At 65.8% G+C, this 52943-nt stretch carries 46 protein-coding genes, 1 pseudogene and 3 riboswitches; of the genes and pseudogenes, 32 read left to right on the forward strand and 15 right to left on the reverse strand.

Annotated elements, in window-relative coordinates; all coding sequences use genetic code 11:
- Positions 1-973: 973 nt before the first annotated feature.
- From EET03_RS13360 to EET03_RS13375, 4 genes are all read left to right on the forward strand, one after another.
- Positions 974-2263 carry a PPE family protein gene (locus EET03_RS13360; protein WP_075542975.1) on the forward strand — a complete coding sequence of 430 codons (1290 nt, stop codon included), beginning with the start codon at positions 974-976 and terminating at the stop codon, positions 2261-2263.
- An 88-nt stretch (positions 2264-2351) separates the two neighbouring features.
- Positions 2352-3767, forward strand: coding sequence for a PPE family protein (locus tag EET03_RS13365; protein ID WP_099193531.1), 1416 nt, complete (start codon positions 2352-2354; stop codon positions 3765-3767).
- Between the two features lie 236 nt (positions 3768-4003).
- Positions 4004-4327 carry a DUF732 domain-containing protein gene (locus EET03_RS13370; protein ID WP_063469708.1) on the forward strand — a complete coding sequence of 108 codons (324 nt, stop codon included), beginning with the start codon at positions 4004-4006 and terminating at the stop codon, positions 4325-4327.
- A gap of 239 nt (positions 4328-4566) precedes the next feature.
- Positions 4567-5295, forward strand: a complete 729-nt coding sequence (locus EET03_RS13375; protein ID WP_075542977.1) for an MgtC/SapB family protein — start codon at positions 4567-4569, stop codon at positions 5293-5295.
- A gap of 23 nt (positions 5296-5318) precedes the next feature.
- On the opposite strand, the gene EET03_RS13380 is transcribed toward EET03_RS13375, so the two are convergent.
- Positions 5319-6518 carry an NAD(P)/FAD-dependent oxidoreductase gene (locus tag EET03_RS13380; protein ID WP_075543006.1) on the reverse strand — a complete coding sequence of 400 codons (1200 nt, stop codon included), beginning with the start codon at positions 6516-6518 and terminating at the stop codon, positions 5319-5321.
- A gap of 192 nt (positions 6519-6710) precedes the next feature.
- Here EET03_RS13380 and EET03_RS13385 point away from each other — a divergent pair, with 192 nt between their 5' ends.
- The 3 genes from EET03_RS13385 (at position 6711) to EET03_RS13395 (ending at position 9086) form a co-directional block, all read left to right on the forward strand.
- The gene (locus tag EET03_RS13385) at positions 6711-7277 is read left to right on the forward strand and encodes a hemerythrin domain-containing protein (protein ID WP_075542978.1); all 567 of its coding nucleotides are present in this window, start codon (positions 6711-6713) and stop codon (positions 7275-7277) included.
- Positions 7278-7355: 78 nt separating this feature from the next.
- A complete protein-coding gene (locus EET03_RS13390; protein ID WP_075542979.1) occupies positions 7356-8303 on the forward strand; it encodes a sterol desaturase family protein in 948 nt (315 codons plus the stop codon).
- A gap of 114 nt (positions 8304-8417) precedes the next feature.
- The gene (locus EET03_RS13395) at positions 8418-9086 is read left to right on the forward strand and encodes an Rv1815 family serine proteinase (RefSeq protein WP_075543007.1); all 669 of its coding nucleotides are present in this window, start codon (positions 8418-8420) and stop codon (positions 9084-9086) included.
- Here the strand turns inward: EET03_RS13395 and EET03_RS13400 are convergent.
- Positions 9083-9532, reverse strand: a complete 450-nt coding sequence (locus EET03_RS13400) for a nitroreductase/quinone reductase family protein (RefSeq protein ID WP_075542980.1) — start codon at positions 9530-9532, stop codon at positions 9083-9085. The two genes, EET03_RS13395 and EET03_RS13400, sit on opposite strands and share 4 nt — an antisense overlap.
- A gap of 126 nt (positions 9533-9658) precedes the next feature.
- On the opposite strand from EET03_RS13400, the gene EET03_RS13405 reads away from it, so the two are divergent.
- From EET03_RS13405 to EET03_RS13415, 3 genes are all read left to right on the forward strand, one after another.
- Entirely contained in the window at positions 9659-10345 is a 687-nt protein-coding gene (locus EET03_RS13405) for a TetR/AcrR family transcriptional regulator (RefSeq protein ID WP_075542981.1), read from the forward strand.
- 124 nt (positions 10346-10469) lie between these two features.
- Positions 10470-10970 carry a VOC family protein gene (locus EET03_RS13410; RefSeq protein ID WP_075542982.1) on the forward strand — a complete coding sequence of 167 codons (501 nt, stop codon included), beginning with the start codon at positions 10470-10472 and terminating at the stop codon, positions 10968-10970.
- Entirely contained in the window at positions 10967-12454 is a 1488-nt protein-coding gene (locus tag EET03_RS13415) for an FAD-binding protein (RefSeq protein ID WP_075542983.1), read from the forward strand. Before EET03_RS13410 ends, EET03_RS13415 begins: the two co-directional genes overlap by 4 nt.
- 57 nt (positions 12455-12511) lie before the next feature.
- Here EET03_RS13415 and bacA read toward each other — a convergent pair whose 3' ends face one another.
- Positions 12512-14431, reverse strand: a complete 1920-nt coding sequence (gene bacA, locus EET03_RS13420; protein WP_099193533.1) for a vitamin B12 ABC transporter pemease/ATP-binding protein BacA — start codon at positions 14429-14431, stop codon at positions 12512-12514.
- Positions 14432-14534: 103 nt separating this feature from the next.
- Here bacA and EET03_RS13425 point away from each other — a divergent pair, with 103 nt between their 5' ends.
- The 12 genes from EET03_RS13425 (at position 14535) to gcvP (ending at position 28381) form a co-directional block, all read left to right on the forward strand.
- Positions 14535-16175 carry an acetolactate synthase gene (locus EET03_RS13425; RefSeq protein ID WP_075542985.1) on the forward strand — a complete coding sequence of 547 codons (1641 nt, stop codon included), beginning with the start codon at positions 14535-14537 and terminating at the stop codon, positions 16173-16175.
- Positions 16176-16263: 88 nt separating this feature from the next.
- Positions 16264-18600 (forward strand): accessory Sec system translocase SecA2, encoded by a 2337-nt coding sequence (secA2, locus tag EET03_RS13430; RefSeq protein ID WP_075542986.1) that lies wholly within the window; start codon positions 16264-16266, stop codon positions 18598-18600.
- Between the two features lie 195 nt (positions 18601-18795).
- Positions 18796-19431 carry a CDP-alcohol phosphatidyltransferase family protein gene (locus EET03_RS13435; protein ID WP_075542987.1) on the forward strand — a complete coding sequence of 212 codons (636 nt, stop codon included), beginning with the start codon at positions 18796-18798 and terminating at the stop codon, positions 19429-19431.
- Positions 19418-20341 carry a DUF881 domain-containing protein gene (locus EET03_RS13440; protein WP_075542988.1) on the forward strand — a complete coding sequence of 308 codons (924 nt, stop codon included), beginning with the start codon at positions 19418-19420 and terminating at the stop codon, positions 20339-20341. The genes EET03_RS13435 and EET03_RS13440 overlap by 14 nt, the downstream gene beginning before the upstream one ends.
- 61 nt (positions 20342-20402) lie before the next feature.
- On the forward strand, positions 20403-20735 hold the full coding sequence (locus tag EET03_RS13445) for a small basic family protein (protein ID WP_023364046.1): 333 nt from the start codon (positions 20403-20405) through the stop codon (positions 20733-20735).
- 16 nt (positions 20736-20751) lie between these two features.
- Positions 20752-21633 carry a DUF881 domain-containing protein gene (locus EET03_RS13450; protein ID WP_075542989.1) on the forward strand — a complete coding sequence of 294 codons (882 nt, stop codon included), beginning with the start codon at positions 20752-20754 and terminating at the stop codon, positions 21631-21633.
- Positions 21634-21656: 23 nt separating this feature from the next.
- The gene (gcvH, locus tag EET03_RS13455) at positions 21657-22055 is read left to right on the forward strand and encodes a glycine cleavage system protein GcvH (protein ID WP_063469886.1); all 399 of its coding nucleotides are present in this window, start codon (positions 21657-21659) and stop codon (positions 22053-22055) included.
- A gap of 352 nt (positions 22056-22407) precedes the next feature.
- Complete coding sequence (garA, locus tag EET03_RS13460) at positions 22408-22887, forward strand: glycogen accumulation regulator GarA (RefSeq protein ID WP_425271526.1); 480 nt, start codon at positions 22408-22410, stop codon at positions 22885-22887.
- Positions 22884-23627: a transcriptional regulator FtsR gene (ftsR, locus tag EET03_RS13465; RefSeq protein WP_099193534.1), complete on the forward strand. Its 744-nt coding sequence runs from the start codon at positions 22884-22886 to the stop codon at positions 23625-23627. Before garA ends, ftsR begins: the two co-directional genes overlap by 4 nt.
- Before the next feature lie 106 nt (positions 23628-23733).
- Positions 23734-24228 carry a bifunctional nuclease family protein gene (locus tag EET03_RS13470; RefSeq protein WP_036403074.1) on the forward strand — a complete coding sequence of 165 codons (495 nt, stop codon included), beginning with the start codon at positions 23734-23736 and terminating at the stop codon, positions 24226-24228.
- 374 nt (positions 24229-24602) lie between these two features.
- Positions 24603-25229 (forward strand): MerR family transcriptional regulator, encoded by a 627-nt coding sequence (locus EET03_RS13480; protein WP_063469883.1) that lies wholly within the window; start codon positions 24603-24605, stop codon positions 25227-25229.
- A 62-nt stretch (positions 25230-25291) separates the two neighbouring features.
- A riboswitch (glycine riboswitch) is annotated at positions 25292-25389 on the forward strand.
- A riboswitch (glycine riboswitch) is annotated at positions 25390-25512 on the forward strand.
- A gap of 31 nt (positions 25513-25543) precedes the next feature.
- Positions 25544-28381, forward strand: coding sequence for an aminomethyl-transferring glycine dehydrogenase (gene gcvP, locus EET03_RS13485; RefSeq protein WP_075542992.1), 2838 nt, complete (start codon positions 25544-25546; stop codon positions 28379-28381).
- A gap of 25 nt (positions 28382-28406) precedes the next feature.
- On the opposite strand, the pseudogene EET03_RS13490 reads toward gcvP, so the two are convergent.
- Positions 28407-29279, reverse strand: a pseudogene (locus EET03_RS13490) (haloalkane dehalogenase).
- 38 nt (positions 29280-29317) lie between these two features.
- Between EET03_RS13490 and EET03_RS13495 the strand changes: the two are divergent.
- A complete protein-coding gene (locus EET03_RS13495; protein WP_082274674.1) occupies positions 29318-30190 on the forward strand; it encodes an alpha/beta fold hydrolase in 873 nt (290 codons plus the stop codon).
- Here the strand turns inward: EET03_RS13495 and EET03_RS13500 are convergent.
- From EET03_RS13500 to EET03_RS13535, 8 genes are all read right to left on the reverse strand, one after another.
- On the reverse strand, positions 30182-32305 hold the full coding sequence (locus EET03_RS13500) for a substrate-binding domain-containing protein (protein WP_075542993.1): 2124 nt from the start codon (positions 32303-32305) through the stop codon (positions 30182-30184). The two genes, EET03_RS13495 and EET03_RS13500, sit on opposite strands and share 9 nt — an antisense overlap.
- An 83-nt stretch (positions 32306-32388) precedes the next feature.
- Positions 32389-34581 carry a malate synthase G gene (locus EET03_RS13505; protein ID WP_075542994.1) on the reverse strand — a complete coding sequence of 731 codons (2193 nt, stop codon included), beginning with the start codon at positions 34579-34581 and terminating at the stop codon, positions 32389-32391.
- Positions 34582-34874: 293 nt separating this feature from the next.
- The gene (locus tag EET03_RS13510; protein WP_075542995.1) at positions 34875-35924 is read right to left on the reverse strand and encodes a hemolysin family protein; all 1050 of its coding nucleotides are present in this window, start codon (positions 35922-35924) and stop codon (positions 34875-34877) included.
- On the reverse strand, positions 35921-37303 hold the full coding sequence (locus tag EET03_RS13515; RefSeq protein WP_075543009.1) for a hemolysin family protein: 1383 nt from the start codon (positions 37301-37303) through the stop codon (positions 35921-35923). Before EET03_RS13515 ends, EET03_RS13510 begins: the two co-directional genes overlap by 4 nt.
- 199 nt (positions 37304-37502) lie before the next feature.
- Positions 37503-38939: a GuaB1 family IMP dehydrogenase-related protein gene (locus EET03_RS13520; protein ID WP_075542996.1), complete on the reverse strand. Its 1437-nt coding sequence runs from the start codon at positions 38937-38939 to the stop codon at positions 37503-37505.
- Between the two features lie 33 nt (positions 38940-38972).
- Positions 38973-40424 (reverse strand): NADP-dependent phosphogluconate dehydrogenase, encoded by a 1452-nt coding sequence (gene gndA / locus EET03_RS13525; protein WP_075542997.1) that lies wholly within the window; start codon positions 40422-40424, stop codon positions 38973-38975.
- A gap of 119 nt (positions 40425-40543) precedes the next feature.
- Positions 40544-41494, reverse strand: coding sequence for a M56 family metallopeptidase (locus EET03_RS13530; RefSeq protein ID WP_075542998.1), 951 nt, complete (start codon positions 41492-41494; stop codon positions 40544-40546).
- 14 nt (positions 41495-41508) lie between these two features.
- The gene (locus EET03_RS13535) at positions 41509-41925 is read right to left on the reverse strand and encodes a BlaI/MecI/CopY family transcriptional regulator (protein WP_023364084.1); all 417 of its coding nucleotides are present in this window, start codon (positions 41923-41925) and stop codon (positions 41509-41511) included.
- Between the two features lie 349 nt (positions 41926-42274).
- Between EET03_RS13535 and EET03_RS13540 the strand changes: the two genes are divergently transcribed.
- The 7 genes from EET03_RS13540 (at position 42275) to EET03_RS13575 (ending at position 47721) form a co-directional block, all read left to right on the forward strand.
- Entirely contained in the window at positions 42275-42715 is a 441-nt protein-coding gene (locus EET03_RS13540; protein WP_075542999.1) for a PaaI family thioesterase, read from the forward strand.
- Between the two features lie 425 nt (positions 42716-43140).
- A riboswitch (guanidine-III (ykkC-III) riboswitch) is annotated at positions 43141-43204 on the reverse strand.
- Positions 43205-43317: 113 nt separating this feature from the next.
- Positions 43318-43620, forward strand: a complete 303-nt coding sequence (locus EET03_RS13550; RefSeq protein ID WP_063469873.1) for an urease subunit gamma — start codon at positions 43318-43320, stop codon at positions 43618-43620.
- A complete protein-coding gene (locus tag EET03_RS13555) occupies positions 43617-43931 on the forward strand; it encodes an urease subunit beta (protein WP_063469872.1) in 315 nt (104 codons plus the stop codon). Before EET03_RS13550 ends, EET03_RS13555 begins: the two co-directional genes overlap by 4 nt.
- Positions 43928-45649, forward strand: coding sequence for an urease subunit alpha (locus EET03_RS13560; protein ID WP_075543000.1), 1722 nt, complete (start codon positions 43928-43930; stop codon positions 45647-45649). Before EET03_RS13555 ends, EET03_RS13560 begins: the two co-directional genes overlap by 4 nt.
- A gap of 30 nt (positions 45650-45679) precedes the next feature.
- On the forward strand, positions 45680-46315 hold the full coding sequence (locus EET03_RS13565; RefSeq protein ID WP_075543001.1) for an urease accessory protein UreF: 636 nt from the start codon (positions 45680-45682) through the stop codon (positions 46313-46315).
- 10 nt (positions 46316-46325) lie between these two features.
- Positions 46326-46997, forward strand: coding sequence for an urease accessory protein UreG (ureG, locus tag EET03_RS13570; RefSeq protein ID WP_075543002.1), 672 nt, complete (start codon positions 46326-46328; stop codon positions 46995-46997).
- Positions 46987-47721: an urease accessory protein UreD gene (locus EET03_RS13575; RefSeq protein WP_082274675.1), complete on the forward strand. Its 735-nt coding sequence runs from the start codon at positions 46987-46989 to the stop codon at positions 47719-47721. Before ureG ends, EET03_RS13575 begins: the two co-directional genes overlap by 11 nt.
- Here EET03_RS13575 and EET03_RS13580 read toward each other — a convergent pair.
- The 3 genes from EET03_RS13580 to EET03_RS13590 form a co-directional block, all read right to left on the reverse strand.
- Complete coding sequence (locus EET03_RS13580) at positions 47627-49012, reverse strand: NAD(P)/FAD-dependent oxidoreductase (protein WP_023364108.1); 1386 nt, start codon at positions 49010-49012, stop codon at positions 47627-47629. The genes EET03_RS13575 and EET03_RS13580 overlap by 95 nt on opposite strands.
- A gap of 112 nt (positions 49013-49124) precedes the next feature.
- Positions 49125-50048, reverse strand: coding sequence for an LLM class F420-dependent oxidoreductase (locus tag EET03_RS13585; RefSeq protein ID WP_075543003.1), 924 nt, complete (start codon positions 50046-50048; stop codon positions 49125-49127).
- A gap of 40 nt (positions 50049-50088) precedes the next feature.
- Positions 50089-50766, reverse strand: a complete 678-nt coding sequence (locus EET03_RS13590) for an SDR family oxidoreductase (RefSeq protein WP_063469866.1) — start codon at positions 50764-50766, stop codon at positions 50089-50091.
- A 234-nt stretch (positions 50767-51000) separates the two neighbouring features.
- Between EET03_RS13590 and modA the strand changes: the two genes are divergently transcribed.
- Together modA and EET03_RS13600 are read left to right on the forward strand one after the other, a co-directional pair.
- Positions 51001-51780, forward strand: coding sequence for a molybdate ABC transporter substrate-binding protein (gene modA / locus EET03_RS13595; RefSeq protein ID WP_075543004.1), 780 nt, complete (start codon positions 51001-51003; stop codon positions 51778-51780).
- 63 nt (positions 51781-51843) lie between these two features.
- Positions 51844-52623, forward strand: coding sequence for an ABC transporter permease (locus EET03_RS13600; protein WP_075543005.1), 780 nt, complete (start codon positions 51844-51846; stop codon positions 52621-52623).
- Positions 52624-52943 lie beyond the last annotated feature (320 nt).

A 52943-nucleotide genomic window follows, 5' to 3' on the forward strand; every position in this document is an offset into this window, starting at 1 on the left:
GCTTCCGGTGCACGTCAAACCCGCCTACCATCGTCATCAGTGGGACCTCCTCAAGCTCCCGAAAAAACTCTGACGCAAACTCAACGAGCGTCTGAGCTGAGGGGGTCCCCATCACATGTCATCTTTCAGCAAAGAGAAGCACATCATGGCGATCAGGTGTCAGGTCGGTGGACGTCCATGTCATCGACCTGACACCTGGCGCACCATCGGGCCCAGAAGGTGGCCTGCGCGGCCGAGCCGCGGGCTGTCGTGCGCGATGGACTCCTGCCAGTCGCTGCCGGGTGCCGGGACATTCAGTTGCTGACGGACTAGCAATCGATTTCTTGCCAGCAGGATCAAATCTAGGAGGTCACGGGACGGCGTTTACCCCAAAAACGCCTCGCAATAATCCAATTATTTGCGGTCTTTGATTTCCGCGCCGATACGATTGGGCAGAAATCGTAATATAGTGATCCGGGTGGCACGTCAATTCTCTTCGGCAATGGCGGCAAATCGTATTAACCGACACACGTACAATATCGCCGGATTTCCTGTGTTCACGGTTTTGCCTGTGTCGCGCGCGGGGTGATCTAACCGCCTAATTCGTTGTTCTCCGGGCGAATAACTGGGGGCGCTTACTAGGTGAGCTGGACGGCTGAAGTGATAGCTAAGCTGAGAGTTTTCCAGCGATCAACGATGCGGTGCCGGTTACTTTTAACGTCGTGATTACACGCTGGGAACGTAATGCAAATAATTATTGTGCAGTGTGACGGTGATGGCCGGATAGGGGGCAGCCACAACCGCGCGGGTGGCGCACCTTGACCAGCAGAAGATTCACCTCTGGGAGAGCCCAGATCGGTGTCAATCGCGTGGAATCAAACGTGGAGCGGTCGACGGGGATGAATAATGAGTTCGGTAAGAGCTGACCTAACTCGCGTACGGAACTACACGGCCGTTATTACTATGGCGGGCAGCGAAGAACCGGAGGCAGCAAATGATAGATTTTGGGGCGCTTCCGCCGGAGATCAACTCGGGGCGGATGTACGTCGGGGCGGGTCCTGGTCCGATGTTGGCCGCGGCCGCGGCCTGGGAGGAGTTGGCTGCCGAGTTGCAGTCCATGGTCGCCTCGTATCGGTCGATTATCGAGAGTCTAACCGCAGGACCGTGGACGGGCCCGTCGTCGATCGCGATGGCAGCCGCGGTCGGGCCGTACCTGGCGTGGATCAGCTCGACGGGGGCTCAAGCAGAGCAAGCGGCCGCCCAGGCCGCGGTGGCCACCGCGGCCTATGAGACGGCGTTTGCGGCGACGGTGCCGCCGCCGGTGATCGCGGCCAACCGAGCGCTGCTGATGAGCTTGATCGCCACCAACATTTTCGGGCAGAACACTCCGGCGATCGCGGCCACCGAGGCCGAATACCTGGAAATGTGGGCCCAAGACGCCGCGGCGATGTATGCCTATGCCAGCTCCTCCGCCACGGCCACCCAGCTGACGCCGTTTACCGAGCCGCCGCAGACCACAAACCCGTCGGCAGCGGCGGCCCAATCCGCCGCTGTGGCACCGGCAACCGGCACCGCTGCGGCCTCGGACATCACGACACAGCTGTCCCAGTTGATCGCCTCGGTGCCAAATGCGCTGCAAAGCCTGGCCTCGACCACGTCGTTGCCGACGGCGGCGCCGTCGTTGCCGGGATCCTTGTTTCCAGCGTTGCCGCCATGGCTGGTAACCGATATCGATAACTGGAACATCATCATGGCGACCCAGAACGGGCCCTATGCGCTGCAGGGCCTCGCTGCCATACCGGGCGGCCCGTTCCTGTCCTTCGGACAGGTCTACGCCTACGCCCAGAATGGCCAAGGTTTGCAGGCCTTTTTCGCCCCCGCCAAGCCCATCACCGGGGCCCTGGCGCCGATCGCTGATTCGCTGGGCGCAAACCTGACCTCCAGCAGCACAGGTAGTGGTGGTGGACCGGTCACGGGGGCGATGGGGCGGGCGGCCCTGGTGGGCAGCATGTCGGTGCCACAGGGTTGGACGCAAGCCGCCCCCGCGATGCGACTGGTCTCCTCGCTGCTGCCGACCAACTTGGCCGCCGCCCCGGCCGCGGCGTTTTCCGGCGAGGCCGGCGTATTCGGCCAGATGGCCCTGTCGAGCCTGGCCGGGCGCGCCCTGGCTGCTACCACGTTCGGCTCTGCAGGCAGTGGTACGGCAAGTTCAGTGGGCGGCGTTGTCGCCGGGGCAGACCCCGCCGCCGCCACCATCATCGTGATCCCGGCGCTCGACGAATGACGGCGGTGACGGTGATGACCGGCATTACGACGGGCCATAGCCCAAGCTCGGGCCACTCAAAGCACCCGGCCAGGTAAGGGGTAGAGACGTGTTCTACACAGCACTTCCACCGGAGATCAATTCGGGCCGCATGTACACCGGCCCCGGATCGGGCCCGATGCGGGCCGCCGCGGCGGCCTGGGACGCGCTGGCCGCCGAATTACAATCCACCGCTGCCGCGTGCTCGTCGGTCATCGACAGCCTGACCAGCGGGCCGTGGGTAGGTCCGTCGGCACTGGCCATGGCGGCCGCGGCCGCACCGTATGTGACCTGGCTGCAAGGCACCGCCGCCCAGGCCGCGCACGCGGCCGCCCAGGCCGCCGTGGCGGCCAGCGCCTACGAAACGGCGTTCGCCGCACATGTGCCGCCGGTGGAGATCGCGGCCAACCGCAGTCAACTGGCGTCGCTGGTGGCGACCAACATCTTCGGCCAAAACACCCCGGCGATCGCTGCCACCGAGGCGCAATACGGCCAGATGTGGGTCCAAGACGCCGTCGCGATGGACACCTACGCCGGCTCCTCGGCGGCTGCCGGCCAGCTGACGCCGTTCACCGCGCCGCCCCAAGTCGCCAACGCGGCCGGACTGGCCGGCCAAGCCGCCGCGGCGGGCCAAGCCGCCGGAACCTCGGCCGGCACCGCCGCGCAGTCGGTGCTGGCCTCGGCCAATCCGATTTCGTGGTTGCTGCAACTTGGTGCCGACCTCAGCACCGCCTACACAAAGGCGATGAACGACCTGGTGAACGGCATCTTCGGACCAACCGCAGCGGCGGATTATGTCCGCCTGTTTCTCGCCATCAGGGGTCCGCTGGGTTTTACCCTGGGATTCAACTGCATCGGTTTGCTGGTGAACTTTCCCGTATCGCAGTTCCTCAAGTTCGGCCCGCATTCCGTTGCCGGTGGACTCGGCGAGTTCTCGAAAGAGGGGCTGGGCGCCGGGCTTGGGCTGGCGCCACACTGGGGCCGTGGCTGGCTGACCGGCGCGACATCGGGCGATGTGACGGCTCATTGGGGTCGCGGCACGCTCGTCGGGTCCTTGAGCGTTCCCCCCAGCTGGGCGACCGCCACGCCCGCCATCAGGACCGTGGCCGCCGCATTATCGGCCGCCGGGCCGGAGGCCGTGCCGGCTGCTGCCCTCGGCGAGGGAGGGCTACTCAGCTCGACGGCGCTAGCGGGCATGCTCGGAAGCGCCCTCGGTGCCGGTGCTCCCAGCGCCGTCAGCGGCACCGGCGTCCGCGGCCGTATCGCTCCGTTCAAAGACCTCAAGGACGCCACCTCGCCGGACAAACTCAAGCGTCTGGTCGCACAGATATCGGAGAAGCCCGAAAGCGTTCAGCATCACAGCGTCGACCCCGAAGGCCTTGACAGCCTGCTCGAGCAACTGGCGAAGAAACCGGGCATCCACGCCGTGCACCTGTCCAAAGGCGACAAACCCAAAGTGGTGCCCTCGGATTCACAGTTGGGCTGACACATGGCTGGAGCTATGCGTTTGATCAACCGTGATGCCAACCGCTCAACGGCATTGGCGATTCTGAAGCGAGCCGCAGTTGCGGTGTTGGCCGCAGTTGCGGCCCGGAGGCTCGACAGCCGTGGCGGCAGGGCCGCGAAGGGGCAGAATTAAAAACGTAACCGGACAGGGCAGTTCGGAAGTCGAATTCAGAACCGGGTAACCGCAAGATTGCCGGGGACGGAGGAATGGAAATCATGAAGAAGCTGCTAGCGCTACTAACCCTGGCGGCCATGGTCGGCCTCACGGCGCCTGCCCATGCCGATCCGCAGGAGCCCAGTGGCGCCGACGACGCGGGCTTCCTGGCAGCACTGCAACAAGTCGGCATCACCTATGCCAGTCCGGCGGCAGCCATCGGATCCGCTCAGGCGGTATGCGGGTACCTGGATAACGGCGAAGCGGGACTGGCAGTGGTCCACGAAGTGGAGGTCCACAATCCCGGGTTCAATATGGAAGCCGCATCGCAGTTCGCGGTGATTTCGGCGAAATACTACTGCCCGCACCATCTGAGCCACGTCTGATACGGGGTTGGGCGAGGAGCCGGCGCGGCCGGCCGCCACGGGCCATGCCACCCTGGCCAACTCGACGTGACCTGGCCCTTACGCGGCCTTGCCCGGGCTCAAATCGCTTGAGGTCCAGCATGTTTCGCGTATTGGTCAGCGCCGCAATGCAACCGGTTCGCCGACTCGCCACCCGTCGTTAACCGCCATATGCTTAGCTGCCGTCGCCCTCGCACCGGGACAGAAGGGAACGCAGCGCCGTGCAGAACCTCAGCATCGCCGAATTCACGCTCCGGCTCGCCGTCGGCGTCGGCTGCGGGGCCCTGATCGGCCTCGAGCGGCAGTGGCGGGCGCGCATGGCCGGGCTGCGTACCAATGCTCTGGTGGCCACCGGAGCGACCCTTTTCGTGTTGTATGCGGCCGCCACCGAGGACAGCAGTCCGACCCGGGTCGCGTCGTATGTGGTGTCGGGCATCGGGTTTCTGGGTGGTGGGGTGATTCTGCGGGAGGGGTTCAACGTACGCGGCCTCAACACCGCTGCCACCCTGTGGTGCTCGGCTGCAGTCGGTGTGCTCGCCGCCTCCGGACACCTGGTGTTCGCGTTGATCGCCACCGCTACCGTCGTCACCATCCATCTCTTCGGCCGCCCGCTGGGGCGGCTGATCGACCACGACAACGCCGTCGAAGAAGACGAAGGCCTACGGCCCTACCAGCTGCAGGTGCTCTGCCGCCCCAAGTCCGCGAAATATGTGCGCGCTCAGATCGTGCAACACACGGCTCGAAACGACATCACGCTGCGCGGCATCCACACCGGCACAGCCACCGACGACAACATCGCGTTGACCGCTCACCTGCTGATGGACGGCCACACACCGGCCAAGCTGGAGCGGTTGGTGGCCGAACTGTCCTTGCAACCGGGCATATACGCAGTGCACTGGTATGCCGGTGAACAAACCAATCCGATATTGCCGATGTCGCCGTCGGACTGACTTGACGTCCACGCGGGGATCGCTCAAGGCCGGGCCTGCAGTTCTGGCGCGGCGGCGGCCAGCAGGTCGGCGCGGTTTCGGTTCAGCGGCGGGTAGATGCGCCGGGTGTTGATCGCCTGTTTGGTCGCCTTGGCCTCGCCGCCACGCGACACCACTTCACGATCCCACCCTTCGGTGTACACCGCGCCCGCTGGTCCCAAGTCGAGAACCGTTACATACCAAGGGATTCGAAATGCCAACAGCGGCTCGCCGAACAGGTCGCTGATCACGTTGTAGCCGGCGTGGCGGCCCATCGGCCGTCCGTGCTGACACGACATCACCGACACGTGCTCGTCATCGACCTCGGCAACGGCTACGTCACCGGCAGCAAAGACGGCCGGTACGCCCACCACCCGTAGGTAGTCGTCGACCTCGACGCGACCCAGTCGATCGCGGGTCGCCGGTAGTTGCCCGGTAAGCGAATTGGCCCGCATGCCGGCGCACCACACGACGGTGGCCGCTGCCAGGTGCTCACCCGACGAGAGCGATACGCCGGACGCACTGATCTTCGCCACGCTGACTGCGGTCCTGGTCTCGACGCCATTGTCTGCCAGGGCTTGCTCGATCACCGGCCGCGCTGAGCCGCCCATATCGGAGCCGACGAACGGGTTATGGTCAACCAGCACCACCCGGGGGGCCACCGAACTTCCGACGAATAACGCCCTCAGCCGGCTCGGCATCTCACAGGCTGTCTCGATACCGGTCAGTCCCGCGCCGACTACCACCACGGTCGCCGCCGCGGCCGTTGCAGGGCCATCGGCGAGCTTTTCGAGGTGGTGCTGCAGCCGGATTGCGCCGTCGTAGGTATCGACATCGAATCCGAACTCGCGCAGACCCGGTACGTCGGGCTTGACCAGTCGACTGCCCGCCGCGAGCACCAATCGGTCGTAGCGGTATGTGTGGCCACTCGACGTGGTGACCTTGCGTGCGCCGGCGTCGATTCCGGTCACGTTCGCGGTGACATGCGCAACCCCGGCCGGATCGAGCACGTCGGCCAGTGGGATGCGGCAGCCACTCAGGTCGGCTTCGTAGTTGCGCACCCTGATGTCGTGGAACGGTTTGTCGCTCAACACCGTGATGTCCACCGTCCCCGGCGCGACGACGAGCTGATCGAGTCGTCGGGCAGCGCCTAATGCCGCCCACAGCCCGGCGAACCCGGAGCCGATCACCAATACGCGGGTCAACCGGTCAGCGCCTGAGGCATCCGGGCTGACGTCGCGTTGGCTTAGCGGCCGGTCGAGAGCAGCCACCCGGGTAACCTCCGTCGATCAGGATCGAGCGCTTGACCGTTTCGGCCGTTCTCGCTTCGGGTATTCGGCCAGTTGATGCGCGCACAGCCCACAGCGCGAATCCCATCACACCGGAGGTCCTGCCGCATGGCCGAAATGCTTGTCGAGACGCCACAAGAAGTGGTCAAGTTTCTCAAAGCTCAGCACGATCTGATCAACGACATGTTCGACGACGTGCTGCACGCGTCGGACCACAAAGCGCGCGAGACCGCCTTTCACGACTTGCGCCAGCTCTTGGCCGTGCACGAGACCGCTGAGGAGATGATCATTCATCCGCGTGTCCGTCGCGAGGTGGCTGCCGGCGACGAGATCGCGGATGCGCGACTACGAGAAGAGCACGATGCCAAGAAGCTGCTGTCGAGCATTGAAAAGCTGGACATCGCCTCGCAGGAGTTCATCGACGAGCTCACCAAGCTGCGGCAGGCGGTGGTCGAACATGCCGAACGTGAGGAGAACGAAGAGTTCACCACATTGCAGCGGGAACTCGACGCCGACGAGCGACAGCGCATGACAAAGGCGGTGCAAGTAGCCGAGGCCCTCGCACCGACGAGGCCACACCCCGGCGTGGAGTCGGCGAAACTGAATTTTGCCGTTGGACCATTCGCGTCGCTGCTCGACCGCGCCCGTGATGCGATCTCGAAGGCGATCGGCTAGCTCGAGCCGAATCCATTCCCGCCCGCGAGCCCAGCGGACCCTTGGGCCGTCGACCGGATTATCAGTAGTCTGTCTAACGTGAGTGCTTTGACGGGCTTCTGGTCCGTGCTGCCCGCGGAGTTGCGGGACCCGGCGTTGTTCGCCATTCCTTTCTATCTCGTTCTTTTGGCGCTCGAATGGACAGCCGCCCGCAAACTGGAACGAATCGAGGCGGTCGCCACCGAAAGGCCCAGGCCGGCCACCGGCGCCTACCTCACCCGTGATTCCTTGGCAAGCATCTCGATGGGTCTGGTTTCGATCGCCACCACCGCAGCGTGGAAGGGTCTGGCGTTGCTGGGCTACGCGGCAATCTATGCCTATGTTGCCCCGTGGCACCTTTCGGCGGGCCAGTGGTACACCTGGGTGATTACCATCGTCGGTGTTGACTTGCTCTATTACACTTATCACCGGATCGCCCACCGAGTCCGGTTGATCTGGGCTACCCACCAAGCTCACCACTCCAGCGAATACTTCAACTTTGCCACCGCGCTTCGCCAGAAGTGGAACAACAGCGGCGAGATCCTCATGTGGGTGCCGTTGCCGCTCTTAGGTGTACCGCCCTGGATGGTGTTCTTCGCCTTCTCGGTGAGCTTGATCTACCAGTTCTGGGTACACACCGAACGGATCAACAAGCTGCCGCGGTGGTTCGAGTTCATTTTCAACACGCCGTCGCATCACCGGGTGCACCATGGGATGGACCAGATCTACCTGGACAAGAACTACGGCGGCATCCTGATCATCTGGGATCGGCTGTTCGGTAGTTTCCAGGCCGAGGTTTTCCGCCCCCATTACGGCCTGACCAAGCAGGTAAACACGTTCAACATCTGGAAACTGCAGACCTACGAATACCTGGCGATTGCGCGCGACTGCCGATCAGCGACGCGGCTGCGTGATCGGCTCGGCTACGTCTTCGGCCCTCCGGGCTGGCAGCCGCGGATGGCCGCCACCGCAGCCGACGGCGCCGTGGCTGTCGCCTCGTCGCGGTAGCGGCGGCTCGCCCGGCAAGGTAACGCTGGCGACGGCGATAACGAAAAATAGTCCGTCGGGTACGCCGTAATTTCAGATTCCGGTCGGCTTGCCGGCCCTGAAAGGATGGAGTCCATGGTGCGCCGCCTGGCACTGCGCGCATTCGCGGTATCGGCTACTGTCGCGGCGCTGGCGTGCGACCTGGCTCCGACCGCCTATGCGGAGCCGCCGCTGGTGTTCCCGGGCATGGAAATCCACCAGGACATCCACATCTGCACTCTGGCGTATGTGGACGCCAAACTGCGCATGGCTTTCAGCGCAGGTCACTGCCGGGGCGAGGGAGCAGTCAGCGACCGCGACAACAACGTCATCGGGCACCTGAGGGCATTCCGTGACAACACCCCAAGCGGTTCCACTGTGGCCACCGACCAGTCGATCGACGACTACGAGGCGATTGCACTGGTCGACGGCGTCAGGGTGAGCGACGTCCTGCCGGGCGGACGGCAGTTGACGTCGCGGCCCGGCGTGGTCGCCCAACCGGGCCAAGCGGTTTGCCATTTCGGTATCAGCACCGGGGAAACCTGCGGAACCGTCGACAGTGTCAACAACGGGTGGTTCACCATGACCGGCGGCGTCGCCAGCCAGAAGGGCGATTCTGGTGGACCGGTGTATTTGATTGGCAACGGGCCCGGACAGCTGATCGGAATCTTCAACAGCGTGTGGGGGCAATATCCCGCCGCCGTCTCCTGGCAAGCGGCCTCTGATCAGCTCCGTCAGGATCTCGGCGTCCCCGCCGCCAGCTAGCAATCGGCCTTGCCCAGGGCGAACGCCGGGATCGTCGGTGCCGCGGCGCGCAACTCGTCATCGCCGGATTGTGGGGTCAAGCCTCCGACATACCCTTTGACCTGCCAATACCACTTGGCCAGATAGCGGCTCAGGACTTTCGGTTTGGCATCGTCGGCCAGCTCGCTGACCATCGCGTTCTTGCTACGCCGACGCGGACCAATGGCGACGGCACCTGCCGCTCTGACATTGCGCGCCCATTGCGTGTCACCGCGGGGTGACACCACGTAGTCCACGCCGTCGACAGTCAGCAGGTTGACCACCGCGGGTCGTAGTTTGCCCGTCTTGCGGCCCCGGACGCGCAGCACCCGGGTGCCGGCGATGCTGATCCCGAGTTCCGCCAGCCAACGGACAGCGGTGTTCGCGGAACGGGCGGTCCGGGTGGGCGATTGGTAGCGGGCGGTCATGGCGCTCCTTTCGAGCCTCTCGAGCCTTGTGAAGCTTCCGAGAGCACTGCTCTCTAAACTGGTTACGCTGCCATAACCCTGAAACAAAAGCAAGAGCGGCGATCTCGGTTATGTCAGAATTGCGGCGTGGGCAAACGCCAGGAGGCCAGGGAGCAGATCGAGGCCAAGATCGTCGAGCTCGGCCGCCGCCACCTGGTGGATCACGGGGCAGCCGGGCTATCGCTACGTGCGATTGCCCGCGACCTGGGCATGGTTTCCTCAGCGGTATATCGGTACGTATCCAGCCGCGACGAGCTCCTGACGTTGCTGCTTGTCGACGCATACTCCGATCTGGCCGACACCGTGGACCACGCTCGCGCCGAGGCCGGCCTCGACTCATGGAGCGACGACGTCATCGCCATCGCCCATGCCGTCCGCCGCTGGGCCGTCGAGCACCCGGCGCAATGGGCGCTGCTGTACGGCAGCCCCGTCCCCGGGTATCACGCGCCACCAGAACGTACCGTCGGCGTCGGTACCCGCGTGGTCCGAGCGTTCTTCGACGCAATTGCGGCGGCGATTGCCACCGGCGACATCATTTTGACGAATAACGTTGCCTCCCAGCCGATGTCATCGGATTTCGAGCGGCTTCGCCGAGAGTTCGACTTTCCCGGCGATGACCGTGTGGTCGTCAAGTGCTTCTTGCTGTGGGCTGGTGTGGTGGGTGCGATCAGCCTGGAGGTGTTCGGACAGTACGGCGCCGACACGCTGACCGAGCCGCGTCAGGTCTTCGACAGTCAGATACGGCTACTGGTCGACGTCTTGGCTCAGCATTGAGATGCGGTCATCGCCAAGAATTAGAACGTGTTCATCCGTCTCATTCGGGCCAGCTGCCGGCGATGACGGCAAAGTTCCTGCGGGCCCTTTCTGGTGCCACCAGGCTGAGCTATCCTGCGAGGCGATGAACTTTCCCGTTCCGTCGCCGACGCAGATCGCATGGGTGACCAAGGACCTGGATGCCACGGAAACCGCGCTCACCGGCCTATTGGGTGTCCGGAGGTGGGTACGGATACCCGATGTGCACTTTGCTCCCGATACTTGCAGCTACTACGGTGAACCCGCCGACTTCGTCGCGAGCATCTCACTGAGCTACCTGGGCGACATGCAGTTAGAGCTCATCTCCCCGGTCCGCGGGGAGAATATCTATAGTGATTATCTGCGTGACTCTGGTCCCGGGCTGCACCACATCTGCATGGAAGCCGAGAGCCCGCAGCGGCTGGAGGCTGCACTGGTCGAGGCGGCCGAAAACGGCGCCGCTGTGGTCCAGCGGGGCGTGATGCCCGGCGGGATTCAGTTTGCCTATGTGGCGGCACCGCAGGCCGGGGTGCCGTTTGTGGAGATCGCGTATTTCTCGCCGGAGATCAGGGCGTTCTACGACTACATCAAACGGGAGCAACGGTGAGCACCGACCTACCAGCGACGGTCAGTGCGGACTCGGTGGCGTCATGGTCGGACGACGTCGATGTGGTGGTGATCGGCTTCGGCATCGCCGGCGGCTGTGCGGCGGTGACGGCGGCTGCGGCGGGCGCTCGGGTGCTGGTGCTCGAGCGGGCCGCCGCGGCGGGCGGCACCACGTCGCTTGCCGGCGGGCATTTCTACCTGGGCGGCGGGACCGCGGTCCAGCAGGCGACCGGTCATCCTGATTCGCCGGACGAGATGTATAAGTACCTGGTTGCGGTGTCGCGGCAGCCCGATCACGCCAAGATCCGGGCTTACTGCGAGGACAGTGTGGAGCATTTCAACTGGCTGGAAGACCTGGGCTTTCAGTTCGAGCGCAGCTACTTTCCGGGCAAGGCGGTGATCCAGCCCAACACCGAGGGGCTGATGTTCACCGGCAACGAGAAGGTCTGGCCCTTCTTCGAGAAGGCGGTGCCGGCACCGCGTGGCCATAAGGTGCCCGTGCCCGGCGACACTGGCGGCGCCAGCATGGTGATCGATCTACTACTCAAGCGAGCGGCGAGTTTGGGCGTGCAAATCCGCTACGAGACCGGGGCCACCGAGCTCATCGTGGACGGCTTGGGGGCAGTGACCGGAGTGATGTGGAAGCGATTCTCCGAAACGGGGGCGATCAAAGCCAAATCGGTGATCATCGCCGCCGGGGGATTCGTGATGAACCCGGACATGGTGGCCAAGTACACCCCGAAACTGGCCGAGAAACCGTTCGTGCTGGGCAACACCTATGACGACGGCCTGGGCATCCGGATGGGCGTTTCGGCCGGCGGCGCCACCGAGCACATGGATCAGATTTTCATCACGGCTCCGCCGTACCCGCCGTCCATCCTGCTCACCGGAGTGATCGTCAACAAGCTCGGGCGGCGGTTCGTCGCCGAGGATTCTTACCACTCGCGGACTGCGGGTTTCATCATGGACCAGCCGGACAGCGCGGCGTATCTGATCGTCGACGAGGCGCACCTGGAACGTCCCACGATGCCGCTGGTCCCATTGATCGACGGCTGGGAAACGGTCGCAGAGATGGAAGCTGCGCTGGGCATTCCGCGAGGCAACCTGACGGCGACCCTGGACCGCTACAACACCTATGCCGCGCGCGGCGAAGATCCCGACTTTCACAAGCAGCCGGAATTCCTTGCGCCACAAGACAAAGGGCCGTGGGGAGCGTTCGACATGTCACTGGGTAAGGCGATGTATGCCGGCTTCACCCTCGGTGGGCTGGCCACGTCGGTGGACGGTGAGGTGCTACGCGAAGACGGCACCGTCGTGCCGGCCTTGTATGCGGCCGGAGCGTGTGCATCCAACATCGCCCAGGATGGCAAGGGCTATGCCAGTGGTACACAGCTGGGCGAGGGCTCGTTCTTCGGCCGCCGCGCCGGAGCGCACGCGGCCCGGCGGGCCGGGGGCGCGACACCGAGATTGCGGCTATGGTCGTGACTCCGGTCGAATCCACAGCCCCCACGGCAATCTCGGCGCGGGATTCAGCGATTGAGCCTAGACCCGCACCGGCTCCTTCGTCACCGGGCTCAGCCGCCATGGCCCGCCGCCCAGTAATTCAAGCTGTTGGTCGTGCAGCCGCTCAAGCGCGGGGCGGTGGCTGACGCTGACGATGATGCAATCCGGCAGCTCGCGCCGAAGCAGCTCGTAGAGCGCGAATTCCAGACCCGCGTCGAGCGCCGACGTGCTCTCGTCGAGGAATACGGCTTTGGGTTTGGTGAGCAGGATGCGGGCGAAGGCAACGCGCTGCTGCTCGCCGGGGGACAGCACCTTGGCCCAGTCGCGTTCCTCTTCGAGCCGGTCGCATAGCGGCGCGAGGGCCACCTTGGTGAGCGTGTCGCGCACGATGTCGTCGGGGATGACGAATGGGGGATTCGGGTAGCACACCACGTCCCGCAGAGTGCCCAGCGGCACATACGGCAACTGGGACAAGAACATCGTTTCGTTGTCGCCGTCCGGACGGCGCAGGGTCCCCGAGGCGTATGGCCACAGTTCGGCCAGGCTGCGCAGCAACGAGGTCTTGCCGGACCCTGAACGGCCGGTGATCACCAGCGAATCCCCGCGGTCCAGCCGCACATCGAGCGGATCGATCAGCCGGTCTCCGGCGGGCGTGCGCACTTCGATCTCGTTGAGCTCAACGGACTCGTCGTCACTTGGCCTGGTCAGCACCGCGGGCAGCGCGCGGCCCTTCTCGTTGGCGTCAACCAGGCCGTACAACCGGATGATCGCCGCGCGGAACGAGGCGAACGCGTCGTAGTTGTTGCGGAAGAACGACAACGAGTCGTGAATATTGCCGAACGCGGTGGCCGTCTGACTCACGTCGCCGAATTCAATTTGCCCGGCAAACAATCGAGGTGCCTGGATCACCCACGGCAACGGAACAATCGTCTGACTCACCGACAGGTTCCATCCGTTGAAAGCGATGCTGCGGCGAACGTATCGGCGGTAGTTGTCGATCACCGGCCGGAACCGCTGCTGCAGTTGCGCGCCCTCGACCCGCTCACCGCGGTAGAAGCCCACGGCTTCGGCGGCGTCTCGCAGTCGCACCAGCGCGTACCGGAAAGCGGCATTGAGCTTTTCGTTACGGAAACTGAGCCAGATCAGTGGACGCCCGATGACGAAGGAAATGACCGTGGCAACGAGCACATAACCAAGAACGGTCCAAAACATTGCCCGGGGGAAAGAGACACCCCAGAGATTCAGGGTTCCGGAGAGGTTCCACAGGATCGCGGTGAAGGAAATTACCGAGATAATCGATTGCACAGCCCCGAAAAGCAGCGTGCTACCCGTCCCGTTGGACGGCGCGTTGGGCGTGCCACCCACTCCGGCGGTGAAGATATCGATGTCCTGCTGGATACGCTGGTCCGGGTTGTCGATCGTCTCGTCGATAAACAGATCCCGGTAGTAGGCCCTGCCGTCGAGCCAATCCCTGGTGAGGTGGTCCGTCAGCCACACCCTCCAGGCGATGATGAAGCGCTGCGTCAGATAGATGTCGGCCATCACCCGGACCACGTGTATCACGGCCATGACGCTGAAAACCCCGATCGACATCCAAAACCCTTGCACGCCTGAGCGTTTCACCGCCTCATCGCCGGCGGCGGCACCTTGGAATGCTTTCTGCAAGGCGGTGTACATGTCGTTGCCCTGGTAGCTGAACAGCACATTCAGGCGCACGGCCAGGACCACCGATAGCAACAGCACACCCAGCATCAGCCACACCCCAATGCTCCTGGGTCCGACGAAGTACTCACGGGTGATCCGCCAGTACTGTCGCCCCCAGGGAGTCAGAAACCTGAGCAGAACCAGCACGACCAGGACACAGACGGCGCTGATCGCCCAGGCTTTGCCGATCCAGTACAGCGAATCCACAAATGCCCCCGACCAGTCGATCGAGGGAGTAAACGGCTTCGGGCCCAAGGTCGATGCTCCTCACGGTCGAGGTGTTCAGGCGGCTGCTGAACAGAAATCCTTCGGCGAAGGTACCGGAAGGATGCAGATAGGCTTTCGAAATATGACGGATATGAGCGCCGGCGCCGCCCCAGCCCAGACGATGCATGCGGGACGGCTGATAGCGCGACGGCTCAAAGCCAGCGGTATCGACACGGTTTTCACACTGTCGGGCGGACACCTGTTTTCGGTCTACGACGGCTGCCGCGAGGAAGGCATCCGGCTGATCGACACCCGTCATGAGCAGAGTGCCGCCTTCGCTGCCGAGGGCTGGTCCAAGGTGACGAGGGTGCCCGGGGTGGCCGCACTCACCGCGGGTCCGGGCGTCACCAACGGGATGAGCGCGATGGCTGCCGCCCAACAGAACCAGTCGCCGCTCGTGGTGCTCGGCGGTCGGGCGCCGGCATTGCGGTGGGGGATGGGCTCTTTGCAGGAGATCGACCACGTACCTTTTGTCGCGCCGCTGGCACGCTTTGCCGCCACCGCGCAGTCAGCAGACGATACGGGCCGGCTGGTCGACGACGCACTGCAGGCCGCGGTTGGAGCCCCGTCGGGGGTGGCTTTCGTGGATTTTCCGATGGACCACGTGTTCTCCATGTCCGACGATGACGGTCGTCCCGGCGCACTGACGGGCTTACCCACGGCCGCACGCCCCGACGGTGACGCCCTGGACCGGGCCGCCAGCCTGCTCTCGGCGGCCCGACGTCCGGTCATCATGGCGGGCACCAACGTCTGGTGGGGACACGCGGAGGCTGCGCTACTGCGTCTTGCCGAGGTACGCCGGATTCCGGTGCTGATGAACGGGATGGCCCGTGGCGCTGTGCCTGCTGACCACCCGCTGGCTTTTTCCCGGGCACGGTCGAAAGCGTTGGGGCAGGCCGACGTTGCCCTGATCGTCGGTGTGCCCATGGATTTCCGTCTGGGATTCGGCGGAGTTTTCGGGTCGCAGACCCAGCTCGTCGTCGCCGACCGCGCCGAACCGGAGCGCGGTCATCCGCGCGCCGTGGCGGCCGGCCTCTACGGGGATCTGAGCGCGATCCTGTTGGCGCTGACCGGACCCGGCGCCGACCACCGGGACTGGATCGATGAGCTTCGGACCACCGAGACGGCGGCGCGCGACGCGGAAAAAGTCGAGCTTGCCGAGGAACGGATCCCGCTGCATCCGATGCGGGTCTACGCCGAGTTGGCTCCACTATTGGACCGCGACGCCATCGTGGTGATCGACGCCGGTGACTTCGGGTCCTACGCCGGGCGGGTGATCGACAGCTATCAGCCGGGTTGCTGGCTGGACAGCGGTCCCTTCGGCTGTCTGGGTTCTGGGCCTGGTTACGCCTTGGCCGCAAAATTGGCCCGACCGCAGCGTCAAGTGGTGTTGCTGCAAGGTGACGGCGCGTTCGGGTTCAGCGGCATGGAGTGGGACACCCTGGTTCGGCACAATGTGCCGGTGGTGTCGATAGTCGGCAATAACGGCATCTGGGGTTTGGAGAAGCACCCGATGGAGGCGTTGTACGGCTACTCGGTGGTGGCCGAGCTACGCCCGGGAACCCGCTACGACGAGGTGGCGCGTGCCCTGGGTGCGCACGGTGAACTGGTGTCGACGCCTGCCGAGCTGCGCCCGGCGCTGCAGCGGGCCTTCGCCAGTGGTCTGCCGTCGGTCGTCAACGTGCTGACCGACCCTACTGTCGCGTACCCGCGGCGGTCGAACTTGGCCTGATGCGCAAAGATACGGTCTGCCGAGGCGGCGCGCGTCGCCGGTAACCAGGTCCGCCCGCGCCAGCGGCGGGGTCACGTACCGTTGACGTGTGCCCAAGACCACACGCGCTGAACCAGGCCGCCTGAGCAGCCGATTTTGGCGACTTCTCGGCGCCAGTACGGAAAAGAATCGAAACCGGTCCCTGACCCAGGTGACCGCTTCGGCAGAGTACGACAAAGAAGCCGCCGACCTCACCGACGAAAAGCTGCGCCGCGCGGCCGGGCTGCTCAACCTCGACGATCTCGCGGACTCCGCCGACATCCCCCAGTTTCTGGCCATCGCCCGGGAAGCAGCCGAGCGGGCGACCGATCTACGCCCGTTCGACGTGCAATTGCTGGGTGCACTGCGCATGCTCGCCGGTGACGTGATCGAAATGGCGACCGGTGAGGGCAAGACGCTTGCCGGCGCGATCGCGGCCGCCGGCTATGCACTGGCCGGCCGGCATGTCCACGTCGTGACCATCAACGACTACTTGGCCCGCCGCGACGCGGAGTGGATGGGCCCGCTGTTGGAGGCGTTGGGCCTGACGGTCGGATGGATCACCGCCGAGTCGACCAGCGAGGACCGCAAGGCGGCATACGGCTGTGATGTCACCTATGCCTCGGTCAACGAGATCGGTTTCGATGTGCTGCGCGATCAGCTGGTCACCGACGTGGAAGACCTGGTATCGCCCAATCCGGACGTGGCTCTCATCGACGAGGCCGACTCCGTCCTCGTCGACGAGGCGCTGGTGCCGTTGGTTCTGGCCGGCACCACCCACCGGGAGACGCCGCGGCTGGAAATCATCCGCCTGATTGCCGAGTTGGTCCCCGGCACCGACTATGAGACCGACTCCGACAGCCGCAACGTGCACTTGACCGACACCGGCGCTCGCAAAGTCGAGAAGGCGCTCGGTGGCATCGACTTGTACTCCGAGGAACATGTGGGCACCACGCTGACCGAGGTCAACGTCGCCCTGCACGCGCATGTGCTGTTGCAGCGCGATGTGCACTACATCGTCCGGGACGGCGCGGTACATCTGATCAATTCCTCGCGCGGGCGCATCGCACAACTGCAGCGCTGGCCGGACGGGCTGCAGGCCGCCGTCGAAGCCAAGGAGGGCATCGAGACCACCGAAACCGGCGAGGTGCTCGACACCATCACGGTCCAGGCGCTGATCAACCGCTACGCCACGGTGTGCGGTATGACCGGTACCGCGCTGGCCGCCGGTGAACAACTGCGCCAGTTCTACAAGCTCGGTGTGTCGCCGATACCACCCAACACCCCGAACATCCGAGAAGACGAGGCCGACCGGGTTTACATCACCGCGGCGGCTAAGAACGACGCGATCGTCGCGCATATCGCCGAAGTACACGACACCGGGCAGCCGGTGCTGGTCGGCACGCATGACGTTGCCGAGTCCGAGGATTTGCATGAAAGGCTGCTGCGACGCGGCGTTCCCGCGGTAGTGCTCAACGCGAAAAACGACGCGGAGGAGGCGCAGGTGATTGCCGAGGCCGGCAAATTCGATGCGGTCACCGTGTCGACGCAGATGGCCGGACGCGGCACCGACATTCGGCTGGGCGGCTCCGACGAAGCCGACCACGACCGGGTCGCCGAACTGGGTGGCCTGCATGTTGTCGGCACCGGCCGCCATCACACCCAGCGGTTGGACAACCAGTTGCGCGGGCGGGCCGGACGCCAGGGCGACCCAGGGTCGTCGGTGTTCTTCTCGAGCTGGGAAGACGACGTCGTCGCGGCCAACCTCGACACCAACAAATTGCCGATGGACACCGACGAGGACGGCCGAATCGTCAGTCCGAAGACCGGTAGTTTGCTCGACCATGCCCAGCGCGTCGCTGAGGGTCGGCTGCTGGATGTGCATGCGAACACCTGGCGCTACAACCAGTTGATCGCCCAACAACGCGCCATCATCGTCGAACGACGAAACACCTTGCTGCGCACCGCGACCGCGCGTGAGGAACTGGCCGAACTGGCGCCCGAGAGGTACCAGGAGCTGGCTCAGGCGATGTCCAAGGACGGGTCCGAAGAGCGCCTCGAGAAGATCTGCCGGCTGATCATGCTGTACCACCTGGACCGCGGCTGGGCCGATCACCTGGCTTATCTGGCCGACATCCGGGAGAGCATCCACCTGCGAGCGCTGGGTCGGCAGAACCCGCTCGACGAGTTCCACCGGTTGGCGGTGGATGCGTTCGCGTCGCTGGCCGCAGATGCGATCGAGGCCGCACAGCAGACATTTGAAACGGCCAATGTTCTCGAACAAGAGCCCGGGCTGGATCTGTCCAAGCTGGCGCGGCCGACGTCGACGTGGACCTACATGGTCAACGACAACCCACTGTCCGATGACACGTTGTCCACGCTCAGCCTGCCCGGCGTGTTCCGCTGAGCCTGTCGGGCGTGAGCCGCCCGAATGTAACGCCAGTGCAAAAAACGGTGCGCCGGAAATCGCCACAGCGTTACGCTCGCGGTATGCCGCCGGTCCGCCGTGCGGACCGGATCGTCGCCGGGCCCGGCCTAACCGCCCGGCTCCTCACCGGTCCGCCGTGCGGACCGGATCGTCGCCGGGCTAAGGTCACGGCTCATGGAGCCGGTACCCACCCACAATCGGGTGCTGACGGTACCTAACGTGCTGAGCGCCATCCGCCTGGCGCTGATTCCGGTGTTCGTCTACGTCATGCTGATTGCGCACATCCATGGCTGGGCGGTGGCGATCTTGGTGTTCAGCGGCGCGTCCGATTGGGCAGACGGCAAAATCGCCCGGCTGCTCAACCAGTCGTCGCGGCTGGGCGTGCTGCTGGACCCGGCCGTCGACCGGCTTTACATGGTGACCGTGCCCATCGTGTTGGCGCTGAGCGGGACTGTGCCGTGGTGGTTTGTGCTCACCCTGCTGGCGCGTGACGCCGCGCTGGCTGCGACGCTGCCGCTGCTGTGGAGCCGCGGCCTGTCGGCCCTGCCGGTCACCTACATCGGCAAGGCGGCGACTTTCGCCCTGATGGCCGGCTTTCCGATACTGCTGTTGGGGCAGTGGGACGCGTTATGGAGCCGCATCCTCGGCGCCTGCGGGTGGGCGTTTCTGATCTGGGGTATGTATGCGTACCTGTGGGCGTTTGTGCTGTACGTGGTGCAGATGACGATGGTGGTTCGGCGGATGCCCAAGCTCAAGTACCGGGCGTATCAACCAATTGCGCGAAAAGCGGGCGGCCATGGCCGAGGTTGACCGAGTGCTCGGCGGTTATGACCCGAACGCCGGCTACAGCGCACATGCGGCGACGCGGCCCAAGCACAACCCGGTACCGTCGCTGCTTCGCGCGCTACTGTCCGAACATCTCGACCCCGGCTACGCTGCGGCAGCCGCCAAACGGGACGCCTCCGCCGCGCCCAAAGACCGCCGTGCCCGCGCTTTCGGCTGGATGTGGCAGGCATTGGCCGCGACTCTGGTCGCAGCGGTATTCGCGGCCGCGGTGGCGCAGGCCCGCTCCGTGGCACCCGGGGTGCGCGCAGCCCAGCAGCTGCTTGTCGCAAATGTGCGGTCAACCCAGGCCGCTGCTGCCAGGTTGGCCCAGCAGCGCAGCGTGCTCTCGGCGAAGGTCGACGACGTGCAACGGCTAGCGCTGGCCGACGACGCTGAGGGGCAGCGACTGCTCACCCGTCTGGATGCCCTCAGCCTGGCAGCGGCCAGCACGCCGATTATCGGTCCGGGGTTGACGGTGACCGTGACCGATCCGGGAGTGGGGCCGAATCTCTCCGATGCCTCCGAACAGCGGGTGAGCGGCAGCCAGCAAATCATCCTGGACCGCGACCTGCAGCTGGTGGTCAACTCCTTGTGGGCCAGTGGCGCGGAGGCAATCTCGGTCGACGGCGCCCGGATCGGGCCGAATGTGACCATTCGCCAGGCCGGGGGAGCGATCCTCGTCGACAACAATCCCACCAGCAGCCCCTACACCATCCTCGCGGTTGGACCACCGCATGCAATGCAAGATGTCTTCGACCGCAGTCCCGGTCTGCACCGCCTTCGGCTGCTGGAGGTCTCCTATGGCGTCGGGGTCAGCGTCAACGCCTCCGACGGTCTGGCGCTGCCGGCCGGCGCTATCCGGGACGTCAAGTTCGCCAAACAGATTGGGTCCTAGTGAGAAGAACTTTGGTGAAAGTGGTTGCCCCGGGAGCGACGTGGACGGGACTGCGGCGGGCATGATCGGTATCGCGGCCCTTGCCCTTGGCATCGTGCTGGGATTGGTTTTCCACCCCAGCGTGCCCGAGGTGATCCAGCCGTACCTGCCGATCGCAGTGGTCGCCGCGCTCGACGCGGTGTTCGGCGGGTTGCGCGCCTACCTCGAGCGGATCTTCGATCCGAAGGTCTTCGTGGTGTCGTTCGTGTTCAACGTCCTGGTGGCCGCATTGATCGTCTATGTGGGTGATCAATTGGGCGTTGGCACGCAATTGTCCACGGCGATCATCGTGGTACTGGGAATTCGCATCTTCGGCAATACCGCCGCGCTGCGGCGGCGGCTGTTCGGAGCCTGACGGAGATGAGGTCAGCGTGAGCCAGGGCCCTCCGGACAGCGCCGGCGACGAAAGCCGCTGCGCACCAACCCGGCACGGCCACTCCAAAGCCGAGCGCAACGCCCACGAAGCGGCGCGGCGCGGCCGTCACGAACTACCCGCCGACCGTCCTCGCCCCGAGATCGGGCCGGTGCGCCGGACGGGACTGTCCGCGATGTTGCGGGGTAGCCGTTCCCGAATGCTGTTCGGGGCGTTGGCAATCTTGCTGTGCCTGGTGCTCGGGGTCGCCATCGTCACACAGGTCCGCCAGACCGAATCCGGAGATTCGCTGGACACGGCTCGCCCCGCGGATCTGTTGGTGCTGCTCGATTCGTTACGGCAGCGTGAGGCCACGCTCAACACCGAGGTGGCCGACCTGCAGAACACCCTCAACGCATTGCAGGCCTCCGGCAACAACGACCAGGCGGCCATCGAAAGCGCGCAGACCAGACTGGCGGCGCTGTCGATTCTCGTGGGCGCGGTGGGCGCCACCGGACCCGGCGTCACGGTGCGCATCGAGGATCCCGGTCCCGGAGTGGCCCCGGACGCAATGCTCGACGTGGTTAACGAGTTGCGAGCTGCCGGAGCGGAGGCGATTCAGATCAGCGACGCACACGAGTCGGTGCGGGTCGGAGTCGACACCTGGGTGGTCGGTTCCCCGGGCGCGCTGACCATCGACACCAAAGCGCTGTCTCCGCCCTATTCAGTTCTGGCGATTGGCGATCCACCGACGCTGGCCGCGGCGATGAACATTCCCGGTGGTGCGGTGGACAGTATCAAACGCGTCGGCGGACGGATGTCGGTGCAACAGGCCGACCGGGTGGATGTGACCGCCTTGCGACAACCGAAACCGCACCAATACGCTCAGCCCGTCAAATAAGCCCCGACCAGAACAGGATTACCGTGAGCGATATCCCACCCGATCTGCACTACACCGCCGAACACGAGTGGGTTCGCCGCATCGCGGACGACACCGTGCGGGTCGGGATCACCGACTTCGCGCAGTCCGCGCTGGGCGACGTCGTCTTCGTTCAGTTGCCGGCCGTGGGCGATGAGGTGACCGCGGGGGAATCCTTCGGCGAGGTGGAATCGACGAAATCGGTGTCGGACCTGTACGCGCCGGTATCCGGCAAGGTCGCTGCGGTCAACAGCGATCTGGAAGGCACACCACAGTTGGTGAACTCAGACCCGTATGGCGACGGCTGGCTGCTGGATCTTCAGGTCGAAAGCCCCGCCGCCGTGGAAGCAGCCTTGGCGGCCCTGCTCGACGTCGGGGCCTACCGCGGCACCATAACCGAATGACGGTTGCTAAGGTCCCTGCCGGCGGGTGCGCCCACAATGCGGACCGTGCTATGGGCTTCCGAGAAGGCTTCCGAGAAGGCCTCAGCGAAGGCCTCCGAGAAGGCCTAGGAGAAGGCGCGGTGTGGGGCTTACGATCCTGCAGTGGTGAGCACGTCGCCGCCCCGAGGCCGACACATGCGGGGTACGGTCGAGATATCAGCGTCAGACGCCGTTGGCAGGCACGTGAAGCAGTACGAGATGCAGTACGAGAAGCAGTAAAGGTAATACGGGCGGTAAATCCAAGGGAGGCACCGGCCGATCGGCCCGGTCGAACAACGCCACAGCGGCCAGTGAGGAGCAGCGGGTGACGGACATGGACGCAGAACGAGAGCAGGACCAGACATCTGACGAAGTCACCGTGGAGACCACCTCAGTCTTCCGCGCCGACTTCCTCAGCGAACTGGACGCTCCCGCACAGGCGGGAACCGAGAGCGCAGTATCCGGGGTGGAAGGCCTTCCGGCGGGCTCGGCGTTGCTGGTCGTCAAACGGGGACCCAATGCAGGGTCGCGCTTTCTGCTCGATCAGCCCATCACATCCGCCGGCCGGCATCCCGACAGCGACATCTTTCTCGACGATGTCACGGTGAGTCGTCGCCACGCCGAATTCCGGTTGGACGGCAACGAGTTCAGCGTCGTCGACGTCGGAAGCCTGAACGGCACGTACGTCAACCGTGAGCCGGTGGACTCGGCCGTGCTGGCAAACGGCGACGAGGTTCAGATCGGCAAATTCCGCTTGGTTTTCTTGACCGGACCCAAGCAAGGTGACGACGACGGTGGCGCCGGAAGCCGGTGAGCGCACCGGATAGCCCCGCCCTGGCCGGGATGTCGATCGGCGCAGTCTTGGAGCTGCTGCGACCGGATTTTCCCGATGTCACGATCTCCAAGATTCGGTTTCTGGAGGCCGAGGGGCTGGTGACGCCGCAGCGCGCCGCATCGGGTTACCGGAGGTTCACCGCGTACGACTGTGCGCGGCTGCGGTTCATCCTCACCGCCCAGCGGGATCATTACCTGCCGCTCAAGGTGATCAGGGCGCAATTGGACGCTCAGCCCGACGGTGAGCTGCCACCGTTCGGATCCCCTTATGGCGTACCGCGATTGGTCCCGGTAAGCGACGACGGCACCGCCGGCACGGGGTCCGACGCGGCGGCGGTGTCGCCGACCCGCATTCGACTCAGCCGGGAAGACCTCCTGCACCGCTCCGGAGTCGACGACGACCTGCTGACTGCCCTCTTGAAAGCCGGAGTGATAAAAACCGGCCCGGGCGGCTTCTTCGACGAGCACGCGGTCGTCATCCTGCAATGTGCGCGCGCACTCGCCGATTACGGTGTGGAGCCGAGGCACCTGCGCGCATTTCGCTCCGCGGCCGATCGTCAGTCCGACCTGATCGCCCAGATCGCCGGCCCGTTGGTCAAGGCGGACAAGGCCGGAGCCCGTGACCGCGCCGACGACTTAGCCCGAGAGGTCGCCGCGCTTTCGATTACTTTGCACACCTCGTTGATCAAGTCCGCGGTACGCGACGTTCTGCATCGCTGAGGATTAGACTTTCCTCGACAGCGTGTATTCGACGACGCGGCAAGGAGCGTACTCACCGCGTCGCCGCGCTGAACGGAAACGGCGGCATGGCGGAGGGCAGACACAGATGGGTGAAGTTCGCGTTGTCGGCATTCGCGTCGAGCAACCGCAAAACCAGCCGGTGCTGTTACTGCGCGAGGCCGACGGTGACCGCTATCTGCCGATCTGGATCGGCCAGTCGGAGGCGGCCGCCATTGCGCTCGAGCAGCAAGGCGTCGAGCCTCCCCGACCGCTGACGCATGACCTGATCCGGGATGTCATTGCCGCACTTGGGCATTCGCTCAAGGAGGTGCGTATCGTCGACCTGCACGAAGGCACGTTTTACGCGGATCTGATCTTTGACCGCGATATCAAGGTGTCGGCTCGTCCCTCCGACTCGGTGGCGATCGCGCTGCGCGTCGGAGTACCGATCTATGTCGAGGAGGCCGTGCTGGCCCAGGCCGGGTTGCTGATCCCCGACGAGAGCGACGAAGAAGCCAGCAGTGCGGTCCGCGAGGACGAGGTTGAGAAGTTCAAAGAATTCCTCGACAGCGTGTCACCCGACGATTTCAAGGCCACCTAGCTTGTCGACAACGTGCGCACCCGTGGGCGTGGCCGGCCACTCACCGGCGGGCAGGCGACACCCACACCTGTGGCGGAGATCGTCGGGCAATGCGACCTGACCCGGCGGCATGCACAGCAGCGACCACCTCGCGGTTGAGTCGGCTACATCACGGATGCGTCTCATCTCACGCGATGCGGGCTCGACACGCCTTGCGGATGGCGCCCTGCGGGTCAGACAACAGCGATACTTTGATGACGACTTGATGATCAACTGGCGCACCAAAACAGTCCAACAGCGTATGCTCACAAGCACTCGGACCTGAGCAAACATGGTTGCCGAGGCAGCCAATGACGCAGCTAGTGACAAGAGCGCGATCGGCGAGAGGAAGCAACGTGAGCGAACGGCCACGTCAAGAACAGCTCGATCTTGCAGACCACGCGACTACCGCGGCCCATGGTGCTCAAGGCGCCGCGACCGAACCCGTTCAGCCGGGGCTGTTTCCCGACGATTCGGTGCCCGATGAGCTGGTCGGCTATCGCGGACCGAGTGCCTGTCAAATCGCCGGCATCACCTACCGCCAACTCGACTATTGGGCGCGCACGTCGCTGGTTGTCCCCTCGATCCGCAGTGCGGCAGGATCGGGAAGCCAGCGGCTCTACTCGTTCAAGGACATTCTGGTTCTCAAGATCGTCAAGCGGTTGCTCGATACCGGCATCTCGCTGCACAACATCCGGGTTGCCGTCGACCACCTGCGCCAGCGTGGCGTCCAGGACCTGGCCAACATCACCTTGTTCTCCGACGGCACGACGGTGTATGAATGCACCTCCGCCGAGGAAGTCGTCGACCTTCTCCAGGGCGGCCAGGGTGTTTTCGGTATCGCCGTCTCGGGCGCGATGCGGGAGCTGACCGGCGTCATTGCCGAATTTCACGGTGAACGCGCCGACGGCGGTGAATCCATTTCCGCTCCGGAAGACGAGCTCGCTTCGCGCCGCAAGCAGCGCGATCGCAAGATCGGCTAGCACGGGCCGGGCATGCGCTGTCGCGGCAGCGATCGGCGAGCCGAGTAAACTGGTTTCCGCATCGCCCTCGCGCGGGAGAGTTCCGTGGCCGCCAGCTACGGACGCCGAAGGAGCAACACCTCTCCGTCAACCTCTCAGGCACCCGGACCGCGCCGGACAACGATGCCTCTGGAAAGCGGTGACGACCCATGGGGTCCTCACCCGCCGATGGGGAAAGGCGCCCGCAGCCATGGCGCCGAATCTCTCAGGCGCCTGGTGCACAGGTGAAGACAGAGGGAGAGGGCCGCTAGTCCCTTGCCCTTCAGGAGTTCACCGTGTCCGACCATTCGACGTTCGCAGACCGCCACATCGGGCTGGACCACGACGCCATCACGACGATGCTGGCGGTCATCGGTGTCGACACGCTCGACGACTTGGCATCCAAAGCGGTTCCCGCCGGCATCCTCGACACCCTCACCGACGCCGGTGCCGCACCGGGCCTGGACCGGCTGCCGCCGGCCGCCAGCGAGGCCGAGGCGCTGGCCGAGCTGCGGGCACTGGCCGACGCCAACACCGTCGCGGTGTCGATGATCGGGCAGGGCTACTACGACACGTTTACCCCGGCCGTGCTGCTGCGCAACATCATGGAGAACCCGGCCTGGTATACGGCTTACACGCCCTACCAACCCGAGATCAGTCAGGGGCGCCTGGAAGCGCTGCTCAATTTCCAGACGATGATCACCGACCTCACCGGCCTCGAGATCGCCAACGCGTCGATGCTCGACGAGGGCACCGCCGCCGCCGAAGCCATGACGCTGATGCACCGCGCCACCCGCAGCCGGTCGAACCGGCTGGCCGTCGACGTCGATGTGTTCACTCAAACCGCCGCCGTATTGGCCACCCGCGCCAAGCCGTTGGGCATCGAGATCGTCACCGCCGATCTGCGCAATGGTCTTCCAGAGGGGGAGTTGTTCGGCGTTATCGCCCAGGTGCCCGGGGCCAGCGGCCGGATCACCGACTGGACCGCTCTGGTGCAGCAGGCCCACGACCGTGGCGCGCTGGTGGCCATCGGCGCCGACCTGTTGGCGCTGACGTTGATCACCCCACCCGGTGAGATCGGCGCCGACGTAGCGTTCGGAACCACCCAACGTTTTGGGGTGCCAACGGGATTCGGCGGTCCGCATGCGGGATATCTGTCCGTGCACGCCAAGCATGCCCGGCAGTTGCCCGGACGCCTGGTGGGGGTGTCCGTCGACGGTGACGGTAACCCGGCCTATCGGCTGGCGCTGCAAACCCGCGAGCAGCACATCCGGCGCGACAAGGCGACCAGCAATATCTGCACCGCGCAGGTTCTGCTGGCGGTGATGGCCGCGATGTACGCCAGCTACCACGGCGCCGCGGGGCTGACCGCCATCGCGCGGCGGGTGCATGCCCATGCCGAAACTATCGCCGCTGCGCTCGGCGATGCGCTGGTGCACCACCGGTTTTTCGACACCGTGCTGGCGCGAGTGCCTGGACGCGCCGACCAGGTGCTGGCCGCGGCCAAGGCCAACGGCATCAACCTATGGCGGGTCGACGCCGACCACGTGTCGGTGGCCTGCGACGAAACCACGACCGACGAGCATGTGGCCGCGGTGCTGCAGGCCTTCGGGGTGGAGCCAGCCGAGCCGGTGTGCGCGGGGATCGCCAACCGCACCTCGGAGTTCCTGACTCACTCGGCGTTCACGCAATACCACACCGAAACCGCAATGACGCGCTACCTGCGAACGCTGGCGGACAAAGATATCGCCTTGGACCGCAGCATGATTCCGCTCGGCTCATGCACGATGAAGCTCAATGCCGCCGCGGAGATGGAGTCGATCACCTGGCCGGAGTTCGCGCGCCAGCACCCTTTCGCACCGGCGTCGGACACACCCGGGTTGCACCGGCTGATCGCCGACCTGGAGAGCTGGCTGGTCGCGATCACCGGCTACGACGCGGTCTCCCTGCAGCCCAACGCGGGTTCACAGGGGGAGTACGCCGGTCTGTTGGCGATCCACGACTACCACGCCAGCCGCGGCGAGTCGCACCGTGACATCTGCCTGATCCCGTCCAGCGCGCACGGCACCAACGCCGCCTCGGCCGCGCTGGCCGGAATGAAGGTCGTCGTTGTCCGATGCCACGAAGAGGCTAGTCGGGCCGGTGACGTCGACCTCGACGACCTGCGCGCCAAGGTTAGGGACCATGCGGACCGGCTGTCGGCCCTGATGATCACCTACCCGTCCACGCACGGCGTCTACGAGCACGACATCGCCGACATCTGCGCGGCGGTGCACGACGCCGGCGGCCAGGTGTATGTCGACGGGGCGAATCTCAACGCGCTGGTCGGCCTGGCCCGGCCGGGCAAGTTCGGCGGTGACGTCAGCCATCTGAATCTGCACAAGACGTTCTGCATTCCGCACGGCGGCGGCGGCCCGGGAGTGGGACCTGTCGCGGTGCGCTCGCATTTGGCCCCGTTCCTACCGGGCCACCCGTTCGCACCTGAATTGCCCCCGGGACACCCGGTGTCGTCGGCGCCCTACGGCTCGGCGTCGATCCTGCCGATTACCTGGGCCTACATCCGGATGATGGGCGCGGACGGTCTGCGGGCGGCATCGCTGAACGCGATCGCGTCGGCCAACTACATCGCCCGGCGCCTCGACGAGTATTTCCCGGTGCTCTACACCGGCGAGAACGGCATGGTCGCCCACGAGTGCATCCTGGACCTGCGCGCCGTCACCAAGGCAACCGGAGTCACGGTCGACGACGTCGCAAAACGGTTGGCGGACTACGGTTTCCACGCGCCGACAATGAGCTTCCCGGTGGCCGGAACGCTGATGGTGGAACCGACCGAGAGTGAGAGTCTGGCCGAGGTCGACGCATTCTGCGAAGCCATGATCAGCATCCGCGCCGAGATCGACCGAGTCGGGGCCGGCCAGTGGCCGGTGGACGACAATCCGTTGCGGGGCGCGCCGCATACCGCCGAGTGCCTGCTGGTGGCCGACTGGGACCACCCGTACACCCGGGAAGAGGCCGCCTATCCGCTGGGCGCCGGGTTTCGGCCCAAGGTCTGGCCGCCGGTGCGCCGGATCGACGGTGCCTACGGCGACCGCAACCTGGTGTGCTCGTGTCCTCCGGTGGAGGCGTTTGCCTAGCCCAGCTCGAGCTGAGCCCGAGGTCTCAGCCGAAGCGCTCGATGATCGCGGCGGCGATCTCCTGCGGCGCGTCTTCTTGAATGAAGTGCTTGGCGTTGGGCAACTCGACGAGGACATGATCGGGGAATGCGGCGCGCATCCGCGGCAGGCATGGGCCGGGCCGGAATGCGAAATCTTTCATACCCCAAACGAATAGCGCGGGTTTGGCGCCGAGTTTGACCGGCACGTCGCGGGCCAGCCGCGCCAGCAACGGGCGGGCGGCCAGGATTTCCTTGGGCATCCTCGCCACCCCCGGCCGGTCCGCGGGGCCGGCCTGAACGGCCCGGTAGTGCTCCATCACCGCGGGGCCGGGGCGGTGCTCGGTCCCGGCCGGAATCAACCGCTCCACAAAGAAATTGCGCTGCACGATCGCGTACTGCAGCGGCGGACTGGACATCACCCTGCTGAACATCTTCATCGTCAGGGTGTCCGCCGGCCAGAACCAGGTGTTGCCCAAGACGACTCCACGCACCCGGTCCGCTCGCTCGACCGATACCGCCATACCGATCGGCCCACCCCAGTCCTGACCCATTGTGAGGTGACCGTCGAGACCGAGGTGGTCGACGAATTCACCGACCACCCGCGCGTGGTCGTCGATCCGGTAGCCGAACGCCGCGGGGCGCTCTTACAGGCCGAAGCCGAGATAATCCGGTGCGATACAACGGAACCGGTCCCGCAGGGCCACGATGATGTTGCGGTACAGGAAGCTCCAGGTCGGGTTGCCGTGGCACAGCAGGATCGGTGGCCCGTCTCCCTCGTCGACGTAGTGCATCCGCCCGTGCGAGCTGTCGAACCAGCGCGACTGGAACGGATACAGCTGGGGATCGGGGGTGAAAACCGGGTTGAAATGCGGGCTCATTACGCTCCTTTGGTCGCTCACGATGGTATGTCGGAGGGGTGACATCACCGAGTGTTCGAGCCTGGCGTGATGGCGGTCGCTGGCTGCACACCGCCACGGGCAAGGTGTTCGTCCGATCAGGGCCGGGCAACGCGCCGACCGTCTTGCTGTTGCACGGCTATCCGTCCAGTTCATTCGACTTTCGGGAGGTCATTCCGCACCTTGCTGGGCAGGCGTGGGTGACGATGGATTTCCTCGGTTTCGGTTTGTCCGACAAGCCTCGCCCGCACCGCTACAGCCTGCTGGAGCAGGCCGATCTGGTGCAGGCCGTAGTTGCCAGCACCACCACCGGCCCGGTGGTGGTGCTGGCGCATGACATGGGCACGTCGGTGACCACCGAACTGCTCGCCCGGGACCTGGACGGACGCCTGCCGTTCGATCTGCGCCGCGCAGTGCTGAGCAACGGCAGCGTGATCCTGGAGCGGGCCAGTCTGCGGCCGATCCAGAAGGTGCTGCGCGGCCCGCTGGGGCCCGTCGCGGCCCGATTGGTCACCCGCGGCCGCTTCCGGCGCAGTTTTGGCACGTTGTTTTCCGCCGGGCACCCGCTGTCGGCTGGGGAAGCCGAGGCCCAGTGGGAGCTACTGTCCTACCGCGACGGTCATCGGATACCTCACCTGCTGATCAGCTATCTCGAAGAGCGGGTGCGCTATGGGGCGCGCTGGCACGGCGCCGTACGCGACTGGCCCAAACCACTGGGGTTTGTCTGGGGACTTGCCGATCCGGTGGCAACGACCAACGTGCTCAACGGATTACGGGACCTGCGCCCGCACGCCGCCGTCGTCGAACTGCCCGGCTTGGGCCATTATCCGCAGCTGGAGGATCCCCGGGCGTATGCCGGGGCGGCGCTGTCGTTGCTGGTGGATTCAGCTTAGAAAGATGCTGAGTGCGGTCGCGAGGTCGGGGCCGGCCGACGTCGCCAGGTTCTGGTAACTGCCACCGCTGAGCTGCGCGACGGCTTCCCAGGTTGACCGGTCCGGGTCGGCGCCGAAATCGATGATGTTGACCGCGATGGGTTTCGCCGGGTCGGCGCTGGTGCGGATGAAGTCCTGCAGTCCCGGCCCGTCGAGGGTTTGGTCGGTGTGCGGCCCCCCGGTGATCACCAGGATCGAATTGGCTTGACCGGCACGGAAGTTGGCCTGCACCTCCTGGTAGATCATCCGCAGCGTGGTGAACGACACCGCGCCGCCGCCCGACGAGTACTGCTTGTCCAGCGCGGCGATCAGTGCCGCCGAGCGGGGCTGGCCGTTGACGGGGTCGGCCAGCGGTCCCATCGGCACCTCGCTGCGACCCTCGTGGCCGTCGAATGTCCACAAGCCGATCACCGCGCTGGGCGGTAGCGTCTTCAGTCGGCTTTGAAGCGCCGCGACAACGTTGGCCAGACGCGTCTTGCCGCCATCATCGGTGGGCATCGACTGGTCGAGCATGATGGTTGCGGCTACGCCGATCGACGGTGTGGCCATGGTGTCGGCCAGGGTGGCGCGCATTCCGTCGTCACCGATCGACAGCGGGGCGGCCAGCGCCGCGAAACTCGTGACCGGGCTGCTCGGCGGCTTGACGCCGTTGACCCGGAAGCCGGCTTTGGCCAGCTTCGCCAGTTGGTCGGGCTTGTGCAGGTAGCGGGCGAAGGCGCTGGCCGCCGTGGTCTGCTCCTGCGACAGCCACGAGCCGTTGAGCAGTACCGCCGGGTAGTCGGCGATCGCAACCGGCCCGGGGGGCAGCCAGGAGCTCAAAATCTTCTTTGCGTCCGACAGTGACTGAGCACGCTGGAACAACTGCTGCTCGGTGGTGACCACTGCGTGCACCGGCGCCGCCGCGGCGTCGCCGGATTTGACCAGCGTGTTCATCGCCTCGGTCAAGGATGCGTCGGCCAGCTTGGGCTGGGCCGCCATCAACGTGCGCACTGCGCCGCTTCCGGCGGTCGGCGGTGCTCCCGGCGGCGCCGATGCGACCGCGATCGCCTCGCCGGCCAACAATGCGGCATCCCCGTTACCGGCGACGGGCATTGCCAGACGCAGCGAACCCCAGGACGGCAGGTTCAACGCGGCCATCGAGTTCGGGTTGGCCTGCAGCTGCGGTAGCGCTGCCCAGTTCTGGTTTGACAGCGGCTGCTGTAGCTCGGGGCGGATAGCGAGCAGCACTGGTGAGGTCGCCAGTGAACGGCTGTCGCTGATGGTCTGCTTACCGGTGGCCGCGGACAGGCGCGCTGCAGAGACGGAGCTGCCGGGGATCCACAGTCCGGGCTGGCCACCCAGTTCGGGTGGCCATTTGCCGATGAAACCGGCGATGACGGCGTCGGAATCGGCGGCCTTGACGGCCACCGTCACGCACTTGTCCCCGACCGGGCCGGCCGACGCGTTGTAGCCGTCGGCGAACTCCTTGACCCGCTCGGCGATCGTCGGGTCGGCGATGACGGCGACGGTGTCCTTGCCGCCCACACAGCGTGCTGCGGCAGTGCGGGAGCGGTGGTACAACGCGTCGCCGAAGAAGCGCCACACGATCACCCCGGCTACCACCACCACGACCGCGACGAGGGCCACGATCACGCCGATGCTGACTCCGCGCCATCCGTCTGCGCTGCGGTGGCCGCCCTGCCAGTTGCCCAGCCCTCGATGGCCGGCGGTGCGGAATGGTGGTTGTGGGGGAGCCGCCGCCGATTCGGGACTCGGCGGCTCCTCACCTGCCGGGCCGGAACCGAAGTCGGGGTATTCATCTGCGCCGTGGGCCGAATAATCGGCGTCACCCGCGTCGGTGTATCGAGCCCCGTCGGAAAGATCGCCTTCGCTCCAATAGGCCCGATCGGCGTAGCCTCGGCCGCTCGGAGGTTCGACGGCCGACGGCTCGGCCGACCCGGGATACCCGACGTCTGGATGCCTGCCACCACCGGGCTGATCGGCTAACTGGTCGGCCCAGTCTTGCTGCTCCGCGGCGTATTCGTCAGGCGGTTCGTCAGCGGAATCCTCAGGGTCGGGCAAACTGTGCCTACCCATTTGGTGTCAGCGTCCTCTCCGTCGAAGATTGTCCAGTGTCGACCAGGAATGAGCCAGCGACTGTTTCCAGTGGGTTCTGATGGTCACCCGCGCTGCGCCTTGAGTTCCCGACGACGGCGATGCAGGATCGGCTCGGTGTAACCGTTGGGCTGCTGCGCCCCGGACAGGATCAGGTCCTGAGCGGCCAAGAACGCGATGCTGTCATCGAAACCCGGCGCCATCGGGTGGTACGCGGGGTCACCGGCGTTCTGCTTGTCCACCAATGGCGCCATCCGCTCCAGGCTGGCCCGGACGTCTTCGCTGGTGATCACGCCGTGTCGCAGCCAGTTGGCCAGCAGCTGACTCGAGATCCGCAGGGTGGCGCGGTCCTCCATGAGCGCCACGTTGTGGATGTCGGGCACCTTCGAACAGCCCACGCCCTGGTCGATCCAGCGCACCACGTAGCCAAGGATGGACTGGCAGTTGTTGTCGAGTTCCTCGCGGATCTCCTCGGGCGCCCAGGCCAGCTCCTTGGCCAGCGGAATGGTCAGCAGCTGATCGATGGTGGTGCGGGTCTTGCCCTGCAGTTCTTTCTGCACGGCGAACACATCCACTTGGTGGTAGTGCATCGCGTGCAGGGTGGCCGCCGTCGGGGAGGGCACCCACGCGGTGGTGGCGCCGGCCTTGGGCTGGGCGATCTTCTGCTCGACCATGTCGGCCATCAGCTCGGTCATCGCCCACATGCCCTTGCCGATCTGAGCCTTGCCGGTGAAGCCGGCGGCCAGCCCGATGTCGACGTTGGCGTCCTCGTAGGCCTTGATCCAGGTGGTGTTCTTCATCGCACCTTTGCGGATCATCGGACCGGCTTCCATCGACGTGTGAATCTCGTCGCCGGTGCGGTCCAGGAACCCGGTGTTGATGAAGACGACTCGGTCGGCTGCGGCTTTGATACAAGCCTTGAGGTTCACGGTGGTGCGGCGTTCTTCGTCCATGATGCCGACCTTCATGGTGCCTTGCGGCAAGCCCAGCACGTCTTCCACCCGGCTGAACAGCTCGCAGGTGAAGGCCACCTCGGCCGGCCCGTGCATCTTGGGCTTGACGATGTAGATGGAGCCGGTTCGGCTATTGGTCAAGGGGCCGTTGGCCTCGCCAGCCCGCAGCCCATGGATCGCGATCAGGCCGGTGAGCAGGGCATCCATGATGCCCTCGAACACCTCTTTCTCGTCACCACTGCCGTCACTGACAACGATCGCGTCGTTGGTCATCAGGTGACCGACATTTCGGACGAATAGCAGGCTGCGGCCGGGCAGGGTGAGCTCGCCGCCGTCGGGTGTGGTGTAGGTGCGGTCCTGGTTGAGTACCCGGGTGAAGGTTTTGCCGTCCTTGGTGACCTGCTCGGCCAGGTCACCCTTGTTCAGGCCGAGCCAGTTGCGGTACCCGAGCACTTTGTCGTCCGCATCGACGGCGGCCACCGAATCCTCGAAGTCCATGATCGTGGTCACCGCCGACTCCAGAACCACGTCCTTGACCCCCGCGCGGTCGGTGGCGCCAATCGGCGACTCCGGGTCGATCAAGATCTCGATATGCAACCCGTGGTTGGCCAGCAGCACCGAAGTCGGGGCCTCAGCCGCGCCGGTGTACCCGGCAAACTGACCGGGGTCGGCCAGTCCTGACGACAAGTCCCCCAGGGCAACCACCAGTTGGCCGTCTTCCACCGTGAAGCCCGTGGCATCGGCGTAAGAGCCCGCGGACAGCGGCACGCTGTCGTCGAGGAACTTGCGTGCGTAGGCGATCACCTTGTCGCCGCGAACCTTGTTGTAGCTGGTGCCCTTTTCGGCCCCGTCGCCTTCCGGGATGACGTCGGTGCCGTACAACGCGTCGTACAGCGAGCCCCAACGGGCATTGGCCGCATTCAGCGCGAAGCGCGCGTTGAGTACGGGCACCACCAGTTGCGGGCCGGCGGTCGTGGTGATCTCGTCGTCAACCCCCGAGGTGGTGATGGTGAAATCCTCGGGTTCGGGCAGCAGATATCCGATGTCGGTGAGGAACTGCCGGTAAGCCTCGGGGTCCAGCGGCTCGATCACCCGATGCCGATGCCACTTGTCGATCTGGGCCTGCAGCTCATCTCTGACCTTGAGCAATTCCTGGTTCTGCGGGGTGAGGTCGGTGACCACTTTGTCGACGCCGGCCCAGAAGCTGTCCGGGTCCAGTCCGGTGCCGGGCAGGGCCTCGTTGTTCACGAAGTCGTAGAGCACTCGAGCGACGCGCAGGTTCCCCGCCGGCACGCGGTCTGTCATGGTTCTCCTCCAAAATTGGCCGGTACTCGGCGGTACTTGCCGGTACTTGGGCCCCACTGGCTTCTCACTGGCTACGGCCCTCAGCCTACCGATCGGTAGCCTGACGAGCCTATCGGGCCAACCGCAAGGGCAGGTCACGGCGCGCCCAAAGCCCCGCCGCCGGTAGGCAGCCGGCCCGGCCAGCCGGGCTCTGGCAACGCATTTTCGCGGCATTTTCGCGCTGTCTGGGCGCGGCGGGCGCCTCGGCCGCCGATCATCCCGGGCCCATGTTGCGGTACCGGTCAGCGGTCTGGTCAGTCGCGGTTTCGCTGGTCGCGCATGGTGCCGACCAAGTCGTCCACCAGATCCTCGAGCGCCACCATCCCGACCACGGTGCCGTCGTCGGAAGTTACCAAAGCCAGGTGACTGTTGCTGCGACGCATCCTCGACAAGGCATCGGCCAGCGGCAGTGCCTTGGGAACCTGCGGCAGCGGGCGCACCATGTCCGCCTTGATCACGGTGTGGGCGTCTTCGCCCAGCGCCAATACGTCCTTGATGTGCACGTACCCGATGAATGTGCCGTGATCCACCACCGGGAACCGCGAGAAGCCGGTCTGGGCCAGCGCCTGTTCGACCGCGCCGACCGTCGGGCCCGATCCCACCGCCGCCACCGGCACGGACCGAATGTCGGACACCGGAATCGCGACATCGGCGACCACCCGGGTGCGGATCCGAAGCGCGCGCGTCAGCCGGGTGTGCTCCTCAGGATCCAGCAAACCTTCGGAGACCGATTCGGCGATCATCTCCGAGAGCTCCACCGTGGAAACCGTGATGTCGAGTTCATCTTTGGGCTCCACCCCGAGCGCACGCAGTATCGCATTGGCGACCTTGTTGTACACGACGATGACCGGACGCGCGGCGCGCACGTAGGGCAGGTAGATCGGGACCAGCAACATCGCCGTCCGTTCCGGGCCGGCTAGCGCGATGTTCTTCGGCACCATCTCACCGAGCAGCACGTGCAGCGTCACCACAATGGCCAGCGCCACCACGAAGGACAACGTGTGCAGCAACCGCGGATGCAACCCGGCCAGCCCGAACGACGTCTGCAGCAACTCGGCCACCGCCGGCTCGCCGATGCGCCCGAGCAGCAGCGAGGACACCGTGACGCCCAGCTGGGCACCGGCCAGCATCGAGGGGAGCCGTTCGCCGGCCCGGATGACGGTGACCGCACTCGTCCGGCCCTGCTCGGCCAACGCTTCCAAGCGGTCTCGACGGGCCGATATCAGCGCGAACTCCGCGCCGACGAAAAACGCGTTGGCGCCGATCAGCAGGATCGCCAACACCACGGCCAGCATGGGGTTCATCGCCCACCACGCCTTGCGCCGTGTTCATGGTGCCCTTCCGGGTGACCGCGCAGTTCGGTCAGTTCAAGCAGGTCGATCCGGCGGCCGTCCATCTGCACCACCCTGGCCCGCCAGCACACCGACTCATCCGGCAGGCGGTCGACGTCCAACGCGGGAAGGTCGACCGACTCGCCGGCCACCGGGATGTGTCCGAGCTCGCGCAGCACCAACCCACCGATCGTCTCGTAGGGGCCCTCCGGCGCGCGGTAGCCGGTGGCGATCGCCACCTCATCGATGCGAAGCAGACCCGATACCCGCCATCCGGTACCGGCCGCGACCACATCGGGTGTCGCGTCGTCGTGTTCATCGCGGACGTCGCCGACGATTTCTTCGATCAGGTCCTCCAGGGTGACCATGCCCGCAGTGCCGCCGTACTCGTCGACAACCATCACGGTCTGCAACGGATTGGCACGAATCTCGGCCATCACCGCATCGCCGTCCAGGGTCGACGGCACCACCGCAACCGGCTGGGCGACGGTGGTCAGTCGGGTGTGCGGGCGATCGGCAGACGCGACTTCGAACGCCTGCTTGACGTGCACGATGCCGACCGTTTCGTCCAGGTCACCGCGGACAATCGGGAACCGCGAGAAACCGGATGCCGCGACGGCTGCGACCATGTCGGCGATGGTGTCGTCGATCTGCAGCGCCACGATCTTCGATCGCGGCGTCATCAGCTCCTCTGCCGTCAGGGCGCCGAACTGCAGGGACCTGCGCATCAGCGATGCGGTCGCGTCGTCGAGCGAGCCGCGGCGAGCCGAGGCGCGCACCAGCGACACCAGCTCCTGTGGGGTGCGCGCCGAGCGCAGTTCCTCGGCCGGCTCGATCCCGAGTTGGCGCATGATCCAGTTCGCCGCTCCGTTGGTCAGCCGGATCGCCGGCGTGAACAGCGCCGAGAACAGCCATTGAGGAAGCACGACGGCGCGTGCGGTTCGCAGCGGGCGTGCCAAGGCAAGGTATTTGGGGACCAGTTCGCCGAACACCATCGACAGCGATGTCACCACCACCAGCACCAGGAACGCCGTGACCGCGTCCGACATCTGATCGGAGATTCCGATCCGGGTCAGCGCCGGATGCGGGAGATCGCCCACCAGGGGTTCGGTCAGGTAGCCGGTCGCCAGCGTGGTAATGGAGATGCCCAACTGGGCGCCGGACAGCTGGAACGACAGCCGGCGATGCGCCCGCTGGATGAACCGGTCGCGGGTGCCGCCACCGCGGGCGTTCGCATCGACGGTGCTGCGGTCCAGCGCGGTCAGCGAGAATTCCGCCGCGACGAACACCGCGGTGCCGAAGGTCAGCGCCAAGATGGCGACGATGCTGACGGCGGTGCCGGCGAACATCATGGGCGGCCCGGTGGTCGTGATGTCGCCGCAGCCCACTCCGACGCCGGGCGTGGCCCGCCCCCGAAGCCTACGGCTCCGACGGGTGCCTGCGGCACGTCATCCCTTTCGCTCGATCCCGCGGCGCGGCGTCGCGGGACTGAATCCCATATCGTAGCGAAACCGTTCGGCACGAATCAGTGCCCGCCGCCGGTGATCGCACTCACCAGCCGGTGGGCAGCGGATGGCCTTCGGCGAAGCCCGCCGCCGACTGAACACCGATCACCGCACGCTCATGCAACTCCGCCAGGTTGGCGGCACCGACATAGGTGCAGGTGCTGCGCACGCCGGAGGTGATGTGGTCGATCAGGTCCTCGACACCGCCGCGATCAGGGTCGAGCCCCATCCGCGAGGTCGAGATACCTTCGTCGAACAGCGCCTTTCGGGCTCGGTCGAATGCGCTGTCGGTGGTGGTCCGGGCTACCACCGCCCGTTTGGACGCCATGCCGTAGCTCTCCTTGTACGGCTGGTTTTCGCGGTCTCGCATCAGGTCACCCGGAGACTCGTAGGTGCCGGCGAACCACGATCCGATCATCACGTTCGACGCACCGGCCGCCAGCGCCAGCGCGACATCGCGCGGATGGCGGATTCCGCCGTCGGCCCACACATGGCCACCGAGTTGCCTTGCCGCGGCAGCGCATTCGACCACAGCGGAGAACTGCGGGCGGCCGACGCCGGTCATCATCCGAGTCGTGCACATGGCGCCGGGGCCGACGCCGACCTTGACGATGCTCGCCCCGGCGCCCAGCAGCTCGCGGGTTCCCTCGGCCGAAACCACGTTGCCGGCCGCCAGCGGCACACCCAGCTCCAGCGACGCTACCGCCCTGATCGCATCCAGCGCCTTGAGCTGGTGCCCGTGCGCGGTGTCGATCACCAGTACGTCGACACCCGCTTCGGCGAGACCACGGGCCTTGGCGGCCACGTCGCCGGTGATGCCGAGGGCCGCGCCGATCCGTAGTCGGCGTTCGCCGTCAGTGGCGGGGGTGTAGATGCCGGCGCGGATCGCGCCGGTGCGGGTCAGCACGCCCGCCAATGTCCCGTCGGCGCTGGTGACCACCGCAACATCGATGGGGGCGTGCTCCAACAGATCGAAGATCTTGCGCGGCTCGGTGCCCGCCGGGGCGGTCACGAAGTCCGTTGCGGCGATGTCGCGCACCCGGGTGAAGCGGTCCACGCCCAGGCAGGACGATTCGCTGACCAAACCGATGGGGCGGCCCCCCAAGACGACCACGGCGAGCCCGTGCGCACGCTTGTGGATCAACGCGATCGCGTCGGATACCGAATCGTCGGGCGCCAGCGTCACCGGCGTGTCGAGCACCAGGTCGCGGCTCTTGACGAAGTGCACGGTCTGTTGCACCGCCGGGACGGGCAGGTCCTGCGGCAGGATCACGATGCCGCCGCGGCGAGCCACGGTCTCGGCCATCCGACGCCCGGCGACCGCCGTCATGTTGGCGACAACCACGGGAATTGTGGTTCCCGAACCGTCGGCTGTGGATAGATCCACGTCGAACCGCGACGCCACCTCCGAGCGGTTCGGCATGATGAACACGTCGTCATACGTCAGGTCGTATCCGGGTCTGTGCCCGTCCAGAAACCTCATGGCTCGCCCTCTGGTTGAGTCCCTAACGCCCGGCTAAGCGGGCACTTCGCGGCGGTCCGCACCCCACAGGGTGTGGAACTTGCCCGGTCCGTCGATCCGCCCGTACGTGTGTGCGCCGAAGAAGTCGCGCTGGGCCTGGGTGAGTGCGGCAGGTAGCCGCTCGGTGCGCAGCGCGTCGTAGTACGACAGGGCCGACGAGAACCCGGGCGTGGGAATACCCAGCTGCACCGCGGTGGACGCCACGCGCCGCCAACTGTCGATAGCCGATTCAACCGCGCTGCGGAAATACGGCGCGACGAGCAAGCTGGCCAGGTTGGGTTCGGCGTCGAACGCTTCCTTGATGCGGTTGAGGAATTTCGCCCGGATGATGCAGCCGCCCCGCCAGATGGTCGCCAGGTCGCCGGGGGAGATGTTCCAGCCGTATTCGGCGCTGCCGGCCTGGATCTGGTTGAAGCCCTGCGCGTAGGCCACGATCTTGGAGGCGTACAAGGCCCGGCGGACGTTCTCGGTGAACGTGTCGGGATCGGCGGGCTTGTCGCCGAGCCGTCCGGGGGCCAGCCCGCGGGCCGCCGTACGCTGCTCCACGGATCCCGATAGCGCACGAGCGAACACCGCCTCGGCGATGCCGGTCACGGGCACCCCCAGATCCAGGGCGGACTTGACGGTCCAGCGCCCGGTGCCTTTCTGCTCGGCCTGGTCGAGGATCACGTCGACGAGCGGTTTACCGGTCTTGGCGTCGTTGTGCCGCAACACCTCGGCGGTGATCTCGACCAGATAGCTGTCCAGGTCGCCCTTGTTCCACTCGGTGAAGACCTCGGCGATCTGCGGTGCGCTCAGCCCCAAGCCGTCTCGGAGCAGCTGGTATGCCTCGCCGATCAGCTGCATGTCGGAGTACTCGATGCCGTTGTGCACCATCTTGACGAAGTGCCCGGAGCCGCCGGGACCGACATGGGTACAGCACGGCACCCCGTCGACGTGCGCTGAGATCTCCTCGAGCAGCGGGCCCAGCGATTCGTACGACTCGGCGGGCCCGCCGGGCATGATCGACGGCCCGTGCAGCGCGCCCTCTTCGCCCCCGGAGATGCCGGCGCCGACGAAGTGCAGTCCGCGCTCCCGCATCGCCTTCTCGCGACGGATGGTGTCGGTGTAGAGCGCATTGCCGCCGTCGATGATGATGTCGCCGGGTTCCATGGCGTCGGCGAGCTCGTTGATCACCGCGTCGGTGGGGTCACCGGCTTTGACCATGATCAGCACCCGGCGCGGGGTTTGCAGCGCGGCCAGGAACTCCGGAATCGTTTCGCTGCGCACGAACTTTCCTTCGGACCCGTGCTCTTTCAGCAGCGCATCGGTCTTGGCGATGGACCGATTGTGCAGCGCCACAGTGTAGCCGTGCCGGGCGAAGTTGCGGGCGATGTTCGAACCCATCACCGCAAGGCCGGTGACGCCGATCTGCGCGGCGGCGGTGCTCGATTCCGAGGAACTCATGTGCTGCCTTTCGGTCGGACCTGTCAGGTGGCGAACTCTTGCCGAAGCTGTCCGGCAAGGCTGGTCCGACACACTGTGGCACAGTGGCGTCGCGGTCTTCCAAGGTGTTTGGGCCTGTGTCAGATGCCGAACAGCCGCTGCAGCTCGGTGAGCCACGGGACGGCCAGCGCGACGGTGGGCACGACCAGCACCGCGGCCGCGGCCAGATACGCCGTCACGGATAGCGCCCGGCTGTTGCCGCGCCCGGCCAGGCGCCGCACCCGTACCACCGTGCTGGGGCCTCCGGCGGCCAGGGCACCCGACGGCGCAGCGGAGGAGGCGCAGGCGACCAGGGCCCGGGCCAGCGCCGCGCGACCGGCGGCGCGCACCGCGGCGTCGTCGGCGAGCAGTTCGACCAGTAGCTGCACGGCACGCAGCGCATTGGCGCTGCGGACGAGCCGCGGAAACGCCGCGTGTACGGCGGTGAATGCTTCCAGGACCAGGTCGTGGCGGGCCCGCAGATGCGCCCGCTCGTGGGTGAGGATTGCGGCGACTTCCTTGTGGGTCAGCGTGGTCAGCGTTCCCTCGCTGACCACCACCCGGCTACGGACGCCGGGCAAGCAATAGGCAAGCGGTTGCGCCACGTTGAGCACGCGCAGATCCCGGGTTCGCGCGCAAGGCTCGGCCAGCGCGGCGCCGTGCCCTACTCCAACCAGATCGACCACCATGCGGTGATGGGCCCGACGGCGCCGAGTGGCAATGGCCACCCGAACTATGGCAACCATCAGCCGGGTCCCGACCAGCACAGTCAGCGCGAAGACGGTGATATATGCCGCCCACAACGGCCAGCCGAGCCGGATTCGGGCGTCGAGGACACCGGCCGTAGGCCGCCCGTCAGCGCCGGGCATGAGCAGCCGGCTGGCGATGGCGATGCCCGCGCTGAACGCCGCAAGCGCCGCGGCCAGAGCTATCGCCTGCCAGAGCACCATCGCGGCCCGCGGGGCGCGCAGCGGCCACGTCGCTCGTGCCAATAAGGCTGGTGTCGGGCCAGCCAGCAGCACCGCGAGGATGGTGAAGGCCAGCGCGGACACGCTGCTAGTCTCTCTCAGTCCTCCGCCGGAGCGCCAGCAGATGGGGGAATGCGGTGTGCCGCTTCCAATTCGGCAAGGGCGCGACGAAGTGCGTCGGCCTCGTCCGCACCGACACGCTCGACGAAGTGCACCAGGGCGGCCTGTCTGCTGCCGGAGTCCTCGGCCTGGGCCAATGCATCGACCATCAGACCGGCGACCAACTCGTCGCGGCCGTGCACGGGTGCGTAGCGGTGGGCCCGATCGTCGCGGATCTGTGAGACCAGGTTCTTTTTCGCCAACCGTTGCAGCACGGTCATGACGGTGGTGTAGGCAAGGTCACGCCGCGCCGACAACGCTGCGTGGACCTGGCGGACGGTCTGGGGTTCCGGCGTGGACCACAGGTGGTCCATCACTGCACGTTCCAGATCCCCCAACCGCGTCAGCTTGGCCATAGTTCGTTCTCTCCCTGAGCGTTGCACCCAGCGTACTCCGGGTTACTACCGACTGTCGTATCCAACCGGTCTCGAAGCCACCGAGTCATCGGTAATCGCCGGCTCCGAGTTCGACACCCTTAGGCAACTCTGTACATTCGATGGTTGCAGAATTAGGGCAGCCTTGCCTATCCTAAGTGTGGTCGAGCAATACATGACCGTGTCGGAGTCCTGAGGGCTGCAGTGACCCCCGGTCTACTCGATCGGCGAGCCCCGTGCTGCTGCACGGGGCTCGCCCGCTGTTCACCCTGGGGCGCTCCTTGGCGCCCGCAGACCTGCGGGAACCCTCCGACACCGATGGTGTAGACACATGAACGTGCCATCGGACCCGGACCCGGACACAGGTGTCAGCCCGCCGACGTTCACCGCGCCTTTCGACAGTCAGCTGGGCCTGCAGTTCACCGAACTAAGCCCTGACGGCGCACGCGCGCAGCTCAAGGTCAAACCCGAGCTGTTGCAGCCGATGGGCATCGTGCACGGCGGTGTGTACTGCTCGATGATCGAGAGCATGGCTAGCCTGGCCGCATTCACCTGGCTCAGTACCCGTGGCGGTGGGGGCGTGGTCGGCGTCAACAACAACACCGATTTTTTGCATGCCATCAAGTCGGGCATGGTGTACGGCACCGCCGAACCATTGCATCGCGGTCGGCGTCAACAGTTGTGGTTGGTCGTCATCACCGACGAGGCCGATCGGGTGGTGGCCCGGGGTCAAGTACGGCTGCAGAATCTGGAGCCGTCGCCAGACTCCTGACCCCGACGTCGCCGCGGTGTCGACGGGTTGAGGCGACTGCTCGGCACACCGAGCGCGGTCCGGTGTTTCACCGTCTATTGATTTCGCCCAGCAGGCATTGCCGGCCCCTCTGTGACTGCCCGACGATCTCAGGGGGGCAAAGGTCGACAGCGTCCGGTCGTTGATCGTGGGGGCGGCTTCGAGCCCGTGGGCGATACGGCGGTCTATCTCTTCGCGGTGGCGGCGGGTGGGTAACTCGGCTTCGGCCTGCTGTGCCCACAGGCCTTCCCGATTGGGGATGTCGGCTTGGCCGGCGAACGGATTTGTCATCACGGTGTCCTCTCGTCCAGAAGCAACTCAAGGCGGGAGGATGCGCCGACGACCGGCAGCATGCGAAGGGCAAGTCCACAGGACCGTTTTGGTGTGCCGGCGCGCCACATTTCCCGCACTCACCGTCTTGTCGCTCTCCGGGGTACGGCGAACTCGTCCGGGCGGCCCTTTCGGCGCGCCGCACTTCACCGTACCTACCCGGCCGGCCGCCGCGACGGACTTCAAGCTGAAAGACAGCTGTGAATGTGGCTCCCGCGCGCAACACGGCTGGGCCCATGGCAGGATCGGAGGCCATGCGTCTGACGCCGCAGGAGCAAGAGCGACTTCTGTTGTCCTACGCTGCCGAGCTGGCCCGCCGCCGTCGGGGCCGCGGTTTGCGCCTCAATCACCCCGAAGCCGTCGCAGTGATCACCGACCACATCCTGGAAGGCGCGCGGGACGGCCGTACCGTTGCCGAGCTGATGGCGAGCGGATGCGATGTGCTGAGCCGCGATGACGTGATGGAGGGGGTACCGGAGATGATCAAGGATGTGCAAGTGGAAGCAACATTCCCGGATGGCACCAAGTTGGTCACCGTACATCACCCGATCGCATGATTCCCGGCGAAATCCTTTACGGCACCGGCGACATCGACATCAACGCGGGCGCGCAGCGGCTGGAGATGCAGGTCATCAACACCGGTGACCGCCCGGTCCAGGTCGGCAGTCACGTCCATTTTCCGCAGGCCAATGCGGCGCTGTCGTTCGATCGCGCCGCGGCCCATGGTTACCGGTTGGACATTCCGGCGGCCACCGCGGTCCGCTTCGAGCCGGGCGTATCGCGGACCGTGCGGCTGGTTCCGCTGCGCGGGCGGCGAGAGGTCCACGGGCTGACGCTGGATCCGCCGGGGAGGCTCGACGCTTCATGATGCGGTTGACCCGGGAGCGCTACGCGCAGCTGTACGGTCCTACCACCGGTGACCGGATCAGATTGGCCGACACCGATCTACTGGTCGAAATCAGCGAAGACCGCTGCGGTGGGCCGGGACTGGCCGGCGACGAAGCAGTGTTCGGGGGCGGCAAGGTGTTGCGCGAGTCGATGGGCCAGGGCCGCGCGACCCGGGCCGAGGGCGCGCCCGACACCGTCATCACCGGTGCGGTGATTATCGACTATTGGGGAATCATCAAGGCCGACATCGGGATTCGTGACGGCCGCGTTGTCGCGATCGGCAAGGCCGGCAATCCCGACACCATGTCGGGTGTGCATCCGGATCTGGTCGTCGGACCCTCCACCGAGGTCATCGGCGGCAACGGGCGCATTCTTACCGCCGGCGCCATCGACTGTCACGTGCACTTGATCTGCCCGCAGCTGATACCCGTCGCGCTGGGCGCCGGCATCACCACCATCATCGGCGGCGGAACCGGGCCGGCCGAAGGCACCAAGGCCACTACCGTCACCCCCGGGGCATGGCATTTGGCCCGGATGCTGGAATCACTGGATTCGTGGCCGGTGAACTTTGCCCTGCTCGGCAAGGGAAACACCGTCAGCACCGAGGCGTTGTGGGAGCAATTGCGCGGGGGCGCATCGGGTTTCAAACTGCACGAGGACTGGGGATCCACCCCCGCGGCCATCGACACCTGCCTGACCGTTGCCGATGCCGCCGGGGTGCAGGTGGCGCTGCACACCGACACCCTCAACGAAATGGGATTCGTCGAAAACACCATTGCCGCCATTGCCGGCCGGTCGATCCACACCTACCACACCGAAGGCGCCGGCGGCGGCCACGCACCCGACATCATGAGAGTGGCCGGACAGCCGAATGTGCTGCCCAGTTCCACCAATCCGACTCGTCCGCACACGGTGAACACGCTCGACGAGCATCTGGACATGCTGATGGTCTGCCATCACCTCAATCCCTCGGTGCCCGAAGATCTGGCCTTTGCCGAAAGCCGGATCCGCCCGTCCACCATGGCCGCCGAAGATCTGCTGCACGACATGGGAGCAATCTCGATGATCGGCAGCGACTCCCAGGCCATGGGCCGCATCGGCGAGGTGGTGCTGCGCACCTGGCAGACCGCCCACGTGATGAAACGCCGTCGGGGCACGCTGCCCGGTGATGGCCGGGCCGACAACAACCGGGCACGTCGCTACGTCGCCAAATACACCATCTGCCCGGCGGTCGCACACGGCATGGACCACGAAATCGGCTCGATCGAGGTGGGCAAGCTCGCCGATCTGGTGCTATGGGAGCCGCCATTTTTCGGGGTGCGCCCGGACCTGGTGCTCAAGGGCGGCGCGATCGCCTGGGCGGCGATGGGCGACGCCAACGCCTCCATACCGACGCCCCAACCGGTGCTGCCACGACCGATGTTCGGCGCCGCCCCGGCCACTGCGGCGGCCACTTCGGTGCACTTCGTGGCGCCGGCATCCATCGATGCGGGATTGGCCGATCGACTCGCGATCAACCGGCGGCTGGTTCCGGTGGCCGATGTACGCGCCGTGGGCAAGGCCGACTTGCCGCTCAACGACGCACTGCCCACCATCGAGGTCGATCCCGACACCTTCACCGTGCGTATCGACGGTGAAGTCTGGCAGGAGCGGCCCGCCACCGAACTTCCCATGGCGCAACGGTATTTCCTATTCTAGTAGCCTCTAGTGACCTCTAGTGACCCTCCGGTGACCTCGCTTGCGATGCTCCTCGCCCTGGCCGACTCGCGGCTGCCCACCGGATCGCACGTGCACTCCGGCGGCATCGAAGAGGCCGTCACCAGCGGCCTGGTGACCGATCTGGCCACCCTGGAAGCTTTTCTGAAACGACGCATCCGCAGCCACGGACTGGTCACGGCGTCGATCGCGGCCGCGGTGCACCGGGGCGAACTGACCCTGGAGGACGCCGATCGCGAAACCGATGCCCGTACACCGGCTCCCGCGGCCAGGCAGGCTTCACGCAGCCAGGGTCGCGGGCTGGCCCGGCTGGCCCGGACGGTCTGGCCAGACGCCGGCTGGGACGACCTCGTCCTGCGGCCGCATCTGGCGGTGGCCGCAGGACGCGTCGGGGCCGTCAGCGGACTCACCCCGGAACACAACGCGCTACACATCATCTACACCACCATGACCGGCTCGGCCACCGCCGCCCAACGACTGCTGGCGCTCGATCCCGCCGACGTCGCAGTCCTGATCTTCCGGTTGTCGCAATTGTGCGAACACACCGCCGCCGAGGCCACCGCCGGACTGGCCGACTTGTCCGATCCGCTGCTCGACACGCTGGCGCAACGCCATGCCGAACGCGAGCGACCTTTGTTCGCCTCCTGAAAGGTAAGCAGTGTCAACACATTCGCACTCACACGCTCACAGTCACCGTCCACGACGGGTCCGTCAACCGGGGGAGCCGTTGCGCATCGGCATCGGCGGCCCGGTGGGCTCCGGCAAGACCGCGCTCGTGGCGGCGCTGTGCCGGCAGCTGCGCGACGAGCTGTCCCTGGCCGTGCTGACCAACGACATCTACACCACCGAGGACGCCGACTTCCTGCGCAAGCATGCGGTGCTGCCCGACGACCGAATTGCGGCCGTGCAGACCGGCGGGTGCCCGCACACCGCGATCCGGGACGACATCACCGCGAACCTCGATGCGATCGACGACTTGATCGCTGCTCACGACCCGCTCGACCTGATCCTGGTCGAGTCAGGGGGTGACAACCTCACGGCCACCTTTTCTTCCGGCCTGGTGGATGCGCAGATCTTCGTCGTCGACGTGGCCGGCGGCGACAAAGTGCCGCGCAAGGGCGGACCGGGGGTCACCTACTCGGATCTGTTGGTAGTCAACAAGACTGACCTGGCCCAGCTGGTGGGCGCTGACCTGCAGGTCATGTCCCGCGACGCCGACGCGGTGCGCGACGGCCGGCCGACGGTGTTGCAGTCGTTGACCGAGGACCCGGCCGCCACCGCGGTGCTGGCCTGGGTTCGTGCCCAACTGGCAGCGGCTGATGCACTCTGAGGTCCTGCTGGTCGCAGCCCGGAACCGGTTGCCGCGCATCCAATCCCGCGGTGGCATCACGGCTCGTTGCACCGCGCCCGACACCGTATATCTGGTGTCGGCGGCGGCAAACCCACTCGGTGGCGACATCGTCGACATCCGGGTGGTCGTCGAGCAGGGCGCCCGGCTGCGGCTGCGCAGCGCAGCCGGCACTGTGGCGTTGCCCGGTGCGGAAACACCGGTTTCCCAAGCCCATTGGGACATCGAGGTGACTGGCGCACTGGATGTGGATCTGGAGCCGACGGTCGTCGCCGCGGCGGCCCGGCACGTGTCGATCGTTGCCCTGCGGCTGTACGACGGGTGCGAGGTCCGCTTCCGCGAACGCGTTCAGATCGGTAGATACGGTGAAAGCGAAGGGTTTTGGACAGGCTCGCTGCGCGCCGACCGGGATGGCCGTCCGATGCTGCGACACCGGGTGGAATTGGGCACCGGATCGCTGGCCGACGACGTCATCTCGGCGCCCCGGGCGACCATCAACGAGCTGCGCTATCCGGCAGCATCATGCAGCGCCGACATCCCCGGTGCGTCAACGATCCTGACGTTGGCCGGCGGCGGGACACTGAGCACCTGGCAGGGTGACCGGTTACCGGTCAGCTTGCCCGTCGAGCCGCCGGGCGGTGCGCCTCGGCCGCCAGTACCGCCAGCTGCTCGAGCCGGGTGCGCGCGAACGCCTGCTGTTCGGTGATGGTCAGCTGGCCCCGGCGAGTGCTCAGGAAGGTCACAGTCCAGGACAGCAGCGTACTGACCTTGGTCTTGAACCCGACCAGGTAGACCAAGTGCAACACCAGCCAGGCGAACCAGGCGATGAGGCCGCTAAACTCCACCGGACCGACCTTGGCCACCGCGGAAAACCGCGACACCGTGGCCATGGACCCCTTGTCGAAGTACTGGAAGGGTTCACGCTGTGTCGGGTCGGCCCCGGCGAGTTCGGCTTTGATCGTGCCGGCGGCGTACTTGGCGCCCTGGATGGCGCCCTGCGCCACCCCGGGAACACCCTCGACCGCTGCCATGTCGCCGATGACGAACACGTTGGGGTGTCCCGGGATCGTCAGATCCGGCAGCACCTTGACCCGGCCGGCGCGGTCGAGTTCGACCGACGACTGCTCGGCGAGATCGTGGCCCAGCGCGCTGGCCGAGACCCCGGCGGACCACACCTTGCACTGCGACTCGATGCGCCGGATGGTGCCGTCGGAGTCTTTGACGGTGATGCCGTTGCGGTCTACGTCGGTGACCATGGCGCCCAGCTGGATCTCCACGCCCATCTTTTCCAGCCGGGCGGCCGCGCGCTGACCGAGCTTTTCGCCGAAGGGCGGCAGCACGGCCGGGGCGGCGTCGAGCAGGATCACCCGTGCCCTGGTCGAATCGATGTGCCGGAACGAGCCCTTCAACGTGTGGCTGGCCAATTCAGCGATCTGCCCGGCCATTTCGACACCGGTGGGGCCGGCGCCGATGACGGTGAACGTCAGCAGCTTGGCCCGTCGTTCCGGATCGCGGGACCGTTCGGCCTGTTCGAACGCGCTCAAGATCCGTCCCCGCACCTCGAGCGCATCATCGATGGATTTCATGCCCGGCGCGAACTCGGCGAAGTGGTCGTTGCCGAAGTAGGACTGCCCGGCCCCGGCGGCGACGATCAGGCTGTCGTACGGGGTTTCGTAGGTGTGGCCGAGCAGGTCGGACACGACGAACTGACCGGCCAGATCGATATGCGTGACGTCACCCAGCAGCACCTGCACGTTGCGCTGCCGGCGCAGCACGACCCGGGTGGGCGGCGCGATGTCGCCTTCGGACACGATGCCCGTCGCAACCTGGTAGAGCAGCGGCTGGAATAGGTGGTGAGTGGTACGGGCGATCAACTTGATGTCGACGTCGGCACGCTTGAGCTTCTTTGCCGCGTTGAGGCCGCCGAATCCAGATCCGATGATGACGACTCGATGCCTACGACGTGTTTCAGCTGTGGGATCTGGCTGGGGGCTCATGCTCCGCTACTCCTGAGGGGTCTCCTTGACCGGCGAACGGCAGTTAGCTACTACGGTAGCCAAGCCGGGCGCTGAATACCCAGGTGCGAGCGTGTGTAATCAACCACACCGGCTAGAGGCCGAGCAGCGGGCGCAGCGTTTCGGCGGCTGTGGTGATCAGGCCGGGGTTGTATCCGTGCGCGGACAGGTTGATGATCAGACCGTCGACGCCGGCGTCGAGCACCTTGGCTTGGACCTGGTCGGCGATCTGCGCCGGGCTGCCGATCACCATGCGTCGGCTCGTCTCCGCCGGCAGCTGGTCCGGCTTGGCCTTCTCGTCGATCACCACGGTCAACATCACACTGGTCTCCAACGTCGAAGGGTCTCGCCCGGCTTCCTCGCAGCGAGCCGCGACGGCGTCTATCTTGCGGGGCAGTTCATCGAGCGCCGCGATGATGTTCAGATGGTCGGCGTTACGGGCGGCGATTGCGAAGGTCTTCTTTTCGCCGCCGCCGCCGACCAGGACCGGGATGCGGTCCCGGTAACGCGGTTCGGCCATGGCCGATTCGGTGGTGTACCACTTTCCCGAGACGGTCGGGCGCTCGCCTTTGATCATCGGGTCGAGAATCTGCAGCGCCTCCTCGAGGCGCTCGAATCGGTCGGTGAAGGTGCCGAACTCGAATCCGAGCTGGCGGTGCTCGAGTTCAAACCAGCCGGCGCCGATGCCGAGAATCGCCCGGCCGCCACTGACCACGTCCAGTGTGGTGATGATCTTGGCCAGTAAGGCCGGGTTGCGGTAGGTATTACCGGTCACCAGGGTGCCCAGTTGCAGCCGCTCGGTCGCGGTGGCCAGCGCGCCCAGGGCGGTGTACGCCTCCAACATGGGCTGGTCGGGCGTCCCGAGCATCGGCAGCTGATAGAAGTGGTCCATCAGGAACAGCGAGTCGTAGCCGGCAGCTTCGGCCTCGCGCGCTTGGGCGATGACTGACGGAAACAGCTTTTCGACGCCGGTGCCGTAGGAGAAGTTGGGGATCTGAAAGCCGAGTCTGACAGCCACGGCATCTACCGTAGCGATCGGCGTGGGTAACCCAACAGACTCAGGCGAAGTGCGCCAGCGCGCCGTGGCTCACGTGCAGTGTCTGGCCGGTGATGTGGCGTGCCGCGGGGGTGGTCAGAAACAGCGCCAACCGGGCGATCTCGGCCGCAACCGGAGCCGGTGTGCGGGAAAGACCCTCATATCCGGGCTGGACGCTACGGCCGCACGCGACAGCGTTGACGGTGATGCCGCGGGTGCCGTAAACCTCGGCCTGCCCGGCGATCCAATTCGAGAGCGCGGCTTTGACCGCTGCATCGGCGCTGCCTGCGGGCGGGTTTTCCGCCACCACGCCGATGATGGAACCACCGGAGCGCAGATGGTCACCCACACATTGCACCGTCAGTACCGCCGAGAGCACCGTCGCATCGAGCGCGTTGCGCCACGCAGTGGCGGTATCGGACAGCGAATAGGTTCGCGGGTCACCGGCATCCCAGGACGGCGCCGGCACGTTGACGATGGTGTCCAGGTGATGGGGGAACAAACTGCGGACCTCGGTCAGGCTCGCCGGGTTGGTGGTGTCGCAGGCAATGGCGTCCACCTCAAGTTCCTTGGCGACAACCTCCAGGTCGTCGCGTCGGGCGCCGACCAGCGTCACCTTGTGACCGTCGTCGCGAAAGCCCGCGGCAACCGTGCGCCCGAGATCGGTATCCCCTCCGGTGACCAGCACCTCCACTGCCATGACCTCCTCGTGTTCACCATTGAACCCAGACCCTGGAAGTTCACCCGCCACAGGAGCCTTGCCTGGGATCTCGGCATGTTATGGCGTCAATCCCGGTACATGTTACTGGACAGTAGCTATTCGGCGAAACTCCGCGCAGCTGCGACGCGCAGACGATTTTCATAACTGTTGCGGCCTGTTCGGCAGCGCTTTTGGCCCGCCATGGGTGATGGGCCCGGCTGCTACGTTTGACCAATGCGCCGGATCGGGACGCGGGGCGGTTTGGTATCGAGGCTGCTGATCTGGGGGCTGATCGGGAGCGTGGTGGCGTGTAGTTCGCACGCACAACCGGCCCCGGGCTCGCAATCGATAGTGGTCTTCGCCGCGGCATCACTGAAGTCCGCGTTCACTCAGATCGGTGAGCAGTTCCGGAAAGACAACCCCGGCGTTGGAATCGACTTCGACTTCGCCGGTTCCTCCGAGCTGGCGACACAACTGACCCAGGGCGCAACGGCCGACGTCTTCGCCTCGGCAGACACCGCCCAGATGGACACGGTCGCCAGGGCCGGCTTGGTGGCCCCAGATCCGGCCAACTTTGCCTCCAACACGCTGGTCATCGTCACCGCGCCGGGAAATCCGAAGCGGATCGGATCATTCGCCGATCTGGCCGAGCCGGGACTCGGCGTGGTGATCTGCCAGCAGCCGGTGCCTTGTGGATCGGCTACCCGGCGCATCGAGGACGCCACCGGGATCCAGCTGCGGCCGATCAGCGAAGAACTCAGCGTGACCGACGTTCTCAACAAGGTCGCGACCGGACAGGCCGCTGCCGGGCTGGTCTATGTCACCGACGCAATGAACGCCGGCGACAAAGTGGCGACGGTCAAGTTTCCCGAGGCCAGTGGCGCGGTGAATGTGTATCCCATCGCGGTGTTGAGAAAGGCGCCCGAGCCTGAGCTGGCGCGGAAGTTCGTGGCCCTGGTGACGGCCGAGACAGGGCGGCAGGTCCTGGATCGGTCGGGGTTTGCCAAGCCCTGACGAGCTGCTGTGCGCCGGCCTGCCGATCCGCCCCGCTGGGTTTACGTCCCTGCCGCCGTGGGGATGGTCTTCGTGGTATTGCCACTGATTGCGATTGCCCTCAAGGTCGATTGGCCCAACTTCTGGTCGCTGATCGCCAGCACCTCCTCAAAGACGGCACTGGTTCTGAGCCTGAAGACCGCCGCGGCCAGCACGATGCTGTGCGTTCTGCTGGGGGTGCCGATGGCGCTGGTGCTGGCCCGCAGCCGGGCGCGGCTGGTGCGGTTGCTGCGGCCGCTGATCCTGCTGCCCCTCGTGCTGCCGCCGGTGGTGGGGGGCATCGCGCTGCTTTACGCATTCGGTCGGCTCGGCTTGATCGGGCACTACCTGGAGGCGGCCGGCATCAAGATCGCGTTCAGCACGACGGCTGTGGTGCTGGCGCAGACCTTCGTCTCGCTGCCGTTCCTGGTGATATCCCTGGAGGGAGCGGCCCGCACAGCGGGAGCCGACTACGAGGTTGTCGCGGCCACACTCGGAGCCCGGCCGAGCACGATCTGGTGGCGGGTCACCCTGCCACTGTTGCTGCCCGGCATGGTGTCCGGAGCCGTGCTGGCATTCGCCCGGTCGCTGGGGGAATTCGGCGCAACCTTGACGTTTGCCGGTTCCCGACAAGGAGTCACCCGCACCCTTCCGCTGGAGATCTACCTGCAGCGGGTCAACGATCCGGACGCTGCGGTGGCATTGTCGCTGCTTCTGGTAGCGGTGGCGGCGCTGGTCGTGCTGGGTCTGGGTGCCCGACGGCTGACCGGGACCGACGCTAGGCAACTGCACTTCTCAACTCAGCCGAAATCGAGCAGGGCGTAGACCCCACGGAATCGCTTCGTTGGTGGGAAGCGCCAAAATGCCGGATACAGGGTCTTAAACCGAAGTTAATCCGGGTTTTGGCGGGGATCTGGGGTGTGAGCTGCGGTTCAGTCTGTTGACCCGCAAGAAATATAGACAAAATAGAGTGTGTCGTTCACGGGATTTCTTCGTCGGGATGGCTAGGATTACCTATTATGTCACGCCGTAACGAGAAGGTGCACGTAGCCAAAGTGCGCAGGGCTCACGTGACCGGCTCCGGTGAGAAGCGTTGCTACGAATCGGTGTATCTGCGCCGTACGTTCCGCCAAGGCGGCAAGGTG

The sequence above is a fragment of the Mycobacterium innocens genome (genome assembly GCF_900566055.1).
Lineage (GTDB): Bacteria > Actinomycetota > Actinomycetes > Mycobacteriales > Mycobacteriaceae > Mycobacterium > Mycobacterium innocens.

Bases quoted from the DNA above. Each gene is read 5' to 3' on its own strand.
- EET03_RS13520 (WP_075542996.1), bottom strand. From the start codon at position 38,939: ATGAGGTTTCTGGACGGGCACAGACCCGGATACGACCTGACGTATGAC.
- EET03_RS13410 (WP_075542982.1), top strand. From the start codon at position 10,470: ATGAACTTTCCCGTTCCGTCGCCGACGCAGATCGCATGGGTGACCAAG.
- garA (WP_425271526.1), top strand. From the start codon at position 22,408: ATGGACGCAGAACGAGAGCAGGACCAGACATCTGACGAAGTCACCGTG.
- EET03_RS13440 (WP_075542988.1), top strand. From the start codon at position 19,418: ATGGCCGAGGTTGACCGAGTGCTCGGCGGTTATGACCCGAACGCCGGC.
- gndA (WP_075542997.1), bottom strand. From the start codon at position 40,424: ATGAGTTCCTCGGAATCGAGCACCGCCGCCGCGCAGATCGGCGTCACC.
- EET03_RS13395 (WP_075543007.1), top strand. From the start codon at position 8,418: ATGGTGCGCCGCCTGGCACTGCGCGCATTCGCGGTATCGGCTACTGTC.
- EET03_RS13580 (WP_023364108.1), bottom strand. From the start codon at position 49,012: ATGAGCCCCCAGCCAGATCCCACAGCTGAAACACGTCGTAGGCATCGA.
- EET03_RS13435 (WP_075542987.1), top strand. From the start codon at position 18,796: ATGGAGCCGGTACCCACCCACAATCGGGTGCTGACGGTACCTAACGTG.
- EET03_RS13560 (WP_075543000.1), top strand. From the start codon at position 43,928: ATGATGCGGTTGACCCGGGAGCGCTACGCGCAGCTGTACGGTCCTACC.
- EET03_RS13515 (WP_075543009.1), bottom strand. From the start codon at position 37,303: ATGATGTTCGCCGGCACCGCCGTCAGCATCGTCGCCATCTTGGCGCTG.
- EET03_RS13500 (WP_075542993.1), bottom strand. From the start codon at position 32,305: ATGGGTAGGCACAGTTTGCCCGACCCTGAGGATTCCGCTGACGAACCG.
- modA (WP_075543004.1), top strand. From the start codon at position 51,001: ATGCGCCGGATCGGGACGCGGGGCGGTTTGGTATCGAGGCTGCTGATC.
- EET03_RS13540 (WP_075542999.1), top strand. From the start codon at position 42,275: ATGAACGTGCCATCGGACCCGGACCCGGACACAGGTGTCAGCCCGCCG.
- EET03_RS13590 (WP_063469866.1), bottom strand. From the start codon at position 50,766: ATGGCAGTGGAGGTGCTGGTCACCGGAGGGGATACCGATCTCGGGCGC.
- EET03_RS13535 (WP_023364084.1), bottom strand. From the start codon at position 41,925: ATGGCCAAGCTGACGCGGTTGGGGGATCTGGAACGTGCAGTGATGGAC.
- EET03_RS13505 (WP_075542994.1), bottom strand. From the start codon at position 34,581: ATGACAGACCGCGTGCCGGCGGGGAACCTGCGCGTCGCTCGAGTGCTC.
- EET03_RS13575 (WP_082274675.1), top strand. From the start codon at position 46,987: ATGCACTCTGAGGTCCTGCTGGTCGCAGCCCGGAACCGGTTGCCGCGC.
- EET03_RS13385 (WP_075542978.1), top strand. From the start codon at position 6,711: ATGGCCGAAATGCTTGTCGAGACGCCACAAGAAGTGGTCAAGTTTCTC.
- EET03_RS13445 (WP_023364046.1), top strand. From the start codon at position 20,403: ATGATCGGTATCGCGGCCCTTGCCCTTGGCATCGTGCTGGGATTGGTT.
- EET03_RS13370 (WP_063469708.1), top strand. From the start codon at position 4,004: ATGAAGAAGCTGCTAGCGCTACTAACCCTGGCGGCCATGGTCGGCCTC.
- EET03_RS13550 (WP_063469873.1), top strand. From the start codon at position 43,318: ATGCGTCTGACGCCGCAGGAGCAAGAGCGACTTCTGTTGTCCTACGCT.
- EET03_RS13555 (WP_063469872.1), top strand. From the start codon at position 43,617: ATGATTCCCGGCGAAATCCTTTACGGCACCGGCGACATCGACATCAAC.
- EET03_RS13470 (WP_036403074.1), top strand. From the start codon at position 23,734: ATGGGTGAAGTTCGCGTTGTCGGCATTCGCGTCGAGCAACCGCAAAAC.
- EET03_RS13510 (WP_075542995.1), bottom strand. From the start codon at position 35,924: ATGAACCCCATGCTGGCCGTGGTGTTGGCGATCCTGCTGATCGGCGCC.
- EET03_RS13360 (WP_075542975.1), top strand. From the start codon at position 974: ATGATAGATTTTGGGGCGCTTCCGCCGGAGATCAACTCGGGGCGGATG.
- EET03_RS13425 (WP_075542985.1), top strand. From the start codon at position 14,535: ATGAGCGCCGGCGCCGCCCCAGCCCAGACGATGCATGCGGGACGGCTG.
- EET03_RS13400 (WP_075542980.1), bottom strand. From the start codon at position 9,532: ATGACCGCCCGCTACCAATCGCCCACCCGGACCGCCCGTTCCGCGAAC.
- EET03_RS13600 (WP_075543005.1), top strand. From the start codon at position 51,844: ATGGTCTTCGTGGTATTGCCACTGATTGCGATTGCCCTCAAGGTCGAT.